This window comes from Marinomonas profundimaris (assembly GCF_000508165.1).
In the GTDB taxonomy this organism is placed as follows: domain Bacteria; phylum Pseudomonadota; class Gammaproteobacteria; order Pseudomonadales; family Marinomonadaceae; genus Marinomonas; species Marinomonas profundimaris.
This window is the reverse complement of the sequence record NZ_AYOZ01000060.1, coordinates 115,343-172,858: the sequence shown is the minus strand read 5'-3', so window position 1 is coordinate 172,858 and position 57,516 is coordinate 115,343. Positions and strand designations below refer to the sequence as shown.

Below are 57,516 nucleotides of genomic sequence, written 5' to 3'. Positions count from 1 at the left end.
GCAATTTATGGCTGACTTCTTGTTCTAAAGGAGACGGCGTACCGAGTATTAAGTTGGCGATATAACTGCCACTTAAAGGTGTCGATATTAAGCCTCTTGATCCATGTCCAATGTTTATATAAAGCTGTTTGGTTGGCTCCATTATGTCATCTGACTGCCATTTCGCATTTTTACTGAGCTCTGCGTAAGCTTGCTGATATATCTGATCTGTCTGCACTGGCCCTACGATTGGCGTGTAATCAGGTACGGCACAACGAAATGAAACGCGCCCACCACAGGCTTTACTGTCGAAGGTTCCCTTTGGTACGACAAGCAGGCTTTCTAAAATCGATAAGTTTCGCTTATGCCCTTCCTCTCTTACTTGATTGTCTTCGTCTTTTAAATCATAGGTTGACCCAAAATGCAGTAAGCCATTAATAGATGGCGAAACGTAGCCGAACTCACATAACACCTTGTCGATGTCTGTTTTCTTGTCAGCTTCTCCTGCTAATGTACAGGCGGCCTTAGCTTTTTTGATATCAATAAACGACACCTGACCACGAATAGAATGCGCGGGTGTTTCTGGTGCGATGTCGAGGTGTTTTGTATCATTTGCCGTACACAATACGACATGAGAGAAAATCGCCTCCGTCGTATTTGAGGTGGCTTTCCAGTGGGTTGTTTGTTCTTCGGAGTTAATCGCGCAAAGGTCTTCAAGCTTAGTATTCAGGCAAACCTTGATCTTTTCATGAGACAAGAGGGTGTCACAAAGTTGAGTCAATACAACCCAGCCAGAAAGTGGTAACAATAAACTGCCAGCTCTTTGTTGTGACGCTTGTAAAATGGCTTCTGGATACAGTTTTCCATTCAGCAATTTTTTAAACCGCTCGGCTTCTTTCTCATTTTTTGGAATTTGTATTAATCCACAAGGATCCCAAAACGATTTATTTTTGTCTAATTGAGAATACAGGCGTGTTGCGTGCAAATAGGCTGACAAATAAAAGCGATTTCCAGGAGTGTCTTGAGAGGCTAGTTTTGGATAGAGCATGCCTTGTGGGTTGCCGGATGCTCCGCAAGCAATTCGATCGCCTTGTTCCCATACGGTGACGTTGATGCCTTGGCTGGCAAGTGCATAAGCGGTGTTGGCGCCAGCCAGCCCTGCACCGACTACGAGGACATGAGTTGCCTCTGTTGTTTTGTCTTGGCGAAGGTTGAACCAAGCTTGGCCCTGTGACATGCGTTTTGTTATGGGTGCGGATGTTTCTCTTAATTCACCTACAACCATTTCTCGTTTATGACCGAAGCCTTTGACTTTTTTAACATCAAAACCGACTTCTTTTAATCCTCGGCGAACGATGCCTGCCGCGGTAAATGTGGCACACGTCGTGCCTTGATGACTCAGGCGATGGATGTGCTGGAATAAACGGTCAGTCCACATTTCTGGGTTTTTGCTGGGCGCAAAACCGTCTAAAAACCACGCGTCTACGTTGGCGTTTAATGCTGCAAAGCCTTCTTCTGCTTCACCAAACCAAAGTGTCAGCTGGACTCTTCCTTGTTCAAGTTCAATGCGATGAAAGCCGTGACATACTTCAGGGTAAGCATCGATCAGTTGCTGACTGAGTTGATTAAGAGAAGGCCACATGGAAAGGGCATTACTCAACATGGCCTTTGTGAGCGGATATTTCTCGACAGAAATGAAATGCAGTTGCTTGTCACAGGGGGCTTCGACTAAAAAATCTTGCCAAGCACAAAGAAAATTTAACCCTGTGCCAAACCCCGTTTCTGCGATCACAAAAGCGGTATTTTCAAACGCTTTCCATCGTTCGGCTAACTGGTTGTGTTGAAGAAAAACATAGCGTGTTTCTTCTAATCCAGATTCTTTATCGAAATACACATCATCAAACTGGTTAGAGTGTGGCGCGCCATCTTCTCCCCAGCTTAATGAAGGTTTATCTAATTGGTAGCTAGTTAACACGGACTATGCTCTTAATCACGACAGGTGTGGTTGGAACATTTTGGTAAGGGCCAACATTTGACGTTGGTACCGCAGAAATGTCATCCACAATATCCATACCTAAAACAACGGTTCCAAATACCGTATAGCCAGCGCCGCCGCGAGAGCCATGATTTAAGAAGGCATTGTCTACTTGGTTAATAAAAAACTGCGAGGTGGCGCTGTTTGGATCTTGTGTACGGGCCATAGCAAGCGTGCCGCGATTGTTTGCTAATCCATTGTCGCCTTCGTAGGCAACGGCTTGGTGGGTTTTTTTACGTTCTAGGTCTTTTGTAAACCCACCCCCTTGCACCATGAAGCCACGAATCACACGGTGAAAAATGGTATCGTTATAAAAACCTTCATCAGCATAACGTAAGAAGTTTGCAACCGTTTTTGGAGCGGCCTCGTCGTTCAGATCGACACGGACAGTGCCTTGACTGGTTAAAATATCGACTTCTGTTGCTTCTACTTGTGTGCAAAAAGCAAGCAGGGCAAGGCTGGTGATAAGAGTTTTACGCATAGTGCTACTTCCTTATTTAATGTAGGCCCAATAATATTGGGCTAGGTATTAGGTGCCAAGCGCTTTTGGCTAATTTTCGGAGAAAAAGTGAATGCGAACCGCAGTCGTAGAAATTGAGTATTGTACGTTATGTCGTTGGATGTTGCGCGCCGCATGGTTGGCTCAAGAGTTATTAACAACATTTGATGATGACATTAAAAGTGTCACCTTGTTGCCGACTCAAGGCGGTATTTTTAAAATAAGGGTAAATGGTAAAGAAATCTGGTGCCGAAAGGCGGAAGACGGTTTTCCTGAGGCAAAAGTGTTAAAGCAAAGAATGCGGGATGTGATAGACCCGGATCGAGACTTAGGGCATTCAGACGTTAAAAAAACTTAAAGTGATGTAGTCGCTAAAAAATGCCGCTGAGGGTCAGCGGCATTTTTTTTCGATTTTTCGAGGTGTATGTAATCAGTTTGGAAAAACTTGTTTGAAAGGCTTAACCGTCACGTTTTTATAAACGCCAGCGTCCATGTATGGATCCGCTTTTGCCCATGCTTGCGCCTCTTCTAGACTAGAAAACTCCGCAATTACCACGCTGCCCGTGAAGCCTGCATCACCTGGATTATCAGAATCAATGGCTGGATTTGGGCCAGCTAAAATCAAGCGACCGGTTTCATTCAGTTCATTTAGGCGAGCCAGATGAGCGGGTCTAGCCGCTTGGCGTGCGCTAAGGCTATTTGGAACGTCTTCGCCAACAATTGAGTACAACATGGTTATTCCTTATTTTGTAAGTGCGATGAAAGGTAGATGCCTTGTAGCAGAATAAAGACAACTGTCATGCCTAATAGTCCGAACAATTTGAAATCGACCCATATTTCTTCGCTGTAAGAAAACGCGACGTATATATTCGTCACGCCGGAAACAAGAAAGAAGCAAACCCATGCAAGATTAAGCGTACGCCATACTTTGAAAGGAAGCTCAATTTTATCGCCCATCATGCGTTGAATGATATTTTTGTCGCCAACAAATTGGCTGCCAAAAAAGACGATCGCAAAAAGTCCGTTTACGATGGTTGGCTTCCATTTAATGAAGTCGCCATTCCCCATTAGAACCGTCGCTCCACCAAGCAATACGACCAATACTAAAGAGACAAGGTGCATTTTTTCAATCGCTTTGTGTTTAAGCCAGGTGTAGCCAACTTGAAGTAATGTCGCAGGGATCAGTACGGCTGTTGCAAGGATGATATCGCCAGTCATTTTATAAACAACAAAGAAGATAATAATAGGAAGAAAGTCGAACAGTATTTTCATATAAAAACCCGGTGAATGTATACTAAAATGTATGTATGCTGGTCGTATGATAACCATCATTCCTTTTAAAGAACAGTCTATCTATGCCAGAAGCCGCGAGTTACCGAAAAGTCGATTTACACACACATTCAACACGTTCTGACGGACGTTTTTCACCCACTCAATTAGTGGACCTTGCTGTCGAGCAGAAGGTTTCTTTATTTGCTTTGACGGATCATGACACGTTAGATGGTATTGCCGAAGCAAGTCAAAGAGCCGCCGAACATGGATTGAGTTTTATTAATGGCGTTGAATTGTCGACTCAGTGGAATGGTGTTCCTTTGCATATGGTGGCATTGAACTTCGCCGAGGATAATAGCGCTTTACTATCAATTGTCGAAAGGAATCAAACGATACGTTTGGACCGAGCTCGTCGAATCGCAGACTTGTTGGTAAAGCAGGGATTGCCAGATTTATTTGATGAAGCCACGGCTCTGGCAGGTGATAGTCAGCTTGGGCGACCTCATTTCGCCACGTTATTGGTTGAAAAAGGGTTCGTAAAAGACGCGAACAAAGCGTTCGACCGTTATTTAGGGAATAAAAAGTTGGGCCAACTGCGTGACGTGTGGCCGGATCTAGAAGAAGTATTAACCACACTTTCAGGTCACAATATGGAGTTGGTGTTGGCACACCCTAAACGTTACCCTCTGACCGTAACCAAACTAAAACGCTTATTGAGTGATTTTAAAAAATGGGGCGGCACAGGAATTGAGGTGGTTTCAGGGAATGAGCGACCCGATAGTGTGCGATTATTAGAGCGCTTATCAAGAGAGTTTGGATTAAAAGCGTCTGTCGGAAGTGATTATCATGGCCCATTTGGTCCATGGATGCAGGTTGGTAAATTCACTCAAATACATGAAAGTGACGTGGATTTAGTCTGGCAAACCTGGGCTTAGTCAAATGTAATTTTATTGCCGAGTAGTATGTTTACTTAGGCTTGATTGTCTGTTGACGTTATTTATTGGAGAACCAATTGAGTCAATTTTTTCAGATACATCCAGAAAACCCTCAGGCCCGTTTGGTGAAACAAGCCGCTGAAGTGATTCGCAATGGCGGCGTTATTGCTTACCCAACAGATTGTGGGTATTCGCTTGGTTGTCATCTTGGTGATAAAACAGCACTCGATAGAATTCGAGCTATTCGTCGTTTGGATGATAAGCATAATTTCACTTTGGTGTGCCGTGACTTATCGGAGATATCGACTTATGCGCGTTTTGATAACCGCTTATATCGCTTGCTGAAAAACAACACGCCAGGCCCTTATACTTTTATTTTCAACGCAACGTCGGAAGTACCTCGACGTTTATTACACCCAAAAAGAAAAACCATTGGTATTCGAATTCCCAATAACCACATCGTTTCGGCTTTGTTAGAGGAATTGGGTGAGCCCATCATGAGTGTGTCACTTATTTTGCCTGGTGAAACGGATCCAATGACGGATCCATATGACATTCGCGATACACTCGAACATGCACTAGATTTAGTGATTGACGGCGGTTTCTGTGGGCTACAGCCGACCACTGTTGTCAAAATGGACGCGAATAGTATTGAAATCGTTCGAGTTGGCGCAGGAGACACCAAGCCTTTTGAATAAATTGTTTCATATTCAGCTGTCAAGGCCCATGGTGTGTGGCTTATAATGCGCTAAATTACCAATTAAATATTATTAAATCTGGGTTGCTGAGAAGCATTCCCCCTAAGAGGTTCGTAATGGACGAGAAGTTACAAAAAGTATTAGCGAGAGCAGGTCAGGGTTCACGCCGTGAAATGGAAACCCGTATCCGTGAGGGTCGAGTATTAGTAAATGGTGAGGTTGCCACATTAGGCGATCGAGTCAGTCTAACCGATACTATTTCGATAGATGGCTACACCATCATTGCGACAGAAGCGGGTGAAAATCGCCGTATTATTATTTATAACAAACCCGAAGGTGAGGTTTGTACTCGTAAAGATCCTGAGGGTCGACCAACGGTTTTTGATAAATTGCCTAAACTTCGCGGAGAACGCTGGATCGCGGTAGGTCGTTTGGATATCAACACGTCAGGTTTGTTGTTGTTTACAACAGATGGTGAATTGGCTAACCGGCTAATGCACCCATCAACGGAAATCGATCGTGAATATCTAGTCCGCGTTATGGGCGAAGTGACAGAAGAAAACATCGCTGCGCTGAAAAAAGGCGTCACCATGGATGATGGTATTGCTAAGTTTACCGACATTGTCGATGGTGGTGGTGAAGGGATCAACCGCTGGTTCTATGTCTGCCTAATGGAAGGCCGTAACCGAGAAGTTCGCCGTCTTTGGGAATCTCAAGGGGTGAAGGTTAACCGTTTGAAGCGCGTTCGTTTTGGTCCTATTTTCTTACCGTCCAAAGCAAAAGTGGGTCGTTGGGTCGAAATGGAAGACGCTGAAGTCAATTCATTGTGTGCGATGGTTGATCTTAAAGTGTCTGAATTGAAGCCAAAAACTCAGCAGCAAAAGCTTGAACTTAAGCGTCACAAGAATAAGGCTACTGCGGGTGGAGCACGTCGCGGCGCAAATAAAGGCTTCGACTGGCAGAGCAGTGATAAGCAAGAATTTAAACCTAAAAAACCAGGTAAAAGATCGTTTCGTTAAGATAAATCGGTTTGGAGTCGTAGAAGCATGGTTCGCTGGATAATTGCAATGGTTGTTGTCTTGATAACAATTTTCTTTATTTACGTTGGTGTAAGTAATCAACTTCCCGATGACCTTGGTGTAACCGATGGTTTGTTGAAACCTTGTCCTTCGTCTCCAAATTGTGTGTCGACTCAAGCGGCACCAGAAGATGTGGCTCACTACGCTGAGCCCATTATCTATACTGGTGATCGTAAAGAGACACAGCTGACCATAGAATCTTATATGTTGAGCAAGGGAAATGCTCGCATTGTCAGTAGTACTCTAGGCTATGTTCATTTTGAAATAAAAAGCCGCTTAGTGGGGTACATTGACGACGTTGAGTTTTACCTTCCTGAAGCGGATAGTGTGGTGCATTTTCGTTCGGCATCACGAGTTGGTCATTCTGATTTTGGTGTCAACCGCGAGAGAGTTAGACAAATCCAAGATCTTCTTGTAGATTGACTTTAAACATATTGATTTTTAAGTCATTAATTCTAAAACAATAATTACTGGACGAGGATTGCCCATGAATATAGATGACAACCAAACCATTTTGATTGTTGAAGATGATGAGCGCTTAGCCTTGCTCACTCAAGAATACTTACAGAAGAATGGCTTCAACGTTGGGGTAGAACCTGATGGACGCAAAGCAATTTCCCGTATTATCGCAGAGCAGCCTTCTCTTGTTATCTTGGATCTGATGTTACCCGGCGCAGACGGCTTTACGGTCTGTCGAAGTGTTCGTAACGATTACAAAGGCCCTATCTTAATGCTGACGGCACGCAGTGATGATGTTGATCAGATATTAGGGTTGGAAATAGGGGCGGATGATTATGTCTCTAAGCCTGCAAAACCAAGAGTGTTATTGGCTCGAGTACAATCCTTGTTGCGCCGGAGTACGCAAGATGTTGATCTGACTGCTGACTTCTCGAAAGAAGAGCAGAATTTAACCTTTGGCCCTTTGACGATAGACAATTCACGTCGTGAAGCGTGGTTGTTGGATGAAGAAGTTGAGCTTACCAGCGCTGAATTTGATTTGTTGTGGTTGTTAGCAAGCAGTGCTGGCCGAATTCTAAGTCGTGAAGAGATCTTTGGTGAGTTGCGCGGTATTGAATATGATGGTCAAGATCGTTCGGTTGATGTCAGAATTTCTCGAATTCGTTCGAAAATAGGGGATGATCCTATTCATCCGCGTCGTATCAAAACCATTCGTAGCAAAGGTTATTTGTTTGTAAAAGAAGTATAAAACCGAATGCGAGCTGAAATGTGGCGTTTATATCGACACCTGATATTGGGTGGTGTCGTTATTGTCTTGTCTTGTTACGCTGTAATGGAGTTCACTCAAGCTCGCTTTGGTACTTCAAGAACGGAGCAGTTACTTTGTGTTGATGCCGAAGTCAGTGCTGCTCTGTTGTTATCTGGCATTAGCCAGTCTCTTCCCGAATCCCAATACCATTGGACATTACCTGTCGATAAACCGCTTCCTGTTTCCACCATCTCAACGTTAATAAATCAGAAAACATGGCTAAAATTTCCTGATAATAGCTATCAACTAACGTTTGGCAATTCCAATTCACCTGTATTGGTGGGGCGAGCAGATCAGCAAGGTCGCTTTTTTAAATTTGAATCCTTACTGCAACGGTTTTTGCTATCTGATGAGATGAGTTATCAGGATAAAATTGCTTTGGTTGCAAAAATGTCATGCCTTTCTATTGAAAAAGTTTCGACGGAAACGTCGAGTGATTTGTCTGGGATTGCCTTGGTTTATGGGGCTTACAGCGAATATGGTTTTTTATGGAAAGACAAGAGTGTCGAAGACACAGTGTATGTGTCTGTGGCGCATGAAGAAAACTTTTCTTTAACGTTAACCGTCGTCATTATTGTTTTTACGGGCATGGTGATCATGCTAATTCTTATTTGGCGTGAGCTCGTGTCGTTGGATTTCAAGCGTAAGACATTCGAGAGCATTACTCGTCAAATTGCCCGTGGTCGAATTGGTTTGCCTAAGGGAATTCCTGATAGTAGTGGTACTTTAAAAGAATTGGCGTACTCGTTCGATTCGATGTCATCGCATATTCAGCGATTGTTAAAAGTGCAACGTGAAATGATCAACGCTATTTCTCATGAGTTAAGAACGCCGATTGCTCGATTAAGATTCGGGTTAGAAGTAATGAAGGATGAGGTGGACGATGATGTTGCTAAAACGATCGAAGCGCTTGAAGGTGATGTTGAAGAGCTGAATACGCTGGTGGATGAGGTGCTGACTTACGGGAAGCTGGAAGGTGGATCGCTAGAACTGAATTTCAAAGAGCTTTCCATTTCCCAATTAGTGGGTGGGATTTTGCAGCACAACCATTTATTACTTCAGCACCTTACTGTCGACGTTGATATTAGTGACGCGGATATCGTGTTGGCTGATGAGCATCATTTGAGTCGAGCACTACAGAACCTTATTTTGAATGCTGCCAAATACGCGGCGAGCAAAATTACCATTACCTTCTCTCATGACTCAGAACGTTGGCAGATTGATATTGAAGACGACGGTCCAGGCATAGCGTTTGAAGACCGAGATAAAGTATTTATTCCCTTTCAGCGACTAGATAACAGCCGAACACGAGCGTCTGGTGGTTATGGTTTAGGGCTTGCGATCGTTCAGCGAATTGCTTTTTGGCATGGTGGTGCGGTGCTCATTGATGCCAGCGAATCCGGTGGCGCGAAATTTAGTTTGATTTGGTCGCGTAACCAGCATCAGAACACCTTGTCCTGATGCTGGTTGGCACCTTTATTTCTAATATCCTGCCAGTATTTTCGAACGAACACTCACAGCTCTGGTGCTAAAATGCCTTTTAAATTTTTGAAGCATGTTTTAGTCGCCGTAGAGATAAGGTCTTCCATGTAGGCGTTGTCGCGCTGATCCTTTCTTATTGCCAAATAGAGTTTGCACCAAACCCCTTCTTCACCCAGTGATTTGGTAATCACGTATTGTCGATTTGTGTATTCCGTTAATGCCCAATTTGGTAGGCAACACAGACCTCGACCACTTGCGACCAGCTGCATCATCATTAGAGTCAGTTCACTATGGCGAATCTTAGCGGGTACAATGCCAGCAGGGTTCAAAAAATGTTTGAAAATATCCAAGCGCTCGGTTTCAACTGGGTAGGTGATGAGCGTTTCTTTTTTGAAATCTTCAGGGGTTAGAAATTCTTTTTTAGCCAATGAGTGGTGACGAGATAAGGCCACTTGAGACTCATATTGGAACAATGGAATGTATTCAATATTAGGAATGTCTTGAGGGTCAGATGTCACGACTAAATCTAAATCCCCACGAGCAAGAGCAGGCAACGGCATAAAGCCAAATGCCGTGGACAGGTCAAGTTCGACGTCTGGCCAATGTTCACGGAAATGGTCAATGGTCGGCATTAACCATTCATAACAGCTATGGCATTCAATCGCGATATGCAAACGGCCGCTTTCGCCTTCAGCAAAACGCTGGATGTCTCGTTGAGCGGAGCGAAAAGAAAGCAGCACATCGTCCGCAAGCTGCAATAAACGTAATCCAGCACTGGTAAAACGTACGGGTTTGGTTTTTCGAATGAAGAGCGGACAGCCTAATTTTTCTTCTAGGTCTTTGAGTTGGTGTGATAAGGCCGACTGTGTCAGGTGCACACGTTCGGCGGCTTCGACCAAACTGCCGGTTTCTCGTAACGCCGTCAGCGTTTTTAGGTGCCTAACTTCAATAATGCTCATAGTAATTCACGTTTGATGAGTTTTTCTCAATGCGTTGGGTGTAAAAAAGCTCGCTGGATATTGGTGTCCAAGCGAGCTGGTTTATTGTGTTATTGGCACAACAAAAATTCAAGTAGCGCTTTTTGTGCATGCAAGCGGTTTTCTGCTTCATCCCAGACAACGGAATCGGCACGGTCGATGACATCGGCAGACACTTCTTCACCTCTATGTGCAGGTAAACAATGCATGAACAAAGCATCATGATTGGCTTTTGCCATTAGCTCTGCATTCACTTGAAAGCCATTAAAGTCTTTCAGACGTTGTTCCTGTTCATCTTCTTGTCCCATAGAGGCAAACACATCGGTCACAATGAGATCTGCGTCTTTGGCCGCTTCGTGCGCACTATGAAGGACGGTGACGCGATCTTTATGCTCTTCAACGAGTTCTGCGTTCGGCTCGTAGCCAACAGGGCAGGCAATGACAAGTTGGAAGTCGAGTAGTGCTGCGGCGTTAATGTAGGAGTTGCACATATTGTTACCATCACCAACCCAAACCACTTTTTTGCCTTCAATAGAGCCGCGGTGCTCTTGGTAAGTCTGCATATCGGCAAGTAACTGGCAGGGATGGTAGTCATCGGTAAGTGCGTTGATTACAGGTACCGATGAATATTTAGCAAAGGTTTCAATGGTTTCATGATCAAAGGTTCTGATCATCACCGCATCCACCATGCTTGAAATGACTCGAGCACTGTCCTCTACCGGTTCGCCGCGTCCGAGTTGGGTATCTCGTGAAGAAAGAAACAACGCGTGACCGCCAAACTGAGCCATGCCTGCCTCAAATGACACTCGAGTTCGTGTGGATGATTTTTCGAAGATCATCGCTAACACGCGGTTTTTTAACGGTTGGAATAGCGTGCCTTCATGATGGATTTTCTTAAGCTCAGAAGCTCGTAGTAATAACTGTTTTAACTCGTCGGAAGTTAGATCCTTCAGAGTAAGAAAATGTCTTGGCGACACGCTAGCGCTCCTTAATTGTCTTTTGAAAAGGGAATCGACCAATTTAATACACTCAGGTAAGTGAGTAAAGGGCAATTAACAAGAGAAAGAGCAAAGGAAAGCACCTTATTGGGGTTGTAAATACACCACCAGACCCAATAAACTGATGCAACTTTCAATGAATTTAATGGTTGTTCATTTTGTGGTGATAATAACGGTACGGTTATCACCATGTTAGGCGCCGCCCAAGAACGAGGTTTTTAGTATGAGTAATACAATCGACACAATTAAAGAGCAAATTAGCAGCAACGACATCCTGTTGTACATGAAAGGAAACCCTCGTGCACCTCAGTGTGGTTTTTCATCTCAAGCGGTTCAAGCTTTGATGTCTTGTGGTGAACGTTTTGCTTTCGTGAACATTTTGGACAATCCAGACATCCGCGCCGAGCTTCCAAAGTTTGCTAACTGGCCAACATTTCCTCAGCTTTGGGTGAAGGGCGAGCTTGTTGGTGGTTGTGACATTATTGTAGAAATGGCGGGTAACGGCGAGTTACAAGCGTTGATTAATTCTGCAGTTGGTACGTCAGAAGAATAAGTTATTGGGTCGTCGTTGTGATTGACGACATCATTTCATGAAATATTGGCTTGTTTAATATTCATTAATAAAAGGAGACGTTAAAAATGTCTATTTTAGTAGGTAAAAAAGCACCTGATTTTACAGTTCCAGCGGTATTGGCAGATGGCCAAATTGTGGATTCTTTCAGCTTGTCTGAAACTATCAAAGGTAAATACGCAATCGTATTTTTCTATCCTTTGGATTTCACTTTTGTCTGTCCTTCTGAAATTATCGCTATGTCTCATCGCATGGATAAATTCCGTGAAATGGGCGTTGAAGTGATTGGCGTTTCTATCGATTCTCATTTTACGCACAATGCGTGGCGTAATACGCCAGTAGATCAAGGCGGTATCGGCGCAGTTGAATACACGCTAGCAGCGGATATGGATCACGCGATTGCGAAAGCATACGGTATTGAATCTGAAGGTGGTGACTCTTACTACCCAGCTGGCGTAGCAATGCGTGCATCTTTTGTTATTGACCAAAAAGGTATCGTTCGTTCACAAGTGGTAAACGATGAGCCAATTGGTCGTAACATGGATGAATTGGTTCGTGTTGTTGATGCGCTTCAGTTCTTCGAAGAAAATGGTCAAGTTTGTCCAGCAGGCTGGAACAAAGGCGATAAAGGCATGAATACTTCACCTGAAGGTGTTGCTTCTTACCTTGCTGAAAACTCTAAAACTCTATAAGACGTACTTTTACAATAAGTAAGTGTTGTCCATATAGTTGATAAAAGCGCCCATTACGGAAGTGATGGGCGCTTTTTTATGGCGCTGATTTTGCTGAATGTTGAGTTTTTATTGCTCATAAAGCTCAAGGGGCAAATTGTCAGGGTCAGAAAAAAAGGTGAATCGTTTCCCCGTTAATTCATCGAGTCGAATTTCTTCTGTGGCAACGCCTTCTCGATTTAAGTGGCGAACGCAAGCGTCTAAGTCTGGCACCGCGAACGCTAAATGTCGTAGCCCTTGAGCCTCTGGACGAGAGGGTCTTTCGGGTGGAGAAGGGAAGGAAAAAAGTTCAATCTGTTGACTTTCGTTGATGGCCAGATCCAATTTATAAGACTGACGCGCTTCTCGATGGGTTTCTGCAATGATTTTAAAGCCTAGTATTTCATGATAGAAATGTTTTGAAATAGCGTAATCGGAACAAATGATAGCGATATGGTGTACATGAGAAACGGTAAACATAATTCTACTTCTTATTGTTTGGTTTGTGCCTTTAATTCGTTTGCCACATCGATGACCTGTCTTCTAAACCAAATATGGCTCGCATCGTGATGCAGTAATGGGCTCCAGATCATCTTTAGTTCAATTTTTGGGATGTCGAATGGCGGATCAAGAATGACTAAATCAGGGTTTTTCTTATTGATCATGGCGACTTTTTTCGGCAGTGTGGCGATAAGGTCTTGCTCCAATGCCAGATGCATGGCGGTGTGGTAGCTTCTCGTAAATACGCGAATACTGCGTTTGTGGTCAAGCGCTTGCAGTGCTTCATCGACCCAACCCAGTTTTTGGACATCGGTTGGGTCCATGCCAACGCCAACGCCAAAGCCTGTTTTACTAACCCAAATGTGCTGTGCTTGAAGATAGGCATCAATATCAAAATGGTCTTTTATTGGGTTTTTTGAACTCATCATGCAGACAAAAGTGTCGAACCACACGCTCTTCTGATGGAACGATTGTGGTAACTCTTCGAAGCGATTGATGGCCATGTCTATTTTGCCCGCTTCAACATCATGAAACGTCACATCGCTGGGCGTCATAATGTCGAGTGTGATTCCAGGTGCGTGTTCGCGTAAGCGGTTGAGTAATCGAGGAATAACCGTAGACGTTGCATAGTCGCTGGCCATGATTCGAAAGACACGCGTACTGGTACTCTCATTAAAGTCCGCTTCTGGTTGTAGGGCTTCTTCTAATTCGAGCAACACTTTGCGAACAATCGGTTGAAGTCGAAGGGCTTTTTCTGTGGGTTTCATGCCTTCACTGGTTCGCACCAAAAGAGGGTCACTTAACAAATCACGTAGCCGTTTTAAGCCATTACTCATGGCGGGTTGAGTGATATTAAGTTTGCTGGCAGAGCGTGTGACGTTGCATTCTCTTAGCAAAACATCGAGATAAATAAGAAGATTAAGGTCTATTTTATTAATATTCATAATTTAAATATCCGCTAAAACTGGGACGGCACAGCATAAGTCGATAAAGCGTTGGGCGTTTTGTGTCAGTGCCGTGTTCTTAGGCGTGACGATTAATAGGTTTCGGTTCAATTCCAGTGGCGTTTTATACAGGCGAATTAACCCAGCATTGAGCTCTTGGGAGATCGCCATTCTAGATAAACACCCAAGCCCCATTTGATGGATGACGGCTTGCTTTACCGCTTCCATGTGAGCAAGTGAAAGTACCACGTTAAGTTGTGGTATTTTAGCCGCGGTGGCTTGTTCAAGTATGTTACGCGTTCCTGAGCCAGATTCGCGCATCACCCAGCTGGCTTGCTTTAAATCTTCCCAAGACAAATCCTCAGCACGGTTTTCTTCTGTAGATCCAAAGACGACCAATTCGTCTTTTAGCCATACTTGTGTCATGAGTTCTGCGTGTTGGCAGTAGCCTTCGATAAAGCCTACTTCGGCTTTCCCTGTCAGCAATTGTTGAATCACACTTTGAGTATTTCCGATGTCCAAATTAAAACGAATGTTTGGATGTTGTTGCTTGAACAGCGACATTTGCTTGGGCAATAAGTAGTTCCCGACGCTCACGCTGGCGGCTAGATGAAGAGAGCCGCTCAATTCATCTTCATTCCCCATGCTCTCTATTTGCTCTATTTGGCTGAGTACTGCGCGAGCTTGAGGCAAAAGGTGTCTGGCCTGAGGTGTGATTTGTAAGCGTTTGCCGTGGCGGCGAAAAAGAGGGCGACCTAATAGGGCCTCGAGCTCTCTCAGTGCTTGGCTTGCTGCTGGCTGGCTAATAGAGACCATTTCAGCGGCAGCCGTCACAGATCCTGTATGCACAACGGCTTCGAATATTTGTAATTGTCTTAGTGTGATTCTCATTTGGCTATTGTAGCCTCGTTTCTGTTTTGAAGAGTAGCGCTAATGTCTTCTGTCGTGACAAATGCGTTTGGCGGTAAATAAAAGCACTTAATCGATTGTGTATTTTGTCTTTATGGTATGAAATATGCTTATTTTTTTACAGAAAGATTTAGAATGATTTTGGCTTGCGTCTTTGCTTCCACAAGAAGCGGCGTGTCGATCTTGTTATTAACCAAAAGTTGATACAGCTCTTGTAAGGATTTGATATGAAACTCACCCATCGTTGGCTCTCTATTGTTGAGGGTTGTCTGCTTGTCGCATTAGGATTACACATTTTAAACTCGGCTGAACTGCTTATCAGTGGCACAGCTGGTGTTGGTATGATTCTTTTCAGAATTACGGATTTATCCTTCGGTCAATTGTTCTTTTTACTGAATCTTCCTTTTTATATTTTGGCTTGGTACACACTTGGACTGGCTTTTACTGTCCGGACATTTGTGAGTGTGAGTTTGCTGTCTGCGTTGTCTGAATTAATGCGTGAATACGTGTATTTATCGATTCATCCCGTTTTATCTGCCGCCTTGGGTGGCTTGTTGGTTGGCTTTGGACTCATTATTTTGTTTCGTCATAATGCGTCTCTGGGCGGGCTGAATATTCTGTCTGTGTATTTGGAACGGCGTTTTGGCATACACGCGAGCAAAACCACGTTAGTGGCCGATGTTGCCGTATTGCTTGCGGCCATGATCTTTCTTGATCTCAGTCAACTGGGTTATTCGTTGCTGGCGTTTTTGCTTTTAAGCTCGGTGGTTGGTCGTTACCATCGTCCGCCTATATGGGCGCAAATACCAATGACAGAAAGTAAGAGTTAACACTCTAATCTGATTGGCTTTTTATACCTAAGTTACTTTTTATATACATAACTCATATAGATCTTCTATAAGGAACGGGGTTAGTATTTGTGTCTATTGCATATTAATTGTTCAATGACAGTGTTTTCATAACTCTATTTGGGTAGTTTTGAAACCATAGGGAAGGCATAACTAGGTATGAAACAATCACCAACAGTGTTAATAGTCGACGATGTACCAGAAAACTTGCGGGTCTTACAGGATGTGATCGCAGCGTTAGATTGTCAGATCGCTGTTGCTAATTCGGGGGAGCGTGCCTTAGCGTTATTAGAGCGGACACGACCCTGCCTGATCTTATTGGATGTGATGATGGCCGGAATAGATGGTTTTGAAACCTGTCGCCGTATTCGTTTACACCCACAATTCAAAGAAGTTCCTGTCATTTTTGTCACCGCATTAGCCGACGATATTTCTCGGGGCTTCGACGTTGGCGGCAACGATTATATTGCTAAGCCAATCCGCATCGAAGAAGTGCGATCCAGAGTTCAGCACCAATTAGAAAAATTTCAGTTGGTGAATGAATTAAGAGAACTGACGGTCTCATTAGAAGAAAAAGTAAGGGAGCGTACTGCTGATTTAAACCTCGTCAATCGGAACCTTCGTAAAGAAGTGAACGAAAGACGGTATATGCAAGATAGGTTGAAGTATCTCGCTCAGCATGATTTTGTTACACAGCTTTATAATCGTGACGCGTTAGACGAGCACGTATCCCACGTCATTTCGGATATTCAATCGGGAATGACCAAGCACATTCCCTTTTTTGTTTTACTCGATGTGAACGAATTTCGTCTGATCAATGATTCATGCGGTTGCATTGCAGGCGATGAGCTATTGCATCAGTTGGCGGCCTTAATCAATGAATTTATCGACCCGCAGCGGGATTTTTGTGCTCGATTAAGTGGCGATAAATTTGCCATCATGGTGAGTAAAGGTGGCGTTGAATCGGTTGAGTCACTCTTTCGCTTGTTTGAAAGAGGCATTAAAGACTTTTCATTTGTTTGGGATGAGCGCCAGTTCCGATTGAGCGTGACGCAAGTGGCTATTCCGATCACTCTGGATATGGTGTCGTTTGAACAAGTGGTCATGTTAGCGGATGAGGTGTGTTATTCCAGCAAGCAATCTGGTCAGCACTCTAGAATTATCAAGAACGCCAAAGACCTTTCTTATGAAGAGCGTCGTGGTAACTTGAACTGGGGACTACGCATCATTGATGGCCTTGAAAAAGACTTATTCGAAGTGCATTTTCAGCAAGTTTGCTCCTTGATCAGTGATGAACCACGGAAAAAAATAGAGATTTTGGTGCGATTAAAAGATGAAGAAACCGGTGGGCTGATATACCCCAATGACTTCATCCGAGCAGCAGAACGATTCGGCATTATCTCCAAAATAGATCGTTGGGTTATTAACAATACGATGAAGCAATTGGCGGAACGAGAAAGTCTGTGGGAACGTGTCGACCAAGTGGCGATTAACGTGTCTGCGTTATCGGTGCGACAGGCGGGCTTTGCCGAATACATTGTGGATAGGTTGGCGCATTACCATTTGGATGGCGGTAAATTTTGCTTTGAAATTACAGAAACGGAAGCGCTCAATAACTTCTCCGATGCCCGTAAATTCATGGGAGTTTTGCATGAAAGTGGGTGCAGTATCGCGTTAGATGATTTTGGTACGGGCTTTTCGTCGTTTGCTTATTTAATGGATTTGCCATTTGACCTCATCAAAATTGACGGTATTTTTATCAAAGACATGCACGTCAACGACATTCATTACGGTATGGTCGACTCCATTGTAAAACTGGCCAAAATGCTTAATAAACCGGTGGTGGCTGAATTTGTCGAAAACCAAGAAATTGTACAAAAACTGAAGCTGCTTGGTGTTGAGTGGGGCCAAGGTTACCACTTTCATAAACCAGAAAAATTGTAATTGGTTCGTTTTTAGAGGCCTGAAATATGGATATTGAATTGCCTACTATTTTAAAAGTGCTCGCGGCATTGTTTTGCTTTACCGTGTTGTTTTTGGTCGTTTTTCAGCTGGCTTTTCTGGTCCGGTTTAAACTTCTACAGCGTCGTTATTCTCGTGCTATTTTGGCGACCAATGCAGGTGTTTGGGAATGGTTTCCTGTCAGTAATCGGCTTTATACCTCCTCAGAATTTTTCATGCAGCTTGGCTTTGATGAAAGAAAGACCCCTAAGCATTTACATCAATGGTTGGCTTTTTTATCCCCTGAAGACCAAATTGCTTTTAAACAATGGAAAGTGGCATTGTTGGAGCAAAAAATCGGTGCGCTGCCCAGTGCGATTCGATTAAAAATACAAAATCCGAATGGCGAGGTTTTTTGGATAGAAATGCGTGGCAGTGTGACGCGCATCGACAGTCGAAATCGCGTGCGCAGTGTGGCGGGTATTTTTGAAGACATTGGTCCTTTGGTTGCGACCGAAGAAGCGTTAATTGCCGCTCGAGAAGAGGCACAACGACGCGAACTGACCTTGTTGTCCTTGCTTAATAATATTCCTGACGTTGTTTGGTATAAAGATGAGCAAGGTCGCTATTTGGATTGTAACCAAGCGTTTTTAGATTTTAATTCACTTTCGGCCGAAGGTATTAAAGGAAAAAACGACCAAGACTTAAATTTGGATGGGAAAGGGGAGTACTACCAAAATAGAGACAATGCGGCTTTAGAAACGGGTACGACCTTGCATGAACAAAGCTGGGGTTTTCCTAAAGATGGAAGGTCGCCACGTTTATTCGAGGTTTATCGTGTTCCTGTCATTGAACCTTCTATTCACTTTCGTGGCACCTTGGGCATCGCTCGAGACATCACGGAACGTCATCGTCTAATCAATCAGCTTAAGCAGTTTAAGAGTTTTGCGGATAACTCGGCTCAAGGGTTTGCAATGACAACGCTTGATGGCGATATCACGTATTTTAATGAAAAAATACGAGTGTTACTTGGTGTTGACAGTGAGATAGATGAGATGCCGTCAGGCACGTTTAACTTCCTAGAGTTCTATCCAGAATCCAGTCAAAAGTTCTTACAAAAAACGGTGATACCCTACCTTAAAGAACATGATGTGTGGGAAGGGGAATTGCAGGCAAAGAGCCTAGATGGGCGCGTCTTTTCTACCTACGAAATGTATTTTGTATTGCGTGATGAAAATGGCAAAGCGACGTCATTTGGTGACATCATGAGTGACATTACTGAACAAAAAAGTGTCTCAATGCAATTGGAACAGGCAAAAGAAGAAGCGGAGCAAGCCAATCAGGCTAAAAGTCATTTCTTAGCCAATATGAGTCATGAAATCCGCACCCCTTTGAATGCCATCATTGGTTATGCACAGTTAATTGGCGAAGATAATCAACTGACTGGTGTGTCTCGATCGCGCTTTTTAGCCATCGCCAGTGCAGGAAATCGTTTACTTGGCTTGATCAATGACATTTTAGACATAGCGCGCATTGAATCCGGTCGATTGGTGCTTCATGAACAAAAAGTCGATCTCTGTAAAGAGGTAAGTCAAATTGGCAAACTGCTTAAAGGTCAAGCGTTGGAAAAAGGGTTAAGTTTAACTGTAGAGTGCGATTTTGCCGAGCAAACACTCGTATGGATAGATCCGGTTAAGTTCCAGCAGATCATCACCAATTTGTTGGGTAATGCGGTTAAGTTCACCAGCGAAGGCAATGTGAAAATCATTGCTCGTATCGTAGCGGGTCGTATTCATGTCTGCATAGAAGACAGTGGGCCAGGTATTGAAACTGAATTGATAGAGCATTTGTTTACACCTTTTGTGCAAGGAAAGGCAGGAGAAGCATCTGGCGGAACTGGACTGGGTTTGGCGTTGTCGATGACGTTAGTGAAATTAATGGAAGGGACATTATCGGTTAAAAGTAGCCAAGGTGTCGGCACACAAATTATCGTCGACTTGCCGCTGTTGAAAGTCGCGGAAAGCGACAGAGAAAACGTTGGCGAGCAAGAAACACTGCTTAATATGAGACTCAACCACCCCATCACAGTGTTGGTGGCAGAAGACGACGAATGGTCACGCGATATTCTAGTGTCATTGTTGGAGAAGGCCGGTTGTCAGGTCGCAGAGGCGTCAGATGGCGAGCAAGCCATACAGTCTTTTCAGAAAAATCCGCCAGATATCGTGATGACAGACATTCGAATGCCCAACAAAACAGGCACCGATGTACTGAAAGTCATTCAGCAAGACAGCCATAACCCACAAATCCCTGTGGTAGCCGTGACCGCGTCTTCTTTAGAGCATGAGATGCAGGCGTTGCTTGATGTTGGTTTTTGCCAGGTCATTGCCAAACCTTATCGAGCCGAAGACATATACAAGGCCTTGGTTGCACATTTAGACGTACAATTTGTGCCCGTGCCTGAGTCACTACTTCCTCTTAATAGCATCGACGAAATGGCGGAAGATGAAGAGGCCGAAGAACCATTCATACCGTTAACATTGGAAGACTGGCAGCCGTTGTTATCAGCCGCACAAAACGGCGATATGCAGCAAACTGAAGACGCACTTTTGGTGTTAAAACCCATGTTGCCAGCAACCTATAAAAAGGCTATTCAAGCGGCAGTCGAGCAGTTTGATCTCGGTTTGGTTGAAGAATTGGTCGTGCAATATCAACCGTCCGAATAAAACACCTCGTGTCATTATGTTGCATGGGTTTTATTCAATATGACCTGAAGGCTTTGCGTTTGACAGAAACAGAGTGCAAAGATAAGGTCATACAAGACAAAACACAGCAAAAACACCTACAATAAAGGGCTTGTGCTTTTCCTTTTGAGACAGCACGTTTCAGACAACGCCTTTTCGATTTTATTCAACCGCCACAGGTACCCCAATGACCCGTTTAGCCCATAGCAATTTTCCTTTTACCGCGGTCGCTGGGCAAGAATCATTAAAATTGGCTTTAATTCTTTGTGCGATTAACCCGCGAATCGGCGGCGTATTAATCAGCGGACCACGTGGCTCAGCGAAATCCACATTAGCGCGCGGCTTGTCTGGCGTGATGCCTGCATTAGATGACGCTGAACAGGTTCCCTTTGCGACGTTACCGCTTGGCACCAGTGAAGACCGTTTGCTCGGTGCTTTAGACTTAGAGCAAGTATTACAAGACAAAAATGTCGCCTTCAAACCGGGTTTGCTCAGTCGAGCGCATGGCGGTGTGCTTTATGTAGACGAGGTGAATTTGCTCGCAGATCATCTTGTCGATCAACTGCTTGATGTGGCGGCCAGCGGCGTGAATCGAATTGAGCGTGACGGTATAAGCCACGAACACGAATCTCGTTTTTTGCTGGTGGGTACCATGAACCCAGACGAAGGGGAATTGCGCCCACAGTTGCAAGATCGTTTTGGTTTAATGGTCGAACTTGGCAATCAATACAGTCTTGAAGAGCGCGTTCAAATTGTACGACTGCGTGACGAATTCGACCAAGATGCAAAATCCTTCTGCGATGCATTCAAATACAAACAACGTAATTTAAAAAACAGCATTCGCTTGGCTCGAAAAGCCTTGGGCAATATCAGTTGTTCCGATGCATTGCGCATGGACGTTGCAACACGTTGCCAAGCCGCCATGGTGGATGGGGTTCGTGCCGACATTGTTTGGGTTCGTGCCGCGATGGCGCATGCGGCTTGGCGCGGCGCCAAAGTCGTCGAAAAAGAAGACATTCAAACCGTTGAAGACTTAGTGTTAGCGCATCGTCGACACGCGAAAACACCGCCTCAACCTGCTAGCCCTCCTTCACGTCGACCTGAATCCTCACCGTCTCAATCGCCGTCCTTGTCGCAACAGCCTCGTTCAGATTCGAGCGATGCGCAAAACGCGCCGCCAGAGGAAAAGGGGCAAGGTGATTGGGGGAGCATGACGCCGCAAAAACTGGCGACGAGCTCGCCCATTAAAGTAGTGCTCAACGAAGATCCGCAAGCCAGCTCAGCCATGAATAGATTGAGCGAGGTGGCGCCGGGAAAGCATAAAGGCAAGCAGCAGGGCGGTTATCGTCCTGATGCCGCGCAAACGGCCAATGGCATTGATTGGTTTCGTAGCATTGTCAGCCAGCCGCAAGAATGGCCGCCAAAGCAGCTGACTCACAAAGCGGATAAAACCGGACAAGCGGTGTTGCATTTGGTGCTGCTGGATACCTCGGCGTCAACATTAAGCCAAGGTGTGTTTGCAAGGGCCAAAGGGATAATTTTAGACATTGCCAATCGTGCGTATTTAGCCCGTGAACAGATCGCGATTTTAGGCTTTGGCCAAGACAGTGTGTCGTCCATTTTACCAAGAGTCCGAGCGCCAAAAGAAATTTCAGTGGTATTAGATAACCTCGGCGCAGGTGGCGGTACGCCGTTTCGCATCGCCATCGAAAACGCCAGTCAGTATTTGGCGCAGCAACATCACGTAAACGCGGACTTGTACAGCCAAACCTACATATTGACTGACGGTCGCACCCAAGCCGATGTGTCAGACCTTGCATTGCAAGGCAACACGGTATTAATTGACACTGAAAATGCGCCGATCAAGCGTGGCCGAGGCCAAGACATTGCCCAGCATTTGGGGGCGCAATACATTTTATTGAACTCTCTTATAGAGAACTTTTAGACACTTTTTAGAGACTGTTTTATGACTGCTTCTGTTGTTCATTGCCCTGCGTTGTTTTTGACGGCGCCAGCGTCAAATCAGGGTAAAACCACCATTACGGCTGCGTTGGCGCGTTATTTCACCAACCAAGGGAAAGTGGTTCGAGTGTTTAAAACCGGCCCCGATTATCTCGATCCGCAAATTCTCGCGCAAGCGTCTAAGCAACCGGTCGAACAGCTCGACATCTGGATGGCCGGAGACGATTACTGCCAAGATAAATTGTTCCAAGCGGCGCAAGTAGCGGATTTAATACTAGTTGAAGGCGCAATGGGCATGTTTGATGGCGACCCATCCAGCGCCGATCTTGCGGCTCGCTTTGGTATTCCCATGGCAATTGTCATGGATGTAAAAGGCATGGCGCAAACCGCTGCCGCGTTAGCGACAGGTTTGGCGAATTTTCGTGACGATGTGCAAGTCGCGGGACTTATTGCTAACCGTTGTGGAAGCGAACGTCATGCGGAATTGATCCGCGATGCATTGCCAGAAAATCTGCCGTTATTGGCAACATTAAAGCGCGACGAAGCGATTACTTTGCCAGAACGGCATTTAGGGTTAGTGCAAGCGGACGAAGTGAAAGACGAGTTAGAAATTCGTTTTGAAGCGGCGGTCGAATGGTTAAAAGAAACCCAAGACACGGGCTTATTAGAACTACCAAAAGCCGTTGTCTTTTATTCTATTAATAAGAAAGTCTCTGTGAATAAGCAGACCGATGCAGAACAAACCATTGAACAACGCTTAGCGGGCAAAACCATTGCCGTTGCAAAAGACGCGGCGTTCAGTTTTATTTACGATGCGAATCTTATCGCGCTGCAAAGCATGGGCGCAAAAATCGTGTTTTTCTCGCCATTAAAAGATCAAATCTTACCTGAAGCCGATGCACTCTGGCTGCCAGGTGGTTACCCAGAATTGCACGCCAAAGCCTTGTCGGATAACACCGCCATGCGCCAAGCCATTCTTGCGTTTTATCAAACGGGCAAAGGCATTTTGGCCGAATGTGGCGGCATGCTGTACAGCTTGAACGATTTAACTGATTTGAACGATGACTGTTACCCGATGCTCGGCATCCTAGAAGGACAAGGCGCGATGCGCGGTAAACGGGGTTGCCAAGGCATGCAAACGGCGGTGATTCCTCAAGGTGATATTCGTGGGCACGCACATCATCGGTCTCGTAGCGCCAACACACCAGAACCTGTCGGTTATGGTCGACGTCAACGACACCCAGCACCAGGCGAAGCCATTTATCAACAAAAAGGCTTAACCGCCAGTTACTTGCATTTGTTTTTTCCTTCTAATCTCGATGCGACCGCTAAGCTTTTTTTAGCGGATCAACAGGGCTAGCGCATTATGTGGCCTGAAAGTGCTGAATCTCCCGCGCCGCTTAGAACTGGTTTAACCACTGGAACCTGCGCGACGGCTTGTTGCGTTGCCGCCGCGCAAGCACTTTTTGCCCAGAAACAAGACGCCACGGTCAGCGTCACCTTGCCCAAAGGCAAACAAGTTGATTTGCCCATTATTGAATACCAAGCGATTGAGGGTGGTTTTAAAACCGCCACCATCAAAGACGCAGGAGACGACCCTGACGCGACTCATGGCGCGACCTTATTTGTCGAACTGAGATTATCTCCAAAACACGGCGTTCGTTTTCATGCGGCGCAAGGGGTTGGCACGGTGACTCGCACTGGCTTATTGCTTGATGTGGGCGAACCCGCGATCAATCCTGTGCCGCGAAAAATGATGACAGAACATTTAAAAGGCTTTGCGCAAACTTATCAGTACCAAGGTGGATTTGACGTTTCGGTTGGCGTGATCAATGGCGAGCAAATCGCGCAAAAAACCATGAATCCTCGATTGGGCATTTTGGGTGGTTTATCGATTTTAGGCACAACGGGCATTGTGCGGCCCTTTTCCTGTGCGGCGTATATCGCCTCGATTCATCAAGGCATCGATGTCGCGCGAGCCAACGGCATTACGCACATTGCTGCGACCACAGGCAATGCCAGCGAAGACGCGATAAAAAATCATTACCAACTGGACGACATGGCACTTATAGAAATGGGTGACTTTGTCGGCGCTGTTTTAAAGCATATTAAAAAAGTGGAAAAAACAGACTCGATCCAGTTAAGAAAGCTCAGTATCTGCGGTGGCTTCGGTAAAATCAGTAAACTGGCGCAAGGCAATATGGATTTGAACAGCCGAGTGTCGAGCATCGACCTTGGTGCGTTGGCAGAGCTGGCCGCGACCTTGGGTGCCAGCGATGCCTTACAAAGCAAAATGACCCATGCTAATACCAGCGTGGAAGCGTTATCTTTCGCTTCTTCGGCAGGGTTAGAACTCGCCGATGCCATTTGTCAGCAAGCCTTAACCTTTGCTCGAAAATACATTCCTGATCACATGGCATTGGAAGTTTGGGCGATTGATCGCAAAGGACAATTTGTAGGCAAAGCCGTAGACGGCAACATAGGCAGCCTGGGTGAAGCACCATGAAAATTTTATTGCTTGGTGGTACCGCCGATGGCCGACGTTTAGCGGACGCCTTTTATCAAGGACAGCACCAGTCTGGGCTAAGCGTAATTTACAGCCTAGCGGGTTTGGTTCGTGTTCCAAAAGTCGATTGTCAGCTCGTTGTTGGTGGCTTTACGCAATTTGGTGGTTTGGCGAATTACATACGGGACAACCAGATTGGCGCGATTCTCGATGTCACTCACCCTTACGCGCAAACCATGAGCAGCAAAGCGGTGGACGCGGCGCGCGTTGTTGGCATTCCTTGCTGGCGCTTCCATCGTCCTGCTTGGCAGCAAAAAGACGGCGATGTGTGGCATTACTATCAGACAGACGATGACTTATTGGCGCAATTGGATGGTTTTCATGTGCCATTATTAAGCGCAGGTCAGATGAGTGAAACCTTACTAACACAAATTCTACAGCTGCCGAGTGTGGAACGAATTGTCTGGCGTACGGCCGTTGAGCCCAAATTTGCATTGCCAGATAACATAGATTGGATAAAAGCCATCGGGCCTTTTGCGCTAGCAGACGAACGTCAGTTATTAAGTGAGCAAGGCATTGATGTGATCGTTAGTAAAAACAGCGGCGGCTCTGCAACCTACTCAAAACTGGAAGCGGCGTGTGAATTATCGATTCCTGTTTTGCTGCATAGCCGACCCACATTGCCAGCCGCCGATCGAGAATTCAGCGACACACAAGATTGCCTACAAGCCTGTTTAGCGGCGTGGGGCAATACTCATTCTAAGAATCAACAAAAAGACAGCCAACAGTGACTCCTTCAGACGACTATAAATACGAAAACAATCCACAAGCCATCGAGCACGACAGTTTTAGACAAATCCGTGAACTCACCGATTTGTCGGGTTTAAGCCAAGACCAGCAACAAGTGGTAATGCGCGTGGTGCACAGCCTTGGTTTGCCTGATGTGGCTGAGCAAGTGCGATTCAGCGCCAATGCTACCCAAGCCGGACGTGACGCATTAGCGAACCACTGTGCGATTTTGTGCGATGTGGAAATGGTCAAGCAAGGTGTGACTAAGCGGATGATCAGTCGTGACCCTTTGTGTTTTTTGAACGATTCGCGAACCGCTGAGTTAGCCAAAAGCAAAGGTGACACACGTTCTATGGCAGCATTGAGTTTGTGGCAAGACGACCTTGCTGGCAGCGTGGTGTTAATCGGTAATGCACCAACGGCCTTGTTTCGTTTATTGGAAATGATCGCCAATGGCGCGCCTAAGCCCGCATTGATTATCGGCATGCCAGTGGGGTTTGTCGGCGCGGCAGAATCGAAAGACGCCCTTTGGCAAGCGCATGAAAAGCTGGGTATTGAATGCATTACCTTACTGGGCCGCATGGGCGGAAGCGCGGTCACCTCGGCCAGCTGTAATGCTTTGTTGCGCTGTAATGTGGACGAGTATTATTGATTGGGAACTAAGCTCGTTTTTTTGTTCCTTCCCCTTATCTTCAAGGGGAAGGTTAGGATGGGGTTGTTAGCTTTTGACCCCCTCCCAGCCTCCCCCTTGACAGGGTGAGGAGCAGACTGCGATGTTCTAATGAAGTACAGATACCTCGTTCCTTGGTGCGGGGACATTGAATGGAAGTTAGGTTAATGACAGAAACACAAATGCCAATCCATGTAATCGGCCTTGGTGTGAACGAACACGCGAACCTTGATGCGTCTGCGCAAGCGGCATTGGCAAGCTTATCTGAGCAAGACATCGTGCTGGGTTCGCCTCGTCAACATGACACCATTGCGGCGTATTTCCACAAGGCTCAGCGTTGTGATTTGCCCAAGCTCAAGCAGCTAGAAGGCGACTTTGCGACGTGGCAAACCCAAGGCGTAACACAGGTGGTGGTGTTGGCGTCGGGTGATCCTTTGTATTACGGTATTGGTGCTTGGTTAATGCGTAATTTTTCACCCGAAAACCTGATGTTTTATCCGAATGTTTCCAGCATTCAAGTGGCGTGTCATCGTTTAGGGTTGTCCTTACAAGACGTGAATGTGGTCAGCCTTCATGGTCGTCCATTGTCGAGTTTGCGCCGTCATTTGCAGTCGAACAGCACTTTAGTGTTATTGACCGATCAATACAGCCAACCGAAACACATTGCTCAAGAGTGCGTGCAAGCGGGTTTGGGTCAAAGCGAGATCACAGTGTGTGAAGCCTTAGGTTACGAGCAGGAAAAGGTCCGCTCTTTTGTTGCCCAGACCTTGGTTAAAACCGAAGTAGAGTGTGATCCGCTCAATGTGATCGTGGTGAAAACCAGCCCACAAACCTCACTTTATCCAAGCTCGGTTGGCATTCCCGATGCGTCTTTTATCACCGACAAAGGCGACGGCAAAGGCATGATTACGAAGCGAGAAGTGCGCTTGGCGATCTTGTCTTATATGAATATCGAACAAGGCGATACCGTGTGGGACATTGGAGCGGGTTGTGGTGGTGTGAGTGTTGAAATGGCGTACTGGCATCCGCGCAGTCACATTATTGCCATTGAACATCATCCAGAAAGGCTCGCCTGTTTAGCGGCCAATCAAGACCGTTTTGGCGTAATCCAGAACCTATCTATCGTCGCGGGGCGAGCGCCCGACGTGCTGGTGGATTTGCTTTCGCAGCATAATGGGCAGAATACAATACCCAACAAAGTATTCATTGGCGGCAGCGATGGCGAACTAAACGCCTTGATGACGCAAGTGTGGAATAGATTACCTGCTGGCGGCAGCTTGATGGTCAGTGCGGTGACGGAAGACACTAAATTTCAGGTAATGCAATTCGCGCAACAGCGTGACAAAGTGCAAGACGCAGACGAACAAAGCCTGCAAGTGTCCATTGCCAAAGGTGAACGTTTAGCGGGGCAGCGGTTATTTCGCCCCAATTTACCGGTCACGCTTCACCATTTTAAAAAGCATTTTGAAGAACACATGACCAAGACAATCAATAAGGAAAGTGCACAATGAGCGCCTCTGCTACAGTACAAAAAACAGGCCGATTCATTGGCGTGGGTGTCGGCCCTGGAGATCCAGAGCTGATTACACTCAAGGCATTGCGTTTGATCCAGCGCGCAAGTGTGGTGAGTTACCTTGCCAACGACGAAGGTGGCTCCCAAGCGAAAACCATTGCCAGTGAAGCCTTTGCTGGCGTGACGCACGTGCAAAATGAAATCGCCATCGTCATGCCCATGTCGACGGATCGCTCTTTGGCGAATGAAGCCTACGACAATGGCGCAAACGCCATTGCCGCTGAATTGGAACAAGGCAAAGACGTGGTGTTTTTGTGCGAAGGTGATCCGTTATTTTTTGGTTCATTCGCGTATTTATTAGAACGCTTAGAAGGCGATTTTCAATGCCAAGTGGTGCCGGGCGTTTCGTCTATTAATGCTGCGTCTTCAGCGTTAAATCATCCGCTTACCGTGCTAAAAGAATCCTTCGCCGTGGTCAGCGGTCGTCATTCCGCTTTGCAGATTGATACCGCCTTGGAACAACATGACAGCGTAGTGATTATGAAAGCAGGGCGCGCTCGCCCTCGCATTCTCATGGCGCTGCGCAAAACCAACCGCATGCAAGACGCCAAATACCTAGAATACATTGGTCGCGAAAACGAACGCATCGTACGCGATGTGTCGACCTTGGAGGACAAAGCCGGTCCGTACTTTTCCTTGTTTGTGGTGACAAAAAGCGAGCGAGGCACACGGTGATACGCATTGTCGCGCTAACCCCCGCAGGGAAACAACTTGCTGAACGCTTACAAGCGGAATGGCCAGAGGCGAATAACCTTGAGGTGAGAGTAGATTACAAACCCAAGCCTTTTGCACAGTTCGTACAGACGGCGTTTAAGAATGGCGACTGGTTGGTGTTTATTTGTGCGACAGGCATCGTCATGCGAACCCTAGCGCCAGTGATTCAAGACAAATACCAAGACCCGCCAGTCTTGGTTTTGGACGAAGAAGGTAAGTTCGTTATTCCGTTGTTATCAGGTCATGAAGGCGGTGCCAACGAGTGGGGCGCGCAAGTGGCAAACTCCCTCGGCGCGCAACTGGTTATGACCACAGCGAAACCTTACCTGAACCCTATTTACACCTTGGGAATGGGCTGCGAACGCAACTGCCCACTGGAATTTCTTGAAAGCCTCATGCTTGATGCCCTTGCGCAAAAAGGCTTAACGCCAAACGACATTCATTCCTTAAACAGCATCGACATCAAAGCGGATGAAACCAACCTGATCGCTCTCGCCGCAAAATACCACTGGGACTTCAACACCTACAGCGCCCAACAACTCGCCCCGATGGAACCACTTCTTAGCACTAAATCGGACTACATATTCAACACTGTTGGCGTCTACGGCGTCGCCGAATCCGCCGCGCTCTTGGCTGCAAAGTTGGCGGTTGATTCAGAACCCGAATTGATTTTAGAAAAGATTAAAAATTCTAAAGCGACAGTAGCTGTAGCAAGAGGCTTTGAGTCGTAGTTTTAATAGATAAAGTACTTTAGTATGAATAATCAATTAATTTTTTGAAGGATACTTGTTTATGGAAGATCAAGTTTTAGTCGTTATATTTATTCTATTTTTAGCTTTAGCTACGACAATTTACTTTGCTTTTAAGTTGAGAGTCCGGCTTAGGGCAATAGAACTAAAGTATTCAAAAATTCTGGATGTAGATCTAGAAGTTGAAAAATCTAGAGAAGAAAAAGACGCTATAGATCAAGATATATTGTCGCTTCGAGAAAATTATAAAGAAAAACGAATTTTATTTGAAAGAATAGTTAAAGAAGCTGCAATCTATGATGAAGAGATACAGCTTGCCGAATTAGGTTTTTATAAACCTCACTTTGATTTTGGCACTTCTGAGAAGTACAAAGATGAAATTTCAGCAGTTAAGAAAAAACAAAAGGAATTAGTTTCATCTGATAAAGCTATTTTTTGCACTACTGAGTGGACTGTTGAAGGAAGTAAAGCAAAAGGCAAAATAATGACGAATCGTGGGATTAGATTGACCGCAAGAGCATTTAATAATGAATGTGATGCTGCTATTTCTAATACAAGATGGAATAACGTTGATCGAATGGAACAACGAATCGAGAAAGCTTATGACGCTATTAACAAGTTGAATCAATCAAGTGCAATAATTATCTCGAATGAATACTTTCTACTAAAACTAAAAGAGCTTCGTTTAGCTTACGAGTATGCTGAAAAGAAACAGCATGAAAAAGAAGAGCAACAAGAAATTAAGCACCAAATGCGAGAAGAGGCTAAGTTTGAACAAGAAGCAGACAAAGCTTTTAAAGAGGAAGAAAAATATAACAAACTTTTAATGAAGGCTAAGGAAGAGGCCGAAAAGGCCACTGGAACTAAACTTGAGTCTCTTCAAGAAAAAATATCCAGGTTACATCAAGAGTTAAGCGATGCTCATGAGAAGTCTGAACGAGCAAAGTCTATGGCGGAACAAACTAAACGAGGCCATGTTTATATTATTTCTAATATTGGTTCATTTGGGGAAAATGTTTATAAAATAGGTATGACTCGACGCTTAGAGCCTTTAGATAGAGTTAAAGAGCTTGGGGATGCTAGTGTACCTTTTGTATTTGATGTTCATGCTATGATTCACTCTGAGGATGCTCCTGCCTTGGAAAACTCCTTACACAAGAAGTTTGATCAACAAAGACTTAATTTAGTGAACTCAAGAAAGGAGTTTTTCAATGTAAGTCTGATAGATATAGAAAGTGAAGTTAAGAACATTTCACCAGAAGCAGAGTTTATTGAAACTGCAGAAGCTAGAGATTTCCGAGAATCATTGAACATAATATCTCAGCGGGAAAAATCACAAAAAATGAGTGATTTAAAAAAAGTATTCCCAGAAGAAATTTAGCTCGAGAATCAATTTTAATTCAATGGTTGGCTCTTATGCATGGAAAATTTGCTGCTAGCAACCCTAGAAAAAATGACATTCCAACGAGGTAGGCGATAGTTTCGAGGAGGAATGTCATTTTCTTCGATTACTTACTGAGAACCTAATCTAGAAGACTAAAACAACACTCCTACTCATAGTTCTTCTTCGCTTTTGTCACTTTTTCTAAGTACATCTGAGATTCAGATCGAGGATGGTCGTATCTGAGTTTTTTATAAACATTGCTCACGGAGGTTTGGTTAAGCTTTTTCATGGCGGTTGTTCTGTTGCTGTCGAAGGTTTTCAGTACGTTGCCTGTGCCGCCGTTGTAAGCGGAGATCATGGAATATTCTTGGCTGGTTTTATTGGTGACTTTGGCGAGATAGCGTGTTTGTAAAATATAGAGGTAAGCGCTGCCAATATCGATGTTGTTGGCAGGGGAAAAGAGCACTTCTTTGGTTGGCTGGCCGGACTTTTTCTTCACTAGGTTGTACACGTCTTTGCCTGCGGTGGCGGGCACCACTTGCATCAAACCATAGGCGTTTGCTGGGCTGACGGCGTAAGGGTTAAACGAACTTTCGGTTTCGATGATGCCATAAATGAGCGCGGGTTCTAGGTTATAGCGATTGGCGGCGGCAATGACGTAGTCGCTGTATTTTTCTTGGCGAAGGTGTTCGTGCTGTGCAACAAGATCGAATTCAACGGCGTAAACCGTTTTGCCGTTTGATTTGGACTTTTTAAGTTTGTTGGTCACAAGGTAATTTGAGTAACGTTCTGCTCGCCAGCGATACTGTACGAGCTTTCCATCGTGGTCCATGACTTGAGGGTACAAAAATGGCACACCTTCGGTATTCGGAGCGGCGCTGGAAAAAATATCGGTTTTAGTAGGATCGGCTGTTGTGAGTAGTGTGGTTGCGACGGCTTGTTTTAAGGTATCAAGCGGTGAGTTTGTGGTGAGTGTTTCGACTCGGACTGTGCCTTTATCAAAGTCGACAATCGTTCTGGCTTGGTAGTCGTTGGTGTATTTTACGTACTTTTTCTTATCAGGCAGCTCGCTATTGCCTTTGCCCCATTTCTTATTCACTTTCAGATCAAGGTCAGCGTACAGGGCTTTTATTGTTTTAATGTCTGCTCTAATGACGTCTCTGGTGACTTTGGCTTGTTTCGCGATGGCTTTTACATCGTCAATGTCGCCGGCGTCTTTTATTTGTTCGGATAATTCTTTCACGGAATCCACAGAGTCAAATGACAGCGACAAGGATTGGCAGCCACTTAATGCGAATAACAGGAAGCCAATGGCGATAAAGGCGAATCGGCGAGCAATATTATGAAACATTTAGTGGCTTCTCATCCTTCTGTATTATTTTGACGCGTTGGCTTTACGCGCTTGATGCAGTTTTTTATAACTTTCGATCAAGCGTAAGTGCGGTTCGATACCTTCAAGTTGCATGCTGGTTTTGGTGAGTCCATAAAAACGCACGTCACCTGTGACGGAACCGACAACGTTGTCGATAACGTCTTTACCAAACATACGACTGAAACTGTGAATGAAGTCGTTAAGCTCCAGTTCTTCGTCTAACGTGACTTCCAGTACCGCATTCATGGCTTGATAAAACAGGCCGCGCTTTACGGTATTGTCGTTAAATTGGAGAAACTCACCAACCAGCTCTAAGGCGTCTTCATGGGCGCCAAGTGCCAAGTAAATCAGGATCTTAAGTTCCATAATGGTTAATTGGCCCCACACGGTATTTTCATCAAATACAATGCCAATTAAGGTCGGAATGTCGGTGTAGTTATCGAGTTGGCTGTCTTCTAAACGGGTGACCAAGTTGGCGAGTTGCTTGGCGTTTAAAGAATGCAGATTCAAGATGTCTTCGCGATAATCCAGAGATTTGTTGGTGTTGTCCCACACCAAGTCTTCTACAGGATAAATTTCCGAATAATCGGGCACGAGAATACGACACGCCGATGCGCCTAAGTCCGTAAATTCGGCAATGTACACTTCTTTTTCGAGCGTTTCTAAGATGGCGAATAGGCTGTTGGCTTCTTCTTCGCTGGTGCCAGAAAAATCCCATTCACAGAAATCATAGTCGTGCTTACTGCTAAAGAAGCGCCATGAAATGACTCCGGTTGAGTCAATGAAATGCTCAACAAAATTTTCAGGTTCGCTCACCGCCATGCTGTTAAACGTTGGTTTGGGGACATCGTTCAAACCTTCAAAACTGCGGCCTTGAAGCAACTCGGTTAAGCTGCGCTCTAACGCGACTTCAAGACTTGGGTGCGCGCCAAAAGAAGCAAACACGCCGCCTGTTTTGGGGTTCATCAGTGTGACGCACATCACAGGGAATTGGCCACCCAGCGAGGCGTCTTTCACGACGATCGGAAAGCCTTGTTCTTCTAAGCCGTTGATGCCAGCAAGAATGCTAGGGTATTTTTGCAAAACCTCCATCGGCACATCGGGCAAGACGATTTCATCTTCGATGATTTGGCGTTTTACGGCGCGTTCAAAAATTTCCGACAAGCATTGTACGTGGGCTTCTTGCAGGTTGTTGCCGGCACTCATGCCATTGCTTAAAAAGAGGTTTTCGATGAGATTGGAGGGAACGTAAACCGTTTCGCCATCGGATTTTCGAGTGTAAGGGATCGCACAAATGCCACGTTCTTTATTGCCTGAGTTGGTGTCGATTAAGTTCGAACCGCGTAATTCGTCGTCTGGGTTGTAAATGTCTAAACAATATTCATCCAGAATGCCGGCTGGCAGGGAATCGTCTTCGGTTAGCGCAAACCATTTTTCATTTGGGTAATGCACGAAGTCGCTGTTGGCGATGTCGGTTCCAAAGAATTGGTCGTTGTAGAAAAAATTGTTGTTCAGGCGTTCGATAAACTCGCCTAGAGCGGAACATAAGGCGCTTTCTTTCGACGCACCTTTGCCGTTGGTAAAACACATTGGTGAGGCGGCATCGCGAATGTGCAGCGACCAAACGTTGGGTACGATGTTGCGCCACGATGAGATCTCAATTTTCATGCCTAAGTCGGCCAGTAAGCCGGTCATATTGGCAATGGTTTGTTCGAGCGGAAGGTCTTTGCCCAGAATTACTGTGCTTGCGGCGCTGTCTGGTTGTCCCATTAACATCGCGTTGGCGTCTGCGTCTAAATTCGCGACGGTTTCGATTTTGAATTCCGGCCCTGTCTGCACGACTTTCTTTACGGTGCATCGTTCAATGGAGCGCAAGATGCCTTGGCGGTCTTTGTCTGAAATGTCGTCTGGTAGTTCGACTTGAATTTGGAATATTTGATTGTAGCGATCTTCAGGATCGACAATGTTGTTCTGTGACAGACGAATGTTGTCGGTGGAAATGTCACGAGATTTACAATATACCTTGACGAAATACGCTGCGCACAGCGCTGACGAGGCGAGAAAGTAGTCAAATGGGCTGGGTGCAGAGCCATCGCCTTTGTAACGGATCGGCTGATCGGTGATAACGGTAAAATCGTCAAATTTGGCTTCAAGTCTTAGATTGTCGAGAAAGTTAACTTTGATTTCCATTGAATAGTATTCCACTAAATAGGCGAATTGCTCTGCCAAGACTTTTCATTGCCTAGGAGTGAGTCATTGGGGGGAATTATCGGTGATAGAGGGGGCTGAGTAAAATCAAACTGACCCTTCTTATAGAACTAAGTACCATTCGGCGGACTTTTTTGTTCTTTAAACGAGTGAATGGGTTGTGTCGTGCTACTCGTGACCATTTTCCCTGCTTCATATCAGTACTGTTTGAAATATAAACAGCAATCGGGAAGGAAAGGCCTATGATGATAAAAAGGGCCAATGTACTGAACGAACGCATTCGTAAGATTAAACTGGCGGCGATAGAAGTGAGGTTGTATGGAGTTTAAAGACTATTACAAAATTCTGGGTGTCACTGAACAAGCCGATGCCTCCACGATAAAAGCGAGCTACCGCAAGCTCGCTAGAAAATATCACCCTGATGTCAGTAAAGAAGCCAATGCTGAGCAGCAATTCAAAGAAGTAGGTGAAGCGTATACGGTATTGAAAGATCCAGAAAAACGCGCTGAATACGATGTATTGCGTAAGCAAGGTAGTCATCGAGCAGACGGTGGTTTTCAGCCACCGCCAGATTGGCAATCTTCTCATTCAGGTCAACGCTCATACAGTCACAGCAGCGATGGCGATTTCAGTGATTTTTTTGATTCTATTTTTGGGGCCAGCGGCGGTGGATTTCGTCAATCGGATGGCTTTCAACGCTCGGCGAGTCAACGAGGGCGTGATGTAAATTATAAAATCGCGTTGTTTCTTGAAGAGGCGTATGAAGGGTGTCAGCGACAAATAGCATTGCGGGTTTCTGAACCCGATCAAAATGGTGTGATGCGACAAAGAGATAAAACACTCAAGGTTAAAATTCCCGCAGGCGTTACACAAGGTCAACATATTCGTTTGGCTGGGCAGGGCGAGTTAGGCGTTGGTGGTGGTAAAGCAGGGGATTTATTGCTTGAGATTGAATTTGCACCGCATCCTTATTTTGCGGTGGATGGTGCGAATATTCTACTGACGTTACCGGTGGCTTGTTGGGAAGCCGCGTTAGGCGCGACGGTAGAAGTGCCCACTATCAGTGGGAAAGTGAAGCTCAAAATACCTGCTGGTTCCAATAGCGGTAGTAAACTGCGAATCAAAGGCAAAGGCTTGGCTAAAAAAGGTGGGGAAGTCTCTGGCGACCAAATCGTTACTTTGCAGGTCAGTTTGCCAAAAGCACACAGCGATGAAGCCAAAGTACTTTATCAGCAACTTGCTGAGAGTGAATCGAACTTTAATCCACGACACATTTTCGAGGGGTAGAGCATGTCTAAATCAGAGATAGTGGTGATTGAGTCTCAACATGAGCATGTGTTGTTTACCTTAGAAGAAGTGTGTGAACGCTGTGGTGCTCATACGGACATCATTATTGAAATGGTGGAATACGGCATTGTTGAGCCAGTTGAACAACCGTCACCAGAGGATTGGTATTTTAACAGCCAAGCGTTGGTGAGATTGCAGCGTGCGCAAAGGCTGATGAATGAACTGGAATTGAATTTGTCCGGTGTGGCATTGAGCCTAGAGTTATTGGATGAAATTGACGATTTACAAAAACACATTGCTTTACTCAGTAGCCAGTTGCCTTAAATGAATTGTTGAAAGGTCTGAGAATCAACATTGTTAGCCCAGGCGTTATTGAAGAAGCGATGGAGGTTTTTGGGCCTTATTTCCGCGGACATAATCCGGTTCCTGCTGCACGAGCGGCTTTAGGGTACGCGAAAAGTGTTGAAGGTCGTCAAACAGGTCAAACCTTCCGTATTTTATGAGCTCATAGTATTTCAATGAAAAGAGTGAGGCGCCGCGAATGCTCGCTGCCCCTCGCTCTTTTTTATGTCGAAAAAATACGCTTTAAGAAGCAATGCTGTTTAGTTTTAATGTGTTTTTTTGGAAATGCTGGTTTTGAATGTTACGCACATAAGTAGTGCGTTTTTTTTTGCGAAGTATGGGGGGGGGTCGATATTCTCGCCTTATCGGTTGATAGATGGGTTGTTTCTTAATAATTCATTTTGGTGCAATAAAAAATCTATTTTTACCAGATTTGTGCAATTAAATTTAATTCAAAATGATTTTTGAATTAAATTGCGTCACCTTCGAAAAACTGTAATATGCATGATTCTGACCATTAGGTCATATTTATTGCATTTAAAATACACAGTGTTGATTGAGGGGAAACGTATGATCAAAGCGCTTTTAGGTCTTTCTACTATGGTTCTTGCTAGCACCAGTTTTGCGGCAGACTATTCTGATGATATCCATAAAAACGACTATTCTTGGAAGCAGTTTAATTTGATGTATGCGTTTGATGAATTGCCAGGCGAATCCAGTCACGATTATTTAGAAATGGAATTTGGTGGACGTTCTGGCGTTGTCGATCTATATGGTTATCTTGACGTATTCAATGTGACATCAAGTGATAGCAGTGATAAAGCGGATAGCGACAAGATGTTTCTTAAACTTGCACCGCGTTTTTCGTTAGACGGAATGACAGGGAAAGATTTGTCGTTTGGTGCGGTACAAGAGCTTTATGTGTCAACGCTATTTAGTTTGAATGGCGGCCAAGATGGGACGAATAATTCATTCTTTGGTTTAGGGGCCGATGTGGATATGCCTTGGCTGGGTAAAGTAGGGATGAACCTTTACGCGTTATATGACAAAAGCCAAGGGAATCGAAATGGCTGGAACGGTTATCAGTTTTCAGCCAACTGGTTTAAGCCGTTCAAGACGTTTGATAACGGGTCATTCCTAGCGTACCAAGGTTACGTCGATTATCAGTTTGGTATGGACAGCGATTATGTTACGGCAACAGATGGTGGTGCAACCTTCCAAGGCTTGTATTGGCATTCTAAACAGTATGCGCTGGGTTACGGTCTGAAAATTTACAAAGATGTGTATGGCATCAAAGACTCTTCAGGGTTTAAATCTTCTGGCGTTTCTCATTACATTTCGGCAACGTATAAATTCTAAGCGAATCAATTCTTGAGCAAAAACCAACCATCAATGTGATTTATTGATGGTTGGTTTTTTTATGATGTTGCTTTTATGTCGGCAGGCGTCGTTTTTCTGTGTTTTTTATTTGAGGTGTTCATCATGATGTTCATGTCGAACATCGTCTGTGTTGGACTCCAGCGCTTCAAGTATGGTGCAGTGTTCGGCGCTTTCTTCTCCGCCGCAGCAGGCATCGGATAAGCGTTTCAGTGACGTTTGAAATCGAACCAGTTCCGCGAGCTTTTTTTCTACATTGTGCAATTTGGTGTCGACTAACATTTTGACGTCCATACAAGCCTTGTCTGCTTTGTTGACCTCTATTGAAAGCAGTTCCTGAATTTCCGCCAGTGTGAAGCCAACGCCTTTGGCTCGAAGAATAAAATGCAGTGTCTCTTTGTCTTTGTCTGTGTACAGGCGATAACCCGATTCTGAACGGCTGGAAGGTGTGAGTAGCGCGTTTTTTTCATAGAAGCGTAATGTGTCGTTATTTATGCCGCATAGTTTTGCCAGTTCGCCAATTCGATACATGTCTCTACTCCTTTTATTGTTCCTTTCAGTATAAACCTTAGTGCTTAGTCATAGGTAAAGAAGGATCTTGGGCTTTTTACTTTTCTTTCACTTGAGATCTTTTACATTACGGACAAATTTTGAAAAGCACAGAGCGTTGTGCCGTTATGTTAGAGGATGAGTTGTCATGGATATAGTGCACAGCGTGGTGTTGGGATTAGTTGAAGGCGCCACGGAGTTTTTACCTATTTCTTCTACAGGTCATATGATTGTCGTTAGTCAATGGTTGGGGATGGCGCAAACGGAAGGAAATAAAGCGTTTGAAGTGATTATTCAGCTGGCGGCAATTTTGGCGGTGATCGCCAATTACAAGGAACGCTTTAGCTTCAAGCACACGCGTCTTTGGTGTCAGGTGTTTGTTGCGTTTTTACCCGTTGCCATTGTGGGCTTTTTGCTTCGCCATCAAATTAAAGATCTATTCTCTGTGTCTGTAGTGGCGACCATGTTTATTGTGGGTGGTGTGGTATTTTTACTGACGGAAAAGGTTATTAAGAACCGAACGCCCAGTGTTGAGCGATTGGAAGCGCTGAGCGTTAAGCAGGCGTTGTGGATTGGTTTGGCACAAGTATTCGCCCTGATACCAGGCACCAGCCGAGCCGGTTCGACGATTGTCGGCGCGCTGTTTGTGGGTTTAAGTCGCAAGGCCAGTGCGGAGTTTTCGTTTCTTTTGGCATTGCCTGTCATGATGGCGGCGTCTGGCTACGATTTATTGTCGCATTATGATGCCTTCGTGGGTGAAGAATGGCTTCCGTTGGCTGTCGGATTCGTTGTCGCATTTGTGAGTGCTTTTGTGGTGATGAAGCTGTTTATGGCGTTTCTAGAAAGGTTTACTTTTGTGGCCTTTGGCTGGTATCGCATTGTGTTTGGAGGGCTTTTACTGCTTCTTGTTTAATGTCGTTTTGATTTGTGGTTTACACCTAAGAAAAGATGCTTTGTAATGTCTCTCTCCACTTAGCCTTATTCTGTGATTTATTGGGGTGTTTGTCATGCGTTGTTGTTTTCCTTTTGCTGTTTTTGCCGCCTTGTTAGCGGGTGGTTGTGCTTCTTCAGACGCGCCTCCTGCTGGCCGTTCTTTGGCGTCATTCAAAGGGGAGTCTGCCTGCTACAACAGAGAGACGGAACCTTATACGGCGGTGGTGGACACGCATTTACATTATCGGCCTTTCGACGGCCGAGCGATTCCCTTTGAAGAGATGAATGCCTTTTTATCTCGCACCAGCGTACGTTTTGCTAATGTCTACGGCATTGGGCAAATGATGCCAGCTGATTCCAGTTGTTCTAATTATCTGAAATGCCCCGGTACACCGGTTTCACCGACAACGCGAAACGATTTTGTGAACGCTGAAAATATGCTTAAGCACAAACCGGATGACCTGCATCTTACGCTTTCCATGACCTTTACCGATTTGTCTAACCCTGAACCGACGGTTGCCATGATGCAGTTTTATGAAAAGAGGTACCCCGGTATGTTTCATTGGATGGGGGAAGTGAATTTAGTCAAACAGGCTCAATTTAATAATCGACATAAACCCGCCACACCGAAAGACATTACCAAATGGGTGGATTTCATGGCGGCGCTTCGGGTGAGAAATTCCCCCATTACAATTCATTCAGACATTGGCAATGACGCGTCTCCAACCTTGTATTTGCCTTTAATGGAGCAGGCATTGGCGCTGTATCCAGAAAATAAAATTGTCTGGGCGCATATGGGCATGTCTTATGAACAGACGACCATGAAGGCATCTGAGCATATTGCGATTCTGTCTCGTTTGTTGGACCAGTACCCTAATTTGATGCTGGATATTTCATGGCGCATTTTGCAAGACTATTATTTCAGTGTGCCGGGCAATCAGGGTCAATACGTTGCTTTTATGAATCGCTACTCGGATCGAATTTTACCGGGCTCTGACTTTGTGGCGTTTCGAAATAACTCGTTTAAGGTGTATCAAAAAGAGCTGGAAGCCACGGGGCGCATTCATCAATACCTTGACGATGACGCGTTCCGAAACATCGCATTAGGCGAAAACTACTTTACGTTATTGGGCTTGGATTATCAGGCGCCAAAGGTGTGTCAGCACTAATGCAGTAGTTTGCTTTTTGTTGTATTGACGTACGATTTACGTCGTTTATTCGTTATCTTGCATTGTTAAATCACACGACTTGTTCCATGATTTTAATATTCCATTGATGAGGAACTTTGTATGGCGAAAATATTGGCAGCGGCTTCCAATCGAGGACAATCTCTAGGGGAAGAAATCGCAAACAGTATCAGTCATGGTTTGGGTTTGGTCGCTGCAATTGTTGGCACGCCTTTTCTGATTTTGAGCGCAATTAACTACGCGGATGTGAGCTTTATTGTTGGCGTAAGTATTTTTTCCGCTACGATGATTTTGCTGTATCTGGCATCGACTGTGTATCACGCGATGCCAAGAGGAAAGGCGAAGTACGTTTTTCGGGTAATTGACCATTCCGCCGTGTATTTGTTAATTGCAGGAACCTATACCCCCTTTATGCTGGGCGTGTTAGAAGGCGCGTGGGGCTGGTCACTGCTTGTGGCGGTTTGGGCGCTGGCTCTGAGCGGCGTGGGACTGAAAGCGTTTGGTAAAGCCTCTCACCCTGCTTTATCTACGTCGCTGTATGTTGTCTTGGGATGGCTTATTCTGATTGCGATTAAACCATTGGTTTCATTGATGGAGCCCAACGGGTTGTTGCTATTGGTGTTGGGCGGTGTGCTTTATACGCTCGGCGTGGTGTTTTTTGTGATTGATTCACGTTTGCGTTATGGACATTTTATTTGGCATTTGTTTGTCGTAAGCGGAACAGCGAGCCACTATTTTGCCATTTTCTTTTACGGCGCTTAGCTGGAATGAATAGGGGGGAGCGGCTCTGATTTTTTGTTTTTTTGTATGAGTGCTTACTGCTCTAGTTTCCTCTGCCATTGATGTAGGCTTTTGAGTTGCTCTAATAATAAGGATTTATTGTTTGGGGTTAACTCACTAAAGAGTTTAATAACGGTTTGTGTTTCGTGGTGTAGCAATTGATGGCTAATGCTTCCATCTGTCTCTTCCTTCCCTTCCTTTTCTAAAAAATCTTGTATTTCGGCAAGAGGGCGCTCACTTGCTGCGTATAAAATAGAGGGTTTGGTGTTTAGTGCGTAAGCCAATTTTTTTAGCACTTTTTGTGAAGGTTGCCTGAGCCCTTTTTCAATGCGTGAAACGTTACTGGTAGCCAAATCTGCTTCCAGGGCAATTTGTTCTTGTGTCATTTTACGTTGAGTACGCAAAATTTTTATAACGTAGCCAATATTCATTGGGGGATTATCCGTTGAATTTTGCCTATGCGGCAAAACCTGTAGGGCAATTTGCTTGACAGATTTTGCCTTATAGGCAATATTGACGGATCTTTTTGTCTATAAGACAAATTTAGGATGATGTATAGCGTTAATCTGGACATGCAGTAAAGGGATAGACTTGTGGAAATAGATGGTTCGAATGCAGAGCGTAATTGGAGGGATTTAAAGGAAACTAATAACGGTTTAATCGTGTTAGACATGAATGACCAAGTAGTTTCTTGCAATGAAAAAGCCAAAAATACGCTTCTGAATTCACATTCAGATGATGGTATCACTCTTCCTTTAGATTGCTTCTGGTTAGAAACTGACCAACGTGTTTTTTATCTGAATGAATTTAAACACATTTTTGGGAAAATGATTACGCTTTTGTTGCGTTCTGGCCATGCTCAGCCCTGTCGAGTTAAGGTTTTGGTTGAAGAGTTGAGTTTAGCGGGTCAGCTTTATTGCAGTTTATTGATTCAAGAAGATCAGACAGACCCAAAAAGTGATGGCCTTTATTGTCGCAGCCAAATGGCTCAGGCACTTAGTAATGACCTGAAAGACAACGTATTAGAACTGCATTATCAGCCTCAGATAAACACGGCCGATAATGGCTTGTACGGCGTGGAAGTTTTATCAAGGTGGACCAGTCAAAAATTTGGTCGTGTTTCGCCAGATGACTTTATTGCGGTGGCTGAAGAGTTTGGCTTTATTGCCATGTTGGATTTATGGGTATTAACGCAAGCGTGCCAGCAATTGGTCGTGTGGCGTGAGCAAGGCATACAGGTTCCTCTTATCGCGGTGAATTTTTCCCCTCTTAGTTTTAACTACCCTAATTTGAAAGAAACAATCCAATCGATTCTTTTACAGAATAGGTTGTTGCCATCTGATTTGGTGTTGGAAGTCACAGAAAACAAAAAAGTCGTATCCTTATATCAATTCACGGGTGTCATTAATGAGCTTTACGCGATGGGAATTCAAATATCACTGGATGATTTTGGGACTGGGTACTCAAATTTGAAGCGGTTGCTTAAATTCCCCGTGTCTCAATTGAAATTGGATCGTTCGTTTGTGATGGATCTTCCTCATGGGATTTCAAACGCGTTAAGTGAGACGGTTTTTAGTATTAGTCAGAAAATTGGTGCGGTTTCGATTGCAGAAGGCGTAGAAACCGAACTGCAATTTCGCTTGTTAAAGGAGATGGGGTACGAAATAGTTCAAGGGTATTTGTTTTCTCCTCCTGTGCCAAAGGCGGAATTTGATACCTGGTATCTTTCACGCTTTTCATGACGTATCTCGTCAGAAAATGGCATAACAAATGTCTGATCACGGGTTGTCATATCTTCCCAATCGTATCGCGTGTATATTGGCGTTTTACCAGTGGGTGATGGCCTTAAGCCACATCAATTGGTGAATAACGCCTTCTTGTTTTGTTGGGTAATACGCTGCTTTTATGAATATCGTACTAGAAAATATCGCGGACACGGACATCACGTGTTCCAACTGTCAAGCCGCTTGTTGTCGCATGGAGGTGATGATTATTACCGATACTGGTGTGCCAGATAAGCATATTTCGGTTGATGAATGGGGCGGTGAAACCATGCTAAGACTGGAAGATGGTTGGTGTTCTGCAGTGGATAGAGACACTTTTCGTTGTACTATTTATGAAAACCGACCTTGGATTTGTCGAGAGTTTGAAATGGGTTCTTATGAATGCCAAGATGAATTTCGATCCGCTAAATAGTTCATTTCCTATGGTTGTGTGAGAATCACGAAAAACCTGTATATCCATTCGTTTTTTCTAGCAAACTTCGCTGTTATATAAGCATCCCCTGTTTTTTATTTAAGCCTTCCAAATTCCATAACAAATGGCACTTATGCGGTTTAAGCCGTACTCTTATGCACAATATAAAAGCGTAATATGTGATGGATAGGAGTGTTTGATGCAAGCAATACTACGTGGATTTAATTGCGAATATTCTGAAGAGCCTCCTAGTCTCGATGAGATTCGTGGAGTGTCTGGCTGTGTATTATTAGAATTTGGTACGCCGTGGTGCGGTCATTGTCAGGCGTCGCGCTCAGCAGTCGAAGAGGCAATGAAAGCGCATCCAGAGTTAGTGCATATTAAAGTGTTTGATGGTAAGGGCAAGCGACTTGGGCGACAGTTTGCTGTTACGCTTTGGCCGACTCTAATTTTATTGAATGATGGACAGGAAGTAAGTCGGATTGTTCGCTTTACTTCTGTTAATGATGTTCGAGAATTATTGGCGCTAGTTGTTTAGGAATCATGAGTTAAGCGATTAAGTGTTTAGTGATTAAGTGTTATGTGGAACGGTAAGTTACGACACGTTACACGGTAATATCGATCAATCTACCTATGGTTTTATCCGATGAATCGATGACTTTTGCGTTGGCTTGCGCGTCTAATTCACTGCTTTTTGTTTCGATTAATCCCTCTTGGATTGGTGCGTTGTCGAGGTTCGTGTTTCTCAGCGGTGTTTGGTTTAGGGTTTGCGTTGAAGCATCAGCCACTTTTTGGCTGGCCTGATTCAGTTTGTCTTGGCTCTGTTGCAAGCCCTGCTGACCGTATGGAAATGAAGCGTGATTGATTTGCATTGATGGATCGACCTTTGCATTGAACTATTGGTTAAGCATAGCATTTTTGGTGTTTGTTTTTTGAACAGTATTTGTTTTTTTATGTTGGGTATTGAAAGTGAAATCCATAGAACGTGTTCTTCGTAAATATCATGTTAACGCCAACAGCAGTCTTAACAAAATGCTGTTGGTTGTCGTGCTTATTTTCTCTGTTACGTCGGTGATGGCGAGTAATGAACTAAGTGAAAAAAACAAAGCCGATTTCTTTAACGTCATTGATGATTTCCAAACACAAAGCAAATCCAGTTCGACCTATCAAACGGACAAAATGAATGCACTAAGTCATGTTTTGTTAGACGTTGTTTATGTGGGAGGCAGTGTTGGTGAAGGCGAGGGTGGTCGGTATGACAAAGACCCATTAGTGCGATTTGATGAGTTCGATTGCACAACGTACGTTGAAACGATTTTAGCGGGAATGATGTCAGCAACGTCCGATGAATTTGAATCGCGCTTAATGCGATTACGTTACAAAGACGGTCACGTCTCTTTTGTGTCGCGTAATCATTTTCCAAGCCTAGATTGGCTGCCAAATAATCAAGATAAGCTGGTGGACATAACCGCTATTGTCGCTGGCGATGCGGTGTTGGAAGCAAAGGCAATCATAGATAAAGCGGCTTGGTATCAGCATCTCAAAGACAATGTTATTCATTGTGATTCGGCGACGTCAGAAGACTGCCAATCCTTGTTGGCTCAGCTACAGGCGGAAGGGCAAGTCTTTCAACCAGAATCCGCTTCCTTGCCATACGTTCCTTTAACCCATTTATATCATGACGAAAATCGGAAGGTGAACCACGCATTATTAGAGCGTATTCCTTCGGGCAGCGTAATCAATATGGTTCGTCCTGATTGGGCATTAAAAAAATGGATTGGGACCAATATGAATGTGTCGCATCAAGGTATTGCGATTCGAAAAAATGACACCTTATATCTTCGACATGCCAGTGTTGTGCATAAAAAAGTGCTCGATGAAAACTTTGCGGATTATTTTGCACGTTTTTCTTCCGCGTCTTCTTTAAAAGGCTTCAATGTTCAAATGCTGAAGCCCGAATAAAGTAGTCTGTGATTGCTTGTCTTATGCGAGTTATTTCCGGCGGTGCCTTTGTTTGAAATTGGTGCTGAAATATTGCAAATGCAGTTCAAGTGCATCACATGAAATCGTGATTTCTCGAACGGACAGATACAGGGAATACATAAGACAAATAAGGCTGGCACCAAAAATATAACTGCCGATTTGCTGATACTCTAAGTAAATCGCCATCATGGACAGTACGCAAAGAAAAAAGCTGATGACACCGGCTTCTTGCATACGACGAATTAAATAAATGCGTTTGCGCAAATTGGTGATTTGTTCGGTGATATTTTCATCTTCGAGCTTTGGGTCAAAATTACGAATAATTGAGGCGAGTGTGACAAAGCGGTTGGTGTAAGCCAGAAGCAATAGAGAAACGGCGGGAAACAGCATAGCGGGTGTTGTGAGCGTAATAATCATGGTTGGCCTTGTCTTTAGTTAACGTGTTTTTGAGCTTAATTAAATGCCGTTTAATTTATAAAACATGCGCTTATATTACGTCTTCAACGGAATATTTAATATCCCAATATACCCTTCTGAAAGTATAGAAAATAAGCATTGTATCGTTGCTGCTTCCTTCTATAATGCGGCTATATTTTTGTGATCGATACGGTCGAAATTTTGTCGTTCTAGTCTAGATTAACCTGAGTTTTAACCCCAGCCTTATGCGGTGTAAAGTGAGAAATAAATGAGTGATGTGTTGAGTATTGGCTTCCTGATTATAGCCGGTGCATTGTTTGCTATGTCTGAGATTGGCATGGCGGCAGCAAGGAAAATCAAATTACGAGTGCTTGCAGATGAAGGCAACGTGAAAGCGCTTGCTGTGCTGAAATTACAGCAAAAGCCGGGTGCTTTTTTTGCCATGATTCAAATCGCCCTAAATGCGATTGCCATCTTGGGCGGTATTATCGGTGAACAAGCGCTCACTCCGTATATAAAACAAGTGGTGAGTTTGCTCTATTCTGGGCCTTTGTTGGATCAAGTCAGCTTTTTCCTTTCCTTCTTGAGCTTGACCTCGTTGTTTATTTTATTTGCAGACTTATTGCCGAAACGATTGGCGATCATCATGCCGGAAGCGGTGGCGATTCGAATGGTCACGCCCATGCTTTGGGTGACTTTTCTTTTAACACCAGTCGTCTTTTTGTTTAACGGTATTACTAATACGATTCTTCGATTGTTTAACGTGCCGATTGAGCGGGAAGAAATTGTCACAACAGAGGACATTGTGGCCATGATGGACGCGGGCGCGGAAGATGGCAGTTTACAGCGTCAAGAATATCAACTGATTGGTAATGTGTTTGAGTTAGAGACACGCAATGTTTCCAGTGCCATGACGCCACGAGATCAAATTATCTATTTTGATATTGATGACAGCAGTGAAGAAATAAGCCAAAAAATCATCGATCATCCTCATAATGATTTTTTAGTGTGTAATGGTAGCTTAGATAAAATTGAAGGCATTATTGAGTCGAAGGAAATTCTGCGCTTAGTGCTCAAGGGTGAGTCAGCGCAAATCAAACCCGAAAAAGTCGATAAAGATGTTTTCTATTTGCCTGAAACCTTAACCCTGTCTGAGGCGCTGAATGCGTTTCGTGTTGCACCGCAAGCCTTTGCCGTTATTGTCAATGAGTACGCTACCGTCGTAGGCATTGTGACGGTGAAAGACTTATTAAGTGGCTTTATGGGAGAGCTGCTTACCCCAGAGGACGAAGAGCAAATAGTGCAACGAGACGCAAATTCTTGGTTAATTGAAGGATTAACACCAATCAATGACGTGATGAGAACCCTGGATATTGAGGATTTTCCTGAACGTAATCAATACGATACTTTGGGCGGTTTTATTACTTATAGTTTGAAGCGAGTGCCTAAGCGTACGGATTTTTATATTTACGAAGGGTACAAGTTTGAAGTGCTGGACTTAGAAGGCGTGAGAGTTGAGCAGCTATTGGTGACGCGACTGAAGTAACAGAAATGTGCCTGTCAGCGGCCTTACAGTTAGTATTTTTTCGGTACGTGCCGTGTGTGATTAGCGGCCCACGAAAGTAGGTTTGTCTGAAAAACAGAACGTCATGTTAGTCAAATCAACGATACTTCGGGCAAGAATGTTCGAGTGTTCTATCGCTGTCCCGTGCAATCAAACACGTCAGAGCTGGAAATAGTGATCTATATAGATAAATATCAATGTCGATGCGTTCTTATTGATCTATTTTAAAAGGGTTGATCAGGCAAAAAGGAAAGACGCTTGGTTTTTCAGTGCAGGTTTGACGACCCAAAAATAACCCAGTAGGGTAGATATAGAAGCATAGACAAGGCACCGAATGACTAAGGTGTTTGTTTTTACCATTATGTTGGTGTTTAAAAATGAATTTCATTGTTTAAAGGAGAAAACAAAATGGCCACAGGAACCAAAAGCACCACAGGAACCAAAAGTACCACTCAGTCCAAAGCGCATGAAAAAGTAGATAGTGTTGCTGAAGCGGCGCATAAAGGCGTAGATAATGTCGCTGAAATGAAAGAGCAGAGCCAAGAACGCATCGAAGAAGTGGCTCATCAAATCAGCGAACAAGCACATAAAATTGCTGAAACTGCAAAAAGCCAATCAGAAAAAGTAACGTCTGCTGTTGCTGATTATGCCAAAGAACATCCTGTCAAAACCATTGGAATCGCTTTTTTGGCTGGCGCGCTTGTTGCCAGTTTTTTGAGTAAGCGTAAATAAACGTCATGGAAATACCACCGCATTCAGACTCGCAATCAAACGCAGACTCACCACCAGATGAAGTATCGACTTTTGACGAGGTTATCGTCTCACACAAACGTTGGTTGAAGAGTGTATTCTCATTAGGCGCACTAGAAGCCAAAATGTGGGTGACCTCGAGCGCCCAGCTCCTCGCTTTAATGTGCGGTGTCATTTTTTTATTACTCACGACTTGGCTATTACTAATTGCAACCGGTGCTGCCATTGCATGGAGTTACGGCTTTTCTTTGGTTGGTATTTTTATCAGTGCGACGTTAGTGACCTTGGTGAGTGCGTTTGTGTTGCTCTACTTGGTAAAAAATACGTTGAAGAGCATGGATTTTACCCGCACGTTGGACGCTATTATTCCAACGGAAGAGACATAACAGGAAAAGGAGTGCAATCGTGTTTGGCCTTAAACGCATGCACAGGCAACGCGTACGCTTGTATGAGCGTACTCAAGTGTTGGAAAAACGTGCTAAAGCCTCTCGTGAAAAAGCCGTCGATGAATTGTTCGACAAAGCGACCAGTCCGACAGGGCTGATGGCCAGTTTTGTATTGGGCGCCAGTACACAATTGGATGTTACAAAAAAGATTCGGAAAAATTTGCTAAATGGTGCCAGCCGAGATGTATTGAGTTTTTTATTTTCTCAAGTAATGGCTTATATGAACGTAGAGTCAAACAAAGCGCCAACTGAAAAAGAGCATCCCCCTACAGATCCGCGACAGGCTCAGGAAGCACCAACGGATGAGTCAATCAAATTAGGTTGAGTTGAACATTCTCTGTTTCACATTATTTAGCTCTATTTGAGTGCGTTCTTCTCAAATACGGTGGTTTATTCAAAAAACATCCCATAGTCCTCGACTTTAGTGCCGTAAATCACTATATTCGCCCCCCTTTGTGTTTATATTTTGTACGCTGATTAGGCGACAAGCGTAAACGGTTTTCTTTTCTTTTTTTAGGGCTTTCTTTTGATTTCCACAGCTAATATCACCATGCAATTTGGCGCAACGCCATTGTTCGAAAACATCTCCGCAAAATTTGGTAACGGTAACCGCTACGGTTTGATCGGTGCGAACGGCTGTGGCAAGTCTACTTTCATGAAAATTCTGAGTGGCGCGTTGGTTCCAACGTCTGGCAACGTGTCTATCACGCCGGGTGAAAAAGTCGGTACCTTGAGTCAGGATCAGTTTGCATTCGAAGAATACACGGTTGTTGATGCCGTTATTATGGGCGATGTAGCGCTTTGGAAAATTAAACAAGAACGCGACGCGATTTATTCTAAGCCAGAAATGAGCGAAGAAGACGGCATGCGTGCTGGTGAGCTTGAGGCAGAATTTGCCGAAATGGATGGCTACAGCGCAGAAAGTCGTGCGGGCGATATTTTATTAGAAGCCGGTATTGAAGAAGAGTACCACTTTGGCTTAATGAGCCAAGTGGCACCGGGCTGGAAACTTCGAGTATTGCTGGCTCAAGCTTTGTTTGCAAACCCTGATATATTGCTTCTAGACGAACCGACTAACAACTTGGATATTCATACTATTAACTGGTTGGCGGGTGTATTGAATCAGCGCAAATGCACCATGATCATTATTTCCCATGACCGTCACTTTTTGAACTCTGTGTGTACGCACATGGCGGACATCGATTTTGGTGAATTGCGTATTTACCCAGGTAACTACGAATACTTCATGGAAGCATCGTCTTTGATTCGCGAGCAGTTGCTAACTGAAAACGCGAAAAAGAGTGCGGAAATGGACGACTTACAAGCGTTTGTTAATCGATTCTCTGCCAATGCATCGAAAGCAAAGCAAGCCAGCTCTCGTGCGAAGAAATTAGATAAAATTGAATTGTCCGAAGTGAAACAGTCAAGCCGTATGACACCATCACTTAACTTCAAACAAGATAAAAAGCTGCATCGTCAGGCGTTGATTCTTGAAGAATTGGGCCATGGTTATGAAGACGATATGTTGTTTACCGACGGCAGTATTATTCTTGATGCGGGTGCGCGATTGGCGATTATCGGTGAAAACGGCGCAGGCAAAACGACTTTCCTTCGCTGTTTGATGAACGAGTTAGAAGCCAAGCAAGGTGAGATTAAGTGGGCGGAAAATGCAGTAATTGGTTATTGCCCGCAGGACAGCACAGAAGACTTCAACTCTGATCTAACCTTGTTCGATTGGATGTCAAAATGGCGAACGGTAAAACATGATGATTTGAAAGTTCGTGCCATGTTAGGTCGTTTGTTGTTTACCGCGGATGACTTTAATAAAAAAGTACGTGTGTGTTCTGGTGGCGAGAAAAACCGTTTATTGTTTGGCAAGTTAATGATGATGGATTTAAACGTTCTTATCATGGATGAGCCAACAAACCATATGGACATGGAGGCGATTGAAGCCCTGAACAATGCCTTGATCGACTTTGATGGTACGTTAATTTTTGTCAGCCACGATAGAGCGTTTGTTTCGTCTTTGGCAAACCGAGTGATTGAAATTAAAGGTCAAAAGGTCGTTGATTTCCAAGGTACTTACGACGAGTATCTCGCTCATCAAGCGTAGTGGTATTTACGAAAGGTAATGCTTTTCGCTAAGTGCGATACGATTTACTGAGTATAAATTGTCACAAAAAATACGATAAAAAACCGCTTTCTGGACACCCAGTAAGCGGTTTTTTTTTATGCCATTTATTTACCTGAGTTATCGGTTTGGTGGTTAAAAACAATGGCGAGTTATGTTTGCATTTTTTATCAAAACAATATATAAATGTTATAACATAACGCTTATATGGAGTACACGATGCGTAAAAACATTCATCCTAATTATCGAACGGTCGCTTTTCACGACACGCGAATGGATACTTATTTTTTGATCGGCTCAACGGTAGAGACGAATCAAACCGTCAATCGTGATGGTAAAGAATACCCTTATATGGCGATTGATATATCGAGCGCTTCACATCCTTTCTACACTGGCGAGCAAAGGTCGCATGACGGCGAAGGGAGAATTTCACTATTTAGACGTCGTTATCGTCAGAGTAAATAAAGGAAAAAAATGATGAAGGTTCTCAGTTCACTAAAAAGCGCCAAGCGTCGTCATAAAGATTGCAAGGTTGTAAAACGAAAAGGTCGTTTATTCGTTATCTGTAAATCCAACCCTCGCTTTAAAGCGACGCAAAGTGTAAAAAAGAAAGGCGGCTAGTGATTCGTCTTCTTCGTATTTAGGCGATTATATTAGTATCAATATAAAAAAGACCTGCTCGTCGGAGCAGGTCTTTTTTTACGTTCAAGCAGACTGAATTAAGCTACTTTATAGAGACGCTTACACCTTTTTAGAGTTTAAACACCGACATGACTTCTTGTGTGTCTTTGGCGGTTTTCGCTAAAGATTCACTGGTAGCATTGTTTTGTTGGATCTGTTTTCCAGCTTGAGCGGAGAGCTCAGTCACTTTTTCGTTTAAGAGGTTCAGCTGTTGAACCGCTTCACTTTGCATGGTGACACTCTGGATTACTGTGCCGCTGGCTTTGCTGATGTCATCAACAGAGGTGGCGATTTCTTCCAAATATTTCGTGGTCTGAGTGATCTCTTCTGTGGTTTTTTGAGATTGTTTATGACTTTCCGTGATACGTGTTTCCGCTTCCTTCGCACCGCTTTGAAGTTTACTGATCATGCTTTGAATTTCATCGGTAGACGCTTGGGTGCGACTAGCTAGACCGCGGACTTCATCAGCAACAACCGCGAATCCTCGACCTTGTTCACCGGCTCGTGCGGCTTCAATTGCAGCGTTCAAGGCCAGTAAGTTGGTTTGCTCTGCGATGGCGCTGATCACATCTAACACGGAGCCAATTGTTTGCGATTGCTCAGCAAGTTGTACCACGGTTTTAAGGCCAGATTCTAAATCTTGTGACAGTTTCTCAAGCGATTCGACGGTCTGTTTAATCGAGTCTTGTCCTGTTTGTGTTTTATCCACGGTTAATTGTGCAGAGGCTAGCGTCGACTGAGTACTTTCAATCACTTCATTTTTGAAATTGTCGACATCATTAATCGTTTCTGCCATTTGCTTAAACATGCCTTCACGCTGCTGTGTAATGGCCTGTGTTTTCGCCGCAACGGAACGTAATTCCTGACTCTTAGTATCGACTTCTTTGTTAAGCGATACCGCTTTGGTTAATGTCTGAGATAGTCGCTCTACAAAAGTGTTGTAGTAGGTCGCAATCTCGGTCAATTGGTCTTTTCCAGATACTGGCAAGCGTGTTTTAAGGTCACCGTCACCACTCGAAATATTATGCAATGCGGATTGTATTTGCCCAATAGGAAGAAGAATCGAACGTACGATTAAAAAGGATATGAACAGCGATATTAAAATAATGATGGCACTGAGGGTACCAAGCTTAATGGTTTCTTGTTGGAATTGAGTGTCTACATCATTTAGGTATATGCCAGATCCAATGATCCAACCCCAAGGTTTAAAACCTTTTACATAAGAAATTTTCTCGACGGGTTTTTCACTACCAGGTTTTGGCCATAAGTAGTCTACGAACCCTGCCTCTTGTGCTTTAACGATTTTTGCAAACTCAGAAAAAAGTTTTTTGCCATTAGGGTCTTCTAGATTAGAGAGATCTTTGCCATCCAGAGCAGACTTGAGTGAGTGCATTACCATCACGGCGTTGTAATCGTTAATCCAGAAATATTCCGTTTCAGAGTAACGAGTGCCTTTAATGGTTTCCATCGCATAGCGTTGAGCATCGGCTTGGGATAGTTCGCCAGATTGTTGGAGTTTATAAAAGTAATCGAATACGCCGGTTGCGGTTTCAACAACATTTTTAGTTTGCGCGTATTTTTCATCAAGCAGAGATTGTTTATTGGTTGTTAGGGATAAATAAACAACCAATATAAGGCCGAGTGAAAAGAAAAAAACCAGACTGGTTAGACGTAGATTTATTGGAATTCCACGGAGTGTGTTTATCATTGTGTCATCCTCGATAAGGTCTTTTTATTTTTATAGCATTTAAGAGAGGTGGAAATATGTGTTCTTGTTACATCACCATTCTCTATGAGTAGTTTTGTAGTGGCATAGTTGTTTGATGATGTTTCTTTCCTTGTAAGTTGTGCTTTTATGCGTTCGATTATCTCAACTTCCTCATTTACTGCACATCCTCTACCCATATAACCATAATGGCATGCAGCTGTCATTTCTGTGTAACGTTTTGTCGATAGTGTGTTATCTAACTTCCTTTTGCAGGGGGAGGTTGTTTTTGGTCGCCAGTTTTATTGGATGAGTCTCCAATTGGAATAATTCTATTTAAATAGTATAGGGCAGTATTATGAAAATCGAACAACACGCTTTAAGTTTTGATGAATTAGATGAGATTGCACGTCCCGCGCCAGACATCGTGGAATTTGAAGAAGTGGCAAACGCAATGGTTTCTCGTCGCGGTTTCTTAGGTGGAAGTGCCGCCGTTGGAGCAGGTGCTTTCGTCATGGGTTCCACGGCGTTATCTGCCAGTAACGCTTTGGCTGCGGGAACGGAACAGTCCCGTCTTGCGTTTAAGATGGTTAAGGCGAATGCCCTTGACACCATCACAGTGCCTGAAGGTTATAAATGGGAAGTACTTGCTTCATGGGGTGACCCATTGTTCAGCAATGCGCCAGCGTTTGATGCTGTTACCGGTGGCACTGGTGCATCACAGGAATTGGCTTTTGGTGACCACAACGATGGCATGGCGTTCTTTTCGAAAGGCGGCAAGCAGATCATGGCCATTAATAATGAATACACTAATGGCAGTACGCTTCATGCAAATCGTGCCGATGGCATGCCAGCCACGGCAGATGACGTTCGTAAAAACAAAGCGGCTCATGGGGTTTCAATTGTTGAAGTATCGCAGCGCGGAGGTCACTGGGGGATCGTTCAGGATTCGCCTTATAACCGTCGTATTACCGCTGATACAGAAATGGACATTACTGGTCCAGCGCGTGGGCATAAGTGGATGCAAACGTCAGCGGATCCTAAAGGCCTAGTGGCAAAAGGGACATGGAATAACTGTGGTAACGGACAAACCCCGTGGGGAACATACTTAACATGTGAAGAAAACTTTAACGGTTATTTCACTGCTAAAGATAAAAACTACAGTATGCCGGAAGCGTTTAAACGTTACGGATTGAGTACAGAAGGCCGTTACAATTGGGCATTGGGTGATGAACGTTTCGATTTGGTGAAGGAACCGAACGAGCCAAATCGCTTTGGTTATATTGTTGAAATTGATCCATTAGACCCCACTTCTCGACCAAAGAAGCGTACGGCTTTAGGTCGCTTTAAACATGAAAATGCCGAGTTGACGATTGCCTCTAATGGCCATGTTGTTGTGTATCTTGGGGATGATGAGCGAGGTGAATTCTTATACCGCTTTGTTTCTAAATATAAGTATTTAGCGGGTGGGAATAACCGTGATTTATTGGAAGATGGCACTTTGTATGCCGCGAAATTCCATGACAATAATCGTGGTGAATGGATCGCGTTAACACCAAAAACAACGGGCATGACAGACGCGGAAATCGCCATTCATACTCGTATGGCGGCATCCAAGGTTGGAGCGACCACCATGGATCGCCCTGAGTGGGTTGCTGCGAACCCAAATAAAGTAGAAGTATTTTGTGCTTTAACGAACAATAAAAACCGCGGCGTTAAGCCGAATGCAGGCGGTGACGCGACGCCGCCTGGTGGCCCCAACCCTCGTGTTAAGAATAACTTTGGTCAGATTGTGCGTTGGGTGCCAATGAATGCAGACCATACCAGTGGTGAGTTTGAATGGAATCTGTTTGTGTTAGCGGGGAATCCTGCGGTGTACGACGATGCGAATGCCGGTTCTCAAAACATCAATCAAGACAATATGTTTAACTCGCCTGATGGCTTGAAGTTCGACTCTAAAGGCTTGTTGTGGATTCAGACAGATGGAAATTACTCAAACGAGAATGGCTTCCAAGGTCAAGGCAACAACCAGATGTTGGTGGGAGATCCTGAAACGGGCGAGATTCGTCGTTTCTTAGTTGGACCGAAAGAGTGTGAGATCACTGGCGCAGCGTGGAACGAAGAGAGAACGACGATGTTTATTAGTGTTCAGCACCCAGGTGAGAAAGGAAATTCTCATTGGCCAAACGGTGGTCAATCCGTTCCTCGATCCAGTGTTGTCGCGATTTCTCGTGAAGACGGCGCGGTGATTGGTTGATTTTAATTCAACGTTAATGTTGATGAATGGAAAAGCCAGTATGATGATCATACTGGCTTTTTTTTAACAGCGGTTGGAGGTCAGATTCAATAAAGTAGATATAATGGCCTTTCATTATTTTTTCGTGATTCAAATCATGATTCATATCATTAAGAGTATAAAATTCACTTATGATATTCTTGCTTCGACATAGGGAAAATGTCAGTCTTGGCTCTGTTTTGGCAAAATGCAGGATGTGTTTTCCCTTATTGTTCTATATATTTGATTGTCCTTGAGAGTTGCCCATCAAAATGAGCGCCAAATAAAACGCGCTGTAATGAAAAAAATAAGTGAGTAGTAATGGGTGTTGTTCTTTCTAAGTCATTATTTATTAAGCAAGCGCTGCTAACGTTAGTATTGGCGATTGTATTAAGTTTAGTCAGCAGTTTGATTCAGTTTATTGACGGTGTCCATGATCAGAAGCTTCACATAGATAAGGACTTTGACGAGTTACTTGCTGTGGTTGAAAAACCCTTGTCCGAAGCGGTGTTCCGATTGGATATCGGATTTGCACAGCAACAGATTGATAGCTTATTACTGAACGCTGCAATTGCGCATGTGGAAGTGCGGGATGAATCCGGAGCGGTGTTTGTTCAAGCAACCACTACAGATGATGATTACTCTGTATCAAGTGAATGGGCGGAGTACTTTCTACCAGAAATTCAAGGCTATAAGCGGCAGCTCCGTTTAGAGACGCCTGAATTTCAAGCCGGCTATTTATTGGTGTTGCCTGAAAAACGTTTTTTACTCGATACCATTTTCAAAGAACACCTTTCTATCCTTATTTATAACTTGTTTAAAGATGTTTTATTGGCCTCCCTTATTTCTTTGGTTTTTTACTTTTTGGTCACAAACCCCTTAAAACGTTTGACGGAAACCTTATCGACCGCGGGTCACAAAGAAGAGTTGCCTTTGCCAAAATCTTTCCTCCGACGCCATAAATCTGACGAGCTGGGTCATTTACATTCTACTTTTTCGCAACTTTGGAACAAATTAAACACCGCGTTGAGTGACTTGGAGCGCAGTGATAGTCACACGAAAGCGATGATAGAACACGCCGCGGACGGAATTTTACTGTTGGATGAAAACAATAAAATCACCTTGGTTAATACAGCCGCAGAGGTCATGCTGAAAGTAAAAGGAGAAAGCCTTCAATCCAGTTCATTAGAAAGCTTGCATGCAGCGTCATCTTGGGGGGCTTTTTATAAAATACTGAATTCACTGAAGGTCGATTCACCCCAAACCGTAGAAACCTTGTATCAGATTCAGAGTGCTGAATTACCAGTAGAGATACGTTTAGCCAAGTATAATATACAAGACAAAATAGAAACCTTAATGCTGATCCGAGACGTTTCGGACCGCAAAGAAACAGAAGCGCACATCCATCATTTGGCGTACTACGATGCCGTCACGAATTTACCCAATCGCCAATATTTAGCCGATAAGCTCGCCGAGACATTACAATCTCAACAACATGGCCAGAGTTACTCTGCGGTTGTGTTTATGGACCTCGACAGATTTAAAACCATAAATGACTCGCTAGGGCACAATGTTGGCGATCAGTTATTGTGCTGCGTGGCGTCACAACTTGCGTCTCTTATTGAAGAGAATATTGTTTTTGCGCGAATGGGTGGCGACGAATTTGCTTTTTTATTGACGAACTTAGGCAGCGATAAAGCGCGTGTTGAAAAAGCAATAAAAGGGTTTTCTGAAAGCATCATGTATGCGTGCCAACAAGTTAAAAAAGCGGGCCGCCATGAAGTTCATATTACCGCGAGTTTGGGTGCGACCTTATTTGATGAATCAGGTTACTCGGCTGAAGTCATTTTAAAGCAAGCCGATACGGCGCTTTACCGTGCCAAAGAATACGGCCGAAATACCTTTGCCTTGTATAAAGCAGAGATGCAGGCGGTTTCAGATGCACGTTTGGAAATGGAAAAAGCGCTTCACCATGCGACGGAATTTAAATTGTTCGAGTTGTATTATCAGCCTCAAACTAATGATAAAGATGAGTTAATCGGCGCTGAAGCATTGATCCGCTGGAAGGATGACACTAAAGGGTTCATTCCTCCTGATCAGTTTATTCCGGTTGCCGAAGAAATTGGCCTGATTGTGGAGATTGGCCATTGGGTTTTGAATGAAGCCTTGTCGCAAGTCGCGACGTGGCTGAAAGAAGGGAAGTGGCAACCTTCGTGGCGTATGTCGATCAATGTGAGCCCGATTCAGTTCCAACAGGCGGGTTTTTTGCCCATGCTAAAAGAGCAGTTGGAAAAACACAAAGTACCTGCTCGCTGTGTTGATCTTGAAATTACGGAAAACATGCTACTGAACGATCTGTCATCTTGCCTTGATAAAATGAATGCGATAAAAAGTTTGGGTGTGTACCTTTCGATTGATGACTTTGGCACCGGTTATTCTTCATTGAAATATTTGAAATCATTACCGATAGATAGGCTGAAAATAGACCAATCTTTTGTGCGTGATTTGCTGACGGATAAAAGTGATGAAGCGATTGTTCATGCGGTGATCGCGATGGCCAAAGCGCTTAATATAAACGTTCTAGCAGAAGGCGTGGAAAC

The 57,516-nt window shown here is 44.3% G+C and carries 57 protein-coding genes (2 of these 57 only partly in view); 41 read left to right on the top strand and 16 right to left on the bottom strand.

Annotated features, from left to right (window positions below):
- Together mnmC and D104_RS35120 are read right to left on the bottom strand one after the other, a co-directional pair.
- Positions 1-1,954, bottom strand: the 5' portion of a protein-coding gene (gene mnmC / locus D104_RS35125; RefSeq protein WP_024025367.1) for a bifunctional tRNA (5-methylaminomethyl-2-thiouridine)(34)-methyltransferase MnmD/FAD-dependent 5-carboxymethylaminomethyl-2-thiouridine(34) oxidoreductase MnmC. The gene continues 50 nt to the left of window position 1, outside the view; the window shows 1,954 of its 2,004 coding nt (coding positions 1-1,954); the start codon lies at positions 1,952-1,954; the stop codon falls past the left edge of the window.
- The gene (locus D104_RS35120; protein ID WP_024025366.1) at positions 1,944-2,495 is read right to left on the bottom strand and encodes a peptidylprolyl isomerase; all 552 of its coding nucleotides are present in this window, start codon (positions 2,493-2,495) and stop codon (positions 1,944-1,946) included. The genes mnmC and D104_RS35120 overlap by 11 nt, the downstream gene beginning before the upstream one ends.
- 91 nt (positions 2,496-2,586) lie before the next feature.
- Between D104_RS35120 and D104_RS35115 the strand changes: the two genes are divergently transcribed.
- Positions 2,587-2,871 carry a SelT/SelW/SelH family protein gene (locus tag D104_RS35115; protein WP_024025365.1) on the top strand — a complete coding sequence of 95 codons (285 nt, stop codon included), beginning with the start codon at positions 2,587-2,589 and terminating at the stop codon, positions 2,869-2,871.
- Positions 2,872-2,943: 72 nt separating this feature from the next.
- On the opposite strand, the gene D104_RS35110 is transcribed toward D104_RS35115, so the two are convergent.
- Both D104_RS35110 and D104_RS35105 read right to left on the bottom strand, forming a co-directional pair.
- The gene (locus D104_RS35110) at positions 2,944-3,246 is read right to left on the bottom strand and encodes a YciI family protein (protein ID WP_024025364.1); all 303 of its coding nucleotides are present in this window, start codon (positions 3,244-3,246) and stop codon (positions 2,944-2,946) included.
- A gap of 2 nt (positions 3,247-3,248) precedes the next feature.
- Complete coding sequence (locus D104_RS35105) at positions 3,249-3,785, bottom strand: septation protein A (RefSeq protein ID WP_024025363.1); 537 nt, start codon at positions 3,783-3,785, stop codon at positions 3,249-3,251.
- A gap of 83 nt (positions 3,786-3,868) precedes the next feature.
- On the opposite strand from D104_RS35105, the gene D104_RS35100 reads away from it, so the two are divergent.
- From D104_RS35100 to D104_RS35075, 6 genes are all read left to right on the top strand, one after another.
- On the top strand, positions 3,869-4,720 hold the full coding sequence (locus tag D104_RS35100; protein ID WP_024025362.1) for a PHP domain-containing protein: 852 nt from the start codon (positions 3,869-3,871) through the stop codon (positions 4,718-4,720).
- A gap of 77 nt (positions 4,721-4,797) precedes the next feature.
- Positions 4,798-5,418: an L-threonylcarbamoyladenylate synthase gene (locus D104_RS35095; RefSeq protein ID WP_024025361.1), complete on the top strand. Its 621-nt coding sequence runs from the start codon at positions 4,798-4,800 to the stop codon at positions 5,416-5,418.
- Between the two features lie 116 nt (positions 5,419-5,534).
- Positions 5,535-6,437, top strand: a complete 903-nt coding sequence (gene rluB, locus D104_RS35090) for a 23S rRNA pseudouridine(2605) synthase RluB (protein WP_024025360.1) — start codon at positions 5,535-5,537, stop codon at positions 6,435-6,437.
- Positions 6,438-6,464: 27 nt separating this feature from the next.
- Positions 6,465-6,920: a DUF1499 domain-containing protein gene (locus D104_RS35085; protein WP_024025359.1), complete on the top strand. Its 456-nt coding sequence runs from the start codon at positions 6,465-6,467 to the stop codon at positions 6,918-6,920.
- A 64-nt stretch (positions 6,921-6,984) separates the two neighbouring features.
- Positions 6,985-7,704 carry a response regulator gene (locus D104_RS35080; RefSeq protein WP_024025358.1) on the top strand — a complete coding sequence of 240 codons (720 nt, stop codon included), beginning with the start codon at positions 6,985-6,987 and terminating at the stop codon, positions 7,702-7,704.
- A 6-nt stretch (positions 7,705-7,710) separates the two neighbouring features.
- Positions 7,711-9,225 (top strand): ATP-binding protein, encoded by a 1,515-nt coding sequence (locus D104_RS35075; protein WP_024025357.1) that lies wholly within the window; start codon positions 7,711-7,713, stop codon positions 9,223-9,225.
- A gap of 53 nt (positions 9,226-9,278) precedes the next feature.
- Here the strand turns inward: D104_RS35075 and D104_RS35070 are convergent, their stop codons facing one another.
- Entirely contained in the window at positions 9,279-10,205 is a 927-nt protein-coding gene (locus D104_RS35070; protein WP_024025356.1) for a LysR family transcriptional regulator, read from the bottom strand.
- Positions 10,206-10,294: 89 nt separating this feature from the next.
- Complete coding sequence (gene argF, locus D104_RS35065) at positions 10,295-11,200, bottom strand: ornithine carbamoyltransferase (protein WP_024025355.1); 906 nt, start codon at positions 11,198-11,200, stop codon at positions 10,295-10,297.
- A gap of 244 nt (positions 11,201-11,444) precedes the next feature.
- Here argF and grxD point away from each other — a divergent pair, with 244 nt between their 5' ends.
- Positions 11,445-11,774, top strand: coding sequence for a Grx4 family monothiol glutaredoxin (gene grxD / locus D104_RS35060; RefSeq protein WP_024025354.1), 330 nt, complete (start codon positions 11,445-11,447; stop codon positions 11,772-11,774).
- Positions 11,775-11,860: 86 nt separating this feature from the next.
- Entirely contained in the window at positions 11,861-12,484 is a 624-nt protein-coding gene (locus D104_RS35055; protein ID WP_024025353.1) for a peroxiredoxin, read from the top strand.
- A gap of 108 nt (positions 12,485-12,592) precedes the next feature.
- On the opposite strand, the gene gloA2 is transcribed toward D104_RS35055, so the two are convergent.
- From gloA2 to D104_RS35040, 3 genes are read right to left on the bottom strand one after another with little or no spacing between them, the layout of a single operon-like run.
- On the bottom strand, positions 12,593-12,982 hold the full coding sequence (gene gloA2 / locus D104_RS35050; RefSeq protein ID WP_024025352.1) for an SMU1112c/YaeR family gloxylase I-like metalloprotein: 390 nt from the start codon (positions 12,980-12,982) through the stop codon (positions 12,593-12,595).
- Between the two features lie 11 nt (positions 12,983-12,993).
- Positions 12,994-13,947: a LysR family transcriptional regulator gene (locus tag D104_RS35045; protein ID WP_024025351.1), complete on the bottom strand. Its 954-nt coding sequence runs from the start codon at positions 13,945-13,947 to the stop codon at positions 12,994-12,996.
- Positions 13,948-13,950: 3 nt separating this feature from the next.
- The gene (locus D104_RS35040) at positions 13,951-14,838 is read right to left on the bottom strand and encodes a LysR substrate-binding domain-containing protein (protein WP_024025350.1); all 888 of its coding nucleotides are present in this window, start codon (positions 14,836-14,838) and stop codon (positions 13,951-13,953) included.
- Positions 14,839-15,083: 245 nt separating this feature from the next.
- Here D104_RS35040 and D104_RS35035 point away from each other — a divergent pair, with 245 nt between their 5' ends.
- From D104_RS35035 to D104_RS34980, 12 genes are all read left to right on the top strand, one after another.
- Entirely contained in the window at positions 15,084-15,686 is a 603-nt protein-coding gene (locus D104_RS35035) for a YitT family protein (RefSeq protein WP_024025348.1), read from the top strand.
- A gap of 177 nt (positions 15,687-15,863) precedes the next feature.
- Entirely contained in the window at positions 15,864-17,648 is a 1,785-nt protein-coding gene (locus D104_RS35030; RefSeq protein WP_024025347.1) for an EAL domain-containing response regulator, read from the top strand.
- 26 nt (positions 17,649-17,674) lie between these two features.
- The gene (locus tag D104_RS35025) at positions 17,675-20,368 is read left to right on the top strand and encodes a PAS domain-containing hybrid sensor histidine kinase/response regulator (protein WP_024025346.1); all 2,694 of its coding nucleotides are present in this window, start codon (positions 17,675-17,677) and stop codon (positions 20,366-20,368) included.
- A 205-nt stretch (positions 20,369-20,573) separates the two neighbouring features.
- Positions 20,574-22,331: an ATP-binding protein gene (locus D104_RS35020; RefSeq protein ID WP_024025345.1), complete on the top strand. Its 1,758-nt coding sequence runs from the start codon at positions 20,574-20,576 to the stop codon at positions 22,329-22,331.
- A gap of 21 nt (positions 22,332-22,352) precedes the next feature.
- Complete coding sequence (locus tag D104_RS35015; RefSeq protein WP_024025344.1) at positions 22,353-23,708, top strand: cobyrinate a,c-diamide synthase; 1,356 nt, start codon at positions 22,353-22,355, stop codon at positions 23,706-23,708.
- A gap of 6 nt (positions 23,709-23,714) precedes the next feature.
- Entirely contained in the window at positions 23,715-24,854 is a 1,140-nt protein-coding gene (locus D104_RS35010) for a cobalt-precorrin-5B (C(1))-methyltransferase (protein WP_024025343.1), read from the top strand.
- Positions 24,851-25,645, top strand: a complete 795-nt coding sequence (locus D104_RS35005; RefSeq protein WP_024025342.1) for a precorrin-6A/cobalt-precorrin-6A reductase — start codon at positions 24,851-24,853, stop codon at positions 25,643-25,645. The genes D104_RS35010 and D104_RS35005 overlap by 4 nt, the downstream gene beginning before the upstream one ends.
- Positions 25,642-26,295: a precorrin-8X methylmutase gene (locus D104_RS35000; RefSeq protein ID WP_024025341.1), complete on the top strand. Its 654-nt coding sequence runs from the start codon at positions 25,642-25,644 to the stop codon at positions 26,293-26,295. The genes D104_RS35005 and D104_RS35000 overlap by 4 nt, the downstream gene beginning before the upstream one ends.
- A gap of 185 nt (positions 26,296-26,480) precedes the next feature.
- Entirely contained in the window at positions 26,481-27,824 is a 1,344-nt protein-coding gene (cbiE, locus tag D104_RS34995) for a precorrin-6y C5,15-methyltransferase (decarboxylating) subunit CbiE (RefSeq protein ID WP_235075962.1), read from the top strand.
- Positions 27,821-28,561 carry a precorrin-2 C(20)-methyltransferase gene (cobI, locus tag D104_RS34990; RefSeq protein WP_024025339.1) on the top strand — a complete coding sequence of 247 codons (741 nt, stop codon included), beginning with the start codon at positions 27,821-27,823 and terminating at the stop codon, positions 28,559-28,561. Before cbiE ends, cobI begins: the two co-directional genes overlap by 4 nt.
- Positions 28,558-29,331 (top strand): cobalamin biosynthesis protein, encoded by a 774-nt coding sequence (locus D104_RS34985; protein ID WP_024025338.1) that lies wholly within the window; start codon positions 28,558-28,560, stop codon positions 29,329-29,331. The genes cobI and D104_RS34985 overlap by 4 nt, the downstream gene beginning before the upstream one ends.
- Positions 29,332-29,392: 61 nt before the next feature.
- Entirely contained in the window at positions 29,393-30,730 is a 1,338-nt protein-coding gene (locus tag D104_RS34980) for a DUF4041 domain-containing protein (RefSeq protein WP_024025337.1), read from the top strand.
- Between the two features lie 169 nt (positions 30,731-30,899).
- Here the strand turns inward: D104_RS34980 and D104_RS34975 are convergent, their stop codons facing one another.
- On the bottom strand, positions 30,900-32,084 hold the full coding sequence (locus D104_RS34975) for a murein transglycosylase domain-containing protein (RefSeq protein ID WP_024025336.1): 1,185 nt from the start codon (positions 32,082-32,084) through the stop codon (positions 30,900-30,902).
- Between the two features lie 24 nt (positions 32,085-32,108).
- Entirely contained in the window at positions 32,109-34,295 is a 2,187-nt protein-coding gene (locus tag D104_RS34970; RefSeq protein WP_024025335.1) for an OsmC domain/YcaO domain-containing protein, read from the bottom strand.
- A gap of 336 nt (positions 34,296-34,631) precedes the next feature.
- On the opposite strand from D104_RS34970, the gene D104_RS34965 reads away from it, so the two are divergent.
- The 4 genes from D104_RS34965 to D104_RS34955 all read left to right on the top strand — a co-directional run bounded on the left by D104_RS34965 (position 34,632) and on the right by D104_RS34955 (position 37,301).
- On the top strand, positions 34,632-35,600 hold the full coding sequence (locus D104_RS34965) for a DnaJ C-terminal domain-containing protein (RefSeq protein WP_024025334.1): 969 nt from the start codon (positions 34,632-34,634) through the stop codon (positions 35,598-35,600).
- Between the two features lie 3 nt (positions 35,601-35,603).
- The gene (locus D104_RS34960; RefSeq protein WP_024025333.1) at positions 35,604-35,924 is read left to right on the top strand and encodes a chaperone modulator CbpM; all 321 of its coding nucleotides are present in this window, start codon (positions 35,604-35,606) and stop codon (positions 35,922-35,924) included.
- Positions 35,925-35,932: 8 nt separating this feature from the next.
- Positions 35,933-36,103, top strand: coding sequence for a Rossmann-fold NAD(P)-binding domain-containing protein (locus tag D104_RS37265; protein ID WP_024025332.1), 171 nt, complete (start codon positions 35,933-35,935; stop codon positions 36,101-36,103).
- A 409-nt stretch (positions 36,104-36,512) separates the two neighbouring features.
- Positions 36,513-37,301, top strand: a complete 789-nt coding sequence (locus tag D104_RS34955; protein ID WP_024025331.1) for a nucleoside-specific channel-forming Tsx family protein — start codon at positions 36,513-36,515, stop codon at positions 37,299-37,301.
- A gap of 105 nt (positions 37,302-37,406) precedes the next feature.
- On the opposite strand, the gene zntR is transcribed toward D104_RS34955, so the two are convergent.
- On the bottom strand, positions 37,407-37,850 hold the full coding sequence (gene zntR / locus D104_RS34950) for a Zn(2+)-responsive transcriptional regulator (RefSeq protein ID WP_024025330.1): 444 nt from the start codon (positions 37,848-37,850) through the stop codon (positions 37,407-37,409).
- A gap of 166 nt (positions 37,851-38,016) precedes the next feature.
- On the opposite strand from zntR, the gene D104_RS34945 reads away from it, so the two are divergent.
- The 3 genes from D104_RS34945 to trhA all read left to right on the top strand — a co-directional run bounded on the left by D104_RS34945 (position 38,017) and on the right by trhA (position 40,750).
- Positions 38,017-38,781 (top strand): undecaprenyl-diphosphate phosphatase, encoded by a 765-nt coding sequence (locus tag D104_RS34945; RefSeq protein WP_024025329.1) that lies wholly within the window; start codon positions 38,017-38,019, stop codon positions 38,779-38,781.
- 94 nt (positions 38,782-38,875) lie between these two features.
- Entirely contained in the window at positions 38,876-39,970 is a 1,095-nt protein-coding gene (locus tag D104_RS34940) for an amidohydrolase family protein (RefSeq protein WP_024025328.1), read from the top strand.
- 120 nt (positions 39,971-40,090) lie between these two features.
- Complete coding sequence (gene trhA / locus D104_RS34935; RefSeq protein WP_024025327.1) at positions 40,091-40,750, top strand: PAQR family membrane homeostasis protein TrhA; 660 nt, start codon at positions 40,091-40,093, stop codon at positions 40,748-40,750.
- 53 nt (positions 40,751-40,803) lie between these two features.
- Here the strand turns inward: trhA and D104_RS34930 are convergent, their stop codons facing one another.
- Positions 40,804-41,199, bottom strand: a complete 396-nt coding sequence (locus D104_RS34930) for a helix-turn-helix domain-containing protein (RefSeq protein ID WP_024025326.1) — start codon at positions 41,197-41,199, stop codon at positions 40,804-40,806.
- A gap of 162 nt (positions 41,200-41,361) precedes the next feature.
- Here D104_RS34930 and D104_RS0119140 point away from each other — a divergent pair, with 162 nt between their 5' ends.
- The 3 genes from D104_RS0119140 (at position 41,362) to D104_RS34925 (ending at position 43,502) form a co-directional block, all read left to right on the top strand.
- Positions 41,362-42,510: an EAL domain-containing protein gene (locus tag D104_RS0119140; protein ID WP_024025325.1), complete on the top strand. Its 1,149-nt coding sequence runs from the start codon at positions 41,362-41,364 to the stop codon at positions 42,508-42,510.
- Positions 42,511-42,673: 163 nt separating this feature from the next.
- Positions 42,674-42,964 (top strand): YkgJ family cysteine cluster protein, encoded by a 291-nt coding sequence (locus tag D104_RS0119135; protein WP_024025324.1) that lies wholly within the window; start codon positions 42,674-42,676, stop codon positions 42,962-42,964.
- 199 nt (positions 42,965-43,163) lie between these two features.
- A complete protein-coding gene (locus D104_RS34925; protein ID WP_024025323.1) occupies positions 43,164-43,502 on the top strand; it encodes a thioredoxin family protein in 339 nt (112 codons plus the stop codon).
- A 67-nt stretch (positions 43,503-43,569) separates the two neighbouring features.
- Here the strand turns inward: D104_RS34925 and D104_RS34920 are convergent, their stop codons facing one another.
- A complete protein-coding gene (locus D104_RS34920) occupies positions 43,570-43,836 on the bottom strand; it encodes a hypothetical protein (RefSeq protein WP_024025322.1) in 267 nt (88 codons plus the stop codon).
- A 97-nt stretch (positions 43,837-43,933) separates the two neighbouring features.
- Between D104_RS34920 and D104_RS34915 the strand changes: the two genes are divergently transcribed.
- The gene (locus D104_RS34915; protein WP_024025321.1) at positions 43,934-44,926 is read left to right on the top strand and encodes an N-acetylmuramoyl-L-alanine amidase-like domain-containing protein; all 993 of its coding nucleotides are present in this window, start codon (positions 43,934-43,936) and stop codon (positions 44,924-44,926) included.
- Between the two features lie 30 nt (positions 44,927-44,956).
- Here the strand turns inward: D104_RS34915 and D104_RS34910 are convergent, their stop codons facing one another.
- On the bottom strand, positions 44,957-45,364 hold the full coding sequence (locus D104_RS34910) for a DUF2721 domain-containing protein (protein WP_024025320.1): 408 nt from the start codon (positions 45,362-45,364) through the stop codon (positions 44,957-44,959).
- A 268-nt stretch (positions 45,365-45,632) separates the two neighbouring features.
- Between D104_RS34910 and D104_RS34905 the strand changes: the two genes are divergently transcribed.
- The 7 genes from D104_RS34905 to ykgO all read left to right on the top strand — a co-directional run bounded on the left by D104_RS34905 (position 45,633) and on the right by ykgO (position 50,876).
- Complete coding sequence (locus D104_RS34905; protein ID WP_024025319.1) at positions 45,633-46,910, top strand: hemolysin family protein; 1,278 nt, start codon at positions 45,633-45,635, stop codon at positions 46,908-46,910.
- 426 nt (positions 46,911-47,336) lie between these two features.
- Positions 47,337-47,660 carry a DUF883 C-terminal domain-containing protein gene (locus D104_RS34900; RefSeq protein ID WP_024025318.1) on the top strand — a complete coding sequence of 108 codons (324 nt, stop codon included), beginning with the start codon at positions 47,337-47,339 and terminating at the stop codon, positions 47,658-47,660.
- A gap of 5 nt (positions 47,661-47,665) precedes the next feature.
- A complete protein-coding gene (locus D104_RS34895; RefSeq protein WP_024025317.1) occupies positions 47,666-48,064 on the top strand; it encodes a hypothetical protein in 399 nt (132 codons plus the stop codon).
- 19 nt (positions 48,065-48,083) lie between these two features.
- Positions 48,084-48,449 (top strand): hypothetical protein, encoded by a 366-nt coding sequence (locus D104_RS34890; protein WP_024025316.1) that lies wholly within the window; start codon positions 48,084-48,086, stop codon positions 48,447-48,449.
- A gap of 201 nt (positions 48,450-48,650) precedes the next feature.
- The gene (locus D104_RS34885; protein ID WP_024025315.1) at positions 48,651-50,237 is read left to right on the top strand and encodes an ABC-F family ATPase; all 1,587 of its coding nucleotides are present in this window, start codon (positions 48,651-48,653) and stop codon (positions 50,235-50,237) included.
- A gap of 237 nt (positions 50,238-50,474) precedes the next feature.
- A complete protein-coding gene (locus tag D104_RS34880; RefSeq protein WP_024025314.1) occupies positions 50,475-50,720 on the top strand; it encodes a type B 50S ribosomal protein L31 in 246 nt (81 codons plus the stop codon).
- Between the two features lie 12 nt (positions 50,721-50,732).
- Positions 50,733-50,876 (top strand): type B 50S ribosomal protein L36, encoded by a 144-nt coding sequence (gene ykgO / locus D104_RS34875; RefSeq protein ID WP_024025313.1) that lies wholly within the window; start codon positions 50,733-50,735, stop codon positions 50,874-50,876.
- Between the two features lie 130 nt (positions 50,877-51,006).
- Here the strand turns inward: ykgO and D104_RS34870 are convergent, their stop codons facing one another.
- Positions 51,007-52,644, bottom strand: coding sequence for a methyl-accepting chemotaxis protein (locus D104_RS34870; protein WP_024025312.1), 1,638 nt, complete (start codon positions 52,642-52,644; stop codon positions 51,007-51,009).
- A gap of 355 nt (positions 52,645-52,999) precedes the next feature.
- On the opposite strand from D104_RS34870, the gene D104_RS34865 reads away from it, so the two are divergent.
- Both D104_RS34865 and D104_RS34860 read left to right on the top strand, forming a co-directional pair.
- Positions 53,000-54,898: a PhoX family protein gene (locus D104_RS34865; RefSeq protein ID WP_024025311.1), complete on the top strand. Its 1,899-nt coding sequence runs from the start codon at positions 53,000-53,002 to the stop codon at positions 54,896-54,898.
- A 339-nt stretch (positions 54,899-55,237) separates the two neighbouring features.
- Positions 55,238-57,516 carry the 5' portion of a bifunctional diguanylate cyclase/phosphodiesterase gene (locus tag D104_RS34860; protein ID WP_024025310.1) on the top strand. 136 nt of this gene lie beyond the right edge of the window, so the window shows 2,279 of its 2,415 coding nt (coding positions 1-2,279); the start codon lies at positions 55,238-55,240; the stop codon falls past the right edge of the window.

Excerpts from the sequence above, each read along its gene's own strand:
- D104_RS35120 (WP_024025366.1), bottom strand. The coding sequence starts at position 2,495 with ATGCGTAAAACTCTTATCACCAGCCTTGCCCTGCTTGCTTTTTGCACA.
- D104_RS35115 (WP_024025365.1), top strand. The coding sequence starts at position 2,587 with ATGCGAACCGCAGTCGTAGAAATTGAGTATTGTACGTTATGTCGTTGG.
- D104_RS35110 (WP_024025364.1), bottom strand. The coding sequence starts at position 3,246 with ATGTTGTACTCAATTGTTGGCGAAGACGTTCCAAATAGCCTTAGCGCA.
- D104_RS35105 (WP_024025363.1), bottom strand. The coding sequence starts at position 3,785 with ATGAAAATACTGTTCGACTTTCTTCCTATTATTATCTTCTTTGTTGTT.
- D104_RS35100 (WP_024025362.1), top strand. The coding sequence starts at position 3,869 with ATGCCAGAAGCCGCGAGTTACCGAAAAGTCGATTTACACACACATTCA.
- rluB (WP_024025360.1), top strand. The coding sequence starts at position 5,535 with ATGGACGAGAAGTTACAAAAAGTATTAGCGAGAGCAGGTCAGGGTTCA.
- D104_RS35085 (WP_024025359.1), top strand. The coding sequence starts at position 6,465 with ATGGTTCGCTGGATAATTGCAATGGTTGTTGTCTTGATAACAATTTTC.
- D104_RS35080 (WP_024025358.1), top strand. The coding sequence starts at position 6,985 with ATGAATATAGATGACAACCAAACCATTTTGATTGTTGAAGATGATGAG.
- D104_RS35075 (WP_024025357.1), top strand. The coding sequence starts at position 7,711 with ATGCGAGCTGAAATGTGGCGTTTATATCGACACCTGATATTGGGTGGT.
- D104_RS35070 (WP_024025356.1), bottom strand. The coding sequence starts at position 10,205 with ATGAGCATTATTGAAGTTAGGCACCTAAAAACGCTGACGGCGTTACGA.
- grxD (WP_024025354.1), top strand. The coding sequence starts at position 11,445 with ATGAGTAATACAATCGACACAATTAAAGAGCAAATTAGCAGCAACGAC.
- D104_RS35055 (WP_024025353.1), top strand. The coding sequence starts at position 11,861 with ATGTCTATTTTAGTAGGTAAAAAAGCACCTGATTTTACAGTTCCAGCG.
- gloA2 (WP_024025352.1), bottom strand. The coding sequence starts at position 12,982 with ATGTTTACCGTTTCTCATGTACACCATATCGCTATCATTTGTTCCGAT.
- D104_RS35045 (WP_024025351.1), bottom strand. The coding sequence starts at position 13,947 with ATGAATATTAATAAAATAGACCTTAATCTTCTTATTTATCTCGATGTT.
- D104_RS35040 (WP_024025350.1), bottom strand. The coding sequence starts at position 14,838 with ATGAGAATCACACTAAGACAATTACAAATATTCGAAGCCGTTGTGCAT.
- D104_RS35035 (WP_024025348.1), top strand. The coding sequence starts at position 15,084 with ATGAAACTCACCCATCGTTGGCTCTCTATTGTTGAGGGTTGTCTGCTT.
- D104_RS35030 (WP_024025347.1), top strand. The coding sequence starts at position 15,864 with ATGAAACAATCACCAACAGTGTTAATAGTCGACGATGTACCAGAAAAC.
- D104_RS35025 (WP_024025346.1), top strand. The coding sequence starts at position 17,675 with ATGGATATTGAATTGCCTACTATTTTAAAAGTGCTCGCGGCATTGTTT.
- D104_RS35020 (WP_024025345.1), top strand. The coding sequence starts at position 20,574 with ATGACCCGTTTAGCCCATAGCAATTTTCCTTTTACCGCGGTCGCTGGG.
- D104_RS35015 (WP_024025344.1), top strand. The coding sequence starts at position 22,353 with ATGACTGCTTCTGTTGTTCATTGCCCTGCGTTGTTTTTGACGGCGCCA.
- D104_RS35010 (WP_024025343.1), top strand. The coding sequence starts at position 23,715 with ATGTGGCCTGAAAGTGCTGAATCTCCCGCGCCGCTTAGAACTGGTTTA.
- D104_RS35005 (WP_024025342.1), top strand. The coding sequence starts at position 24,851 with ATGAAAATTTTATTGCTTGGTGGTACCGCCGATGGCCGACGTTTAGCG.
- cbiE (WP_235075962.1), top strand. The coding sequence starts at position 26,481 with ATGACAGAAACACAAATGCCAATCCATGTAATCGGCCTTGGTGTGAAC.
- cobI (WP_024025339.1), top strand. The coding sequence starts at position 27,821 with ATGAGCGCCTCTGCTACAGTACAAAAAACAGGCCGATTCATTGGCGTG.
- D104_RS34980 (WP_024025337.1), top strand. The coding sequence starts at position 29,393 with ATGGAAGATCAAGTTTTAGTCGTTATATTTATTCTATTTTTAGCTTTA.
- D104_RS34975 (WP_024025336.1), bottom strand. The coding sequence starts at position 32,084 with ATGTTTCATAATATTGCTCGCCGATTCGCCTTTATCGCCATTGGCTTC.
- D104_RS34970 (WP_024025335.1), bottom strand. The coding sequence starts at position 34,295 with ATGGAAATCAAAGTTAACTTTCTCGACAATCTAAGACTTGAAGCCAAA.
- D104_RS34965 (WP_024025334.1), top strand. The coding sequence starts at position 34,632 with ATGGAGTTTAAAGACTATTACAAAATTCTGGGTGTCACTGAACAAGCC.
- D104_RS34960 (WP_024025333.1), top strand. The coding sequence starts at position 35,604 with ATGTCTAAATCAGAGATAGTGGTGATTGAGTCTCAACATGAGCATGTG.
- D104_RS34955 (WP_024025331.1), top strand. The coding sequence starts at position 36,513 with ATGATCAAAGCGCTTTTAGGTCTTTCTACTATGGTTCTTGCTAGCACC.
- zntR (WP_024025330.1), bottom strand. The coding sequence starts at position 37,850 with ATGTATCGAATTGGCGAACTGGCAAAACTATGCGGCATAAATAACGAC.
- D104_RS34945 (WP_024025329.1), top strand. The coding sequence starts at position 38,017 with ATGGATATAGTGCACAGCGTGGTGTTGGGATTAGTTGAAGGCGCCACG.
- D104_RS34940 (WP_024025328.1), top strand. The coding sequence starts at position 38,876 with ATGCGTTGTTGTTTTCCTTTTGCTGTTTTTGCCGCCTTGTTAGCGGGT.
- trhA (WP_024025327.1), top strand. The coding sequence starts at position 40,091 with ATGGCGAAAATATTGGCAGCGGCTTCCAATCGAGGACAATCTCTAGGG.
- D104_RS34930 (WP_024025326.1), bottom strand. The coding sequence starts at position 41,199 with ATGAATATTGGCTACGTTATAAAAATTTTGCGTACTCAACGTAAAATG.
- D104_RS0119135 (WP_024025324.1), top strand. The coding sequence starts at position 42,674 with ATGAATATCGTACTAGAAAATATCGCGGACACGGACATCACGTGTTCC.
- D104_RS34925 (WP_024025323.1), top strand. The coding sequence starts at position 43,164 with ATGCAAGCAATACTACGTGGATTTAATTGCGAATATTCTGAAGAGCCT.
- D104_RS34920 (WP_024025322.1), bottom strand. The coding sequence starts at position 43,836 with ATGCAAATCAATCACGCTTCATTTCCATACGGTCAGCAGGGCTTGCAA.
- D104_RS34910 (WP_024025320.1), bottom strand. The coding sequence starts at position 45,364 with ATGATTATTACGCTCACAACACCCGCTATGCTGTTTCCCGCCGTTTCT.
- D104_RS34905 (WP_024025319.1), top strand. The coding sequence starts at position 45,633 with ATGAGTGATGTGTTGAGTATTGGCTTCCTGATTATAGCCGGTGCATTG.
- D104_RS34900 (WP_024025318.1), top strand. The coding sequence starts at position 47,337 with ATGGCCACAGGAACCAAAAGCACCACAGGAACCAAAAGTACCACTCAG.
- D104_RS34895 (WP_024025317.1), top strand. The coding sequence starts at position 47,666 with ATGGAAATACCACCGCATTCAGACTCGCAATCAAACGCAGACTCACCA.
- D104_RS34880 (WP_024025314.1), top strand. The coding sequence starts at position 50,475 with ATGCGTAAAAACATTCATCCTAATTATCGAACGGTCGCTTTTCACGAC.
- ykgO (WP_024025313.1), top strand. The coding sequence starts at position 50,733 with ATGAAGGTTCTCAGTTCACTAAAAAGCGCCAAGCGTCGTCATAAAGAT.
- D104_RS34870 (WP_024025312.1), bottom strand. The coding sequence starts at position 52,644 with ATGATAAACACACTCCGTGGAATTCCAATAAATCTACGTCTAACCAGT.
- D104_RS34865 (WP_024025311.1), top strand. The coding sequence starts at position 53,000 with ATGAAAATCGAACAACACGCTTTAAGTTTTGATGAATTAGATGAGATT.